This is a genomic window from Stenotrophomonas sp. YJH_SMC_4 (assembly GCF_059371575.1).
In genome coordinates this window covers 1-44,881 of sequence record NZ_JCAFUR010000024.1, presented here as the reverse complement: position 1 = coordinate 44,881, position 44,881 = coordinate 1, and the positions used below count along the sequence as shown (strand labels likewise).

39 protein-coding genes are annotated in these 44,881 nt (G+C 66.8%); 16 read left to right on the top strand and 23 right to left on the bottom strand.

Features of this window, described 5'->3' with window-relative positions; all coding sequences use genetic code 11:
- Nucleotides 1-93, bottom strand: a 93-nt coding sequence (locus tag AC5P9F_RS19025; protein ID WP_305099592.1) for a transposase, incomplete at its 3' end; no start/stop codon positions are given.
- Between the two features lie 230 nt (nucleotides 94-323).
- On the opposite strand from AC5P9F_RS19025, the gene ppx reads away from it, so the two are divergent.
- Nucleotides 324-1,850: an exopolyphosphatase gene (gene ppx, locus AC5P9F_RS19020; RefSeq protein WP_005408255.1), complete on the top strand. Its 1,527-nt coding sequence runs from the start codon at nucleotides 324-326 to the stop codon at nucleotides 1,848-1,850.
- 77 nt (nucleotides 1,851-1,927) lie between these two features.
- Here ppx and AC5P9F_RS19015 read toward each other — a convergent pair whose 3' ends face one another.
- Nucleotides 1,928-2,101 (bottom strand): hypothetical protein, encoded by a 174-nt coding sequence (locus AC5P9F_RS19015; RefSeq protein WP_164225659.1) that lies wholly within the window; start codon nucleotides 2,099-2,101, stop codon nucleotides 1,928-1,930.
- A 143-nt stretch (nucleotides 2,102-2,244) separates the two neighbouring features.
- On the opposite strand from AC5P9F_RS19015, the gene AC5P9F_RS19010 reads away from it, so the two are divergent.
- The 4 genes from AC5P9F_RS19010 (at nucleotide 2,245) to lpxH (ending at nucleotide 7,818) form a co-directional block, all read left to right on the top strand.
- On the top strand, nucleotides 2,245-5,169 hold the full coding sequence (locus AC5P9F_RS19010) for a TonB-dependent receptor plug domain-containing protein (protein ID WP_164225660.1): 2,925 nt from the start codon (nucleotides 2,245-2,247) through the stop codon (nucleotides 5,167-5,169).
- Between the two features lie 142 nt (nucleotides 5,170-5,311).
- A complete protein-coding gene (locus AC5P9F_RS19005; protein ID WP_005408252.1) occupies nucleotides 5,312-6,457 on the top strand; it encodes a glycosyltransferase family 4 protein in 1,146 nt (381 codons plus the stop codon).
- Nucleotides 6,438-6,977 (top strand): phosphatase PAP2 family protein, encoded by a 540-nt coding sequence (locus tag AC5P9F_RS19000; protein WP_005408251.1) that lies wholly within the window; start codon nucleotides 6,438-6,440, stop codon nucleotides 6,975-6,977. The genes AC5P9F_RS19005 and AC5P9F_RS19000 overlap by 20 nt, the downstream gene beginning before the upstream one ends.
- Before the next feature lie 94 nt (nucleotides 6,978-7,071).
- A complete protein-coding gene (gene lpxH, locus AC5P9F_RS18995; RefSeq protein WP_099484793.1) occupies nucleotides 7,072-7,818 on the top strand; it encodes a UDP-2,3-diacylglucosamine diphosphatase in 747 nt (248 codons plus the stop codon).
- 87 nt (nucleotides 7,819-7,905) lie between these two features.
- On the opposite strand, the gene AC5P9F_RS18990 is transcribed toward lpxH, so the two are convergent.
- On the bottom strand, nucleotides 7,906-9,159 hold the full coding sequence (locus tag AC5P9F_RS18990; RefSeq protein ID WP_043033738.1) for a zinc-dependent metalloprotease: 1,254 nt from the start codon (nucleotides 9,157-9,159) through the stop codon (nucleotides 7,906-7,908).
- 225 nt (nucleotides 9,160-9,384) lie between these two features.
- Between AC5P9F_RS18990 and AC5P9F_RS18985 the strand changes: the two genes are divergently transcribed.
- Nucleotides 9,385-10,842 (top strand): T6SS phospholipase effector Tle1-like catalytic domain-containing protein, encoded by a 1,458-nt coding sequence (locus AC5P9F_RS18985; RefSeq protein ID WP_060380638.1) that lies wholly within the window; start codon nucleotides 9,385-9,387, stop codon nucleotides 10,840-10,842.
- Nucleotides 10,843-10,910: 68 nt separating this feature from the next.
- On the opposite strand, the gene AC5P9F_RS18980 is transcribed toward AC5P9F_RS18985, so the two are convergent.
- The 7 genes from AC5P9F_RS18980 to AC5P9F_RS18950 all read right to left on the bottom strand — a co-directional run bounded on the left by AC5P9F_RS18980 (nucleotide 10,911) and on the right by AC5P9F_RS18950 (nucleotide 19,498).
- Complete coding sequence (locus tag AC5P9F_RS18980) at nucleotides 10,911-11,735, bottom strand: ferritin-like domain-containing protein (protein WP_062607711.1); 825 nt, start codon at nucleotides 11,733-11,735, stop codon at nucleotides 10,911-10,913.
- 9 nt (nucleotides 11,736-11,744) lie between these two features.
- Nucleotides 11,745-13,211, bottom strand: a complete 1,467-nt coding sequence (gene purF, locus AC5P9F_RS18975) for an amidophosphoribosyltransferase (protein WP_005408246.1) — start codon at nucleotides 13,209-13,211, stop codon at nucleotides 11,745-11,747.
- Nucleotides 13,212-13,241: 30 nt separating this feature from the next.
- The gene (locus AC5P9F_RS18970) at nucleotides 13,242-14,021 is read right to left on the bottom strand and encodes a CvpA family protein (protein WP_012479253.1); all 780 of its coding nucleotides are present in this window, start codon (nucleotides 14,019-14,021) and stop codon (nucleotides 13,242-13,244) included.
- Between the two features lie 46 nt (nucleotides 14,022-14,067).
- Nucleotides 14,068-15,111, bottom strand: coding sequence for an SPOR domain-containing protein (locus tag AC5P9F_RS18965; protein ID WP_005408244.1), 1,044 nt, complete (start codon nucleotides 15,109-15,111; stop codon nucleotides 14,068-14,070).
- Nucleotides 15,112-15,192: 81 nt separating this feature from the next.
- A complete protein-coding gene (gene folC, locus AC5P9F_RS18960) occupies nucleotides 15,193-16,464 on the bottom strand; it encodes a bifunctional tetrahydrofolate synthase/dihydrofolate synthase (RefSeq protein ID WP_059033280.1) in 1,272 nt (423 codons plus the stop codon).
- Nucleotides 16,465-16,504: 40 nt separating this feature from the next.
- Complete coding sequence (locus AC5P9F_RS18955; protein ID WP_274850075.1) at nucleotides 16,505-17,149, bottom strand: histidine phosphatase family protein; 645 nt, start codon at nucleotides 17,147-17,149, stop codon at nucleotides 16,505-16,507.
- A gap of 186 nt (nucleotides 17,150-17,335) precedes the next feature.
- A complete protein-coding gene (locus AC5P9F_RS18950; protein ID WP_100438899.1) occupies nucleotides 17,336-19,498 on the bottom strand; it encodes a S46 family peptidase in 2,163 nt (720 codons plus the stop codon).
- 399 nt (nucleotides 19,499-19,897) lie between these two features.
- Here AC5P9F_RS18950 and tdh point away from each other — a divergent pair, with 399 nt between their 5' ends.
- Nucleotides 19,898-20,920, top strand: a complete 1,023-nt coding sequence (gene tdh / locus AC5P9F_RS18945; RefSeq protein ID WP_010483949.1) for an L-threonine 3-dehydrogenase — start codon at nucleotides 19,898-19,900, stop codon at nucleotides 20,918-20,920.
- A gap of 132 nt (nucleotides 20,921-21,052) precedes the next feature.
- Here tdh and AC5P9F_RS18940 read toward each other — a convergent pair whose 3' ends face one another.
- Nucleotides 21,053-21,748 (bottom strand): TorF family putative porin, encoded by a 696-nt coding sequence (locus AC5P9F_RS18940; RefSeq protein ID WP_060379944.1) that lies wholly within the window; start codon nucleotides 21,746-21,748, stop codon nucleotides 21,053-21,055.
- Nucleotides 21,749-21,946: 198 nt separating this feature from the next.
- Here AC5P9F_RS18940 and kbl point away from each other — a divergent pair, with 198 nt between their 5' ends.
- A complete protein-coding gene (gene kbl / locus AC5P9F_RS18935; RefSeq protein WP_005408238.1) occupies nucleotides 21,947-23,155 on the top strand; it encodes a glycine C-acetyltransferase in 1,209 nt (402 codons plus the stop codon).
- Nucleotides 23,156-23,239: 84 nt separating this feature from the next.
- On the opposite strand, the gene AC5P9F_RS18930 is transcribed toward kbl, so the two are convergent.
- The 4 genes from AC5P9F_RS18930 to AC5P9F_RS18915 all read right to left on the bottom strand — a co-directional run bounded on the left by AC5P9F_RS18930 (nucleotide 23,240) and on the right by AC5P9F_RS18915 (nucleotide 26,320).
- The gene (locus AC5P9F_RS18930) at nucleotides 23,240-23,575 is read right to left on the bottom strand and encodes a hypothetical protein (protein ID WP_005412356.1); all 336 of its coding nucleotides are present in this window, start codon (nucleotides 23,573-23,575) and stop codon (nucleotides 23,240-23,242) included.
- 85 nt (nucleotides 23,576-23,660) lie between these two features.
- On the bottom strand, nucleotides 23,661-24,470 hold the full coding sequence (locus AC5P9F_RS18925) for a pseudouridine synthase (RefSeq protein ID WP_049418998.1): 810 nt from the start codon (nucleotides 24,468-24,470) through the stop codon (nucleotides 23,661-23,663).
- Nucleotides 24,471-24,490: 20 nt separating this feature from the next.
- Nucleotides 24,491-24,997 (bottom strand): hypothetical protein, encoded by a 507-nt coding sequence (locus AC5P9F_RS18920; protein WP_005408235.1) that lies wholly within the window; start codon nucleotides 24,995-24,997, stop codon nucleotides 24,491-24,493.
- A gap of 222 nt (nucleotides 24,998-25,219) precedes the next feature.
- Nucleotides 25,220-26,320, bottom strand: coding sequence for an OmpA family protein (locus AC5P9F_RS18915; RefSeq protein WP_005408234.1), 1,101 nt, complete (start codon nucleotides 26,318-26,320; stop codon nucleotides 25,220-25,222).
- A gap of 357 nt (nucleotides 26,321-26,677) precedes the next feature.
- Here AC5P9F_RS18915 and AC5P9F_RS18910 point away from each other — a divergent pair, with 357 nt between their 5' ends.
- The 5 genes from AC5P9F_RS18910 (at nucleotide 26,678) to AC5P9F_RS18890 (ending at nucleotide 32,259) form a co-directional block, all read left to right on the top strand.
- A complete protein-coding gene (locus tag AC5P9F_RS18910; RefSeq protein ID WP_060380688.1) occupies nucleotides 26,678-27,697 on the top strand; it encodes a zinc-binding alcohol dehydrogenase family protein in 1,020 nt (339 codons plus the stop codon).
- A 209-nt stretch (nucleotides 27,698-27,906) separates the two neighbouring features.
- Entirely contained in the window at nucleotides 27,907-28,536 is a 630-nt protein-coding gene (yczE, locus tag AC5P9F_RS18905) for a membrane protein YczE (protein ID WP_005408232.1), read from the top strand.
- Nucleotides 28,537-28,775: 239 nt separating this feature from the next.
- Nucleotides 28,776-30,806, top strand: a complete 2,031-nt coding sequence (locus AC5P9F_RS18900; protein ID WP_164225740.1) for an NADPH-dependent 2,4-dienoyl-CoA reductase — start codon at nucleotides 28,776-28,778, stop codon at nucleotides 30,804-30,806.
- Nucleotides 30,807-31,104: 298 nt separating this feature from the next.
- A complete protein-coding gene (locus AC5P9F_RS18895; protein WP_004154513.1) occupies nucleotides 31,105-31,563 on the top strand; it encodes a cell wall hydrolase in 459 nt (152 codons plus the stop codon).
- Nucleotides 31,564-31,647: 84 nt separating this feature from the next.
- Complete coding sequence (locus AC5P9F_RS18890) at nucleotides 31,648-32,259, top strand: glutathione S-transferase N-terminal domain-containing protein (RefSeq protein ID WP_005408230.1); 612 nt, start codon at nucleotides 31,648-31,650, stop codon at nucleotides 32,257-32,259.
- A gap of 88 nt (nucleotides 32,260-32,347) precedes the next feature.
- On the opposite strand, the gene AC5P9F_RS18885 is transcribed toward AC5P9F_RS18890, so the two are convergent.
- The 7 genes from AC5P9F_RS18885 to AC5P9F_RS18855 all read right to left on the bottom strand — a co-directional run bounded on the left by AC5P9F_RS18885 (nucleotide 32,348) and on the right by AC5P9F_RS18855 (nucleotide 39,081).
- Complete coding sequence (locus AC5P9F_RS18885) at nucleotides 32,348-33,403, bottom strand: suppressor of fused domain protein (RefSeq protein WP_060380131.1); 1,056 nt, start codon at nucleotides 33,401-33,403, stop codon at nucleotides 32,348-32,350.
- 46 nt (nucleotides 33,404-33,449) lie between these two features.
- Nucleotides 33,450-33,953, bottom strand: coding sequence for a hypothetical protein (locus tag AC5P9F_RS18880; protein WP_005408228.1), 504 nt, complete (start codon nucleotides 33,951-33,953; stop codon nucleotides 33,450-33,452).
- Nucleotides 33,954-34,169: 216 nt separating this feature from the next.
- Entirely contained in the window at nucleotides 34,170-36,050 is a 1,881-nt protein-coding gene (gene prpE, locus AC5P9F_RS18875; RefSeq protein ID WP_012479243.1) for a propionate--CoA ligase, read from the bottom strand.
- A gap of 266 nt (nucleotides 36,051-36,316) precedes the next feature.
- Nucleotides 36,317-36,457, bottom strand: coding sequence for a hypothetical protein (locus tag AC5P9F_RS18870; RefSeq protein WP_154329255.1), 141 nt, complete (start codon nucleotides 36,455-36,457; stop codon nucleotides 36,317-36,319).
- A gap of 290 nt (nucleotides 36,458-36,747) precedes the next feature.
- Nucleotides 36,748-37,362 carry an RluA family pseudouridine synthase gene (locus AC5P9F_RS18865; protein ID WP_060380771.1) on the bottom strand — a complete coding sequence of 205 codons (615 nt, stop codon included), beginning with the start codon at nucleotides 37,360-37,362 and terminating at the stop codon, nucleotides 36,748-36,750.
- A gap of 122 nt (nucleotides 37,363-37,484) precedes the next feature.
- Entirely contained in the window at nucleotides 37,485-38,471 is a 987-nt protein-coding gene (locus AC5P9F_RS18860; RefSeq protein ID WP_004153634.1) for a malate dehydrogenase, read from the bottom strand.
- Between the two features lie 118 nt (nucleotides 38,472-38,589).
- On the bottom strand, nucleotides 38,590-39,081 hold the full coding sequence (locus AC5P9F_RS18855) for a peptidylprolyl isomerase (protein WP_060380770.1): 492 nt from the start codon (nucleotides 39,079-39,081) through the stop codon (nucleotides 38,590-38,592).
- 273 nt (nucleotides 39,082-39,354) lie between these two features.
- Between AC5P9F_RS18855 and typA the strand changes: the two genes are divergently transcribed.
- From typA to AC5P9F_RS18840, 3 genes are read left to right on the top strand one after another with little or no spacing between them, the layout of a single operon-like run.
- On the top strand, nucleotides 39,355-41,202 hold the full coding sequence (typA, locus tag AC5P9F_RS18850; protein WP_024958804.1) for a translational GTPase TypA: 1,848 nt from the start codon (nucleotides 39,355-39,357) through the stop codon (nucleotides 41,200-41,202).
- 11 nt (nucleotides 41,203-41,213) lie between these two features.
- The gene (locus tag AC5P9F_RS18845) at nucleotides 41,214-41,681 is read left to right on the top strand and encodes a DUF2127 domain-containing protein (RefSeq protein WP_005408223.1); all 468 of its coding nucleotides are present in this window, start codon (nucleotides 41,214-41,216) and stop codon (nucleotides 41,679-41,681) included.
- Between the two features lie 41 nt (nucleotides 41,682-41,722).
- Nucleotides 41,723-43,345 carry an amidase gene (locus AC5P9F_RS18840; protein ID WP_043033752.1) on the top strand — a complete coding sequence of 541 codons (1,623 nt, stop codon included), beginning with the start codon at nucleotides 41,723-41,725 and terminating at the stop codon, nucleotides 43,343-43,345.
- 91 nt (nucleotides 43,346-43,436) lie between these two features.
- On the opposite strand, the gene AC5P9F_RS18835 is transcribed toward AC5P9F_RS18840, so the two are convergent.
- A complete protein-coding gene (locus AC5P9F_RS18835) occupies nucleotides 43,437-44,621 on the bottom strand; it encodes a mechanosensitive ion channel family protein (protein ID WP_219627547.1) in 1,185 nt (394 codons plus the stop codon).
- Between the last annotated feature and the right edge of the window lie 260 nt (nucleotides 44,622-44,881).

Genomic DNA, 44,881 nt, shown 5'->3' with positions numbered 1-44,881 from the left:
GCCGTGGCGACGGGCAATGGCTTTGACCGATGTGGAGGTCTTGCAGGCCTCTTTGGCGACCTGCAGTTTGAAACGTGCGTCGTATCTGTTCATGTATCCCTCGGGGTTGGATCTGACGTCCAACTCCCGGGGGTCACTTCAAGGATGGGTTCACGGCGTCCCCCGCAACCGGATCCACCCCGCCATCCCACGGATACCGCTTTTGACGTTGACGTTGACGTTGCCTCTGCGGGTGCAGGGCGCAGCCCTGCCGCACTCCCCTCTTCCAAAATGTGAAGGCCGCGCGGTGACGAGCACACCGCCCCTTCGGCTAACATTCGCCCATGCCGCATACCACTACGACTCCGCCCGCATTGCAGGATGGCGACCTGCTGGCCGCCATCGACCTTGGCTCCAATAGTTTCCACATGGTCATCGCGCGCTACACGCTCGGCCAGCTGCGGGTGATCGACCGGCTGCGCGAGACCGTGCGCATGGCCGATGGCCTTGATGGCAAAGGTGGGCTCTCTTCCGCCGCACGGCAGCGCGCGCTGGAATGCCTGGCCCGTTTCGGCCAGCGCATCCGCAATGTGCCGCCGCACCGGGTACGCGCGCTGGCGACCAACACCGTACGCCAGCTGCGCTCGCCGCAGTCGTTCCTGGTCCCGGCCGAAACCGCGCTGGGGCATGCCATCGAAGTGGTCAGTGGCCGCGAAGAAGCGCGCCTGATCTACCTCGGCGTGGCCCACGCGCAACCGCCCAAGCCCGGCCAGCGCCGGCTGGTCATCGACATCGGCGGCGGCTCCACCGAATTCATCATCGGCATGGGCATGCAGACCTTGGAGCGTGAAAGCCTGCAGGCCGGTTGCATCGCGAGCACCCGCCGCTTCTTCCCCGGCGGCAAGCTGAGCAAGAAGCGCTGGAAGGACGCGCTGGCCGAGATCGGCCGCGAGTTCCAGCCCTTTGCCAGCAAGTACCGCGCACTGGGCTGGCAGGAAGCGCTCGGATCTTCGGGCACGCACAAGGCAATCAGCGAGATCTGCGCGACGATGAAGCTGAGCAAGGGCGCGATCACCGCCGAGGCCCTGCCCCAGCTGCGCGACGAGCTGCTGAAGGCCAAGAAGATCGACGACATCCAGTTGCCGGGCCTGTCCAGCGACCGCCGCCCGATCATCGCCGGCGGCATCCTGGTGCTGGAGGCCGCCTTCCAGGCCCTGGGCCTGCAGAAGCTGCTGGTCAGCAAGGCGGCGATGCGCGAAGGCATCCTGTACGACATCGTCGGCCGTGCCGGTGAGAACGACCTGCGCGACGAATCGGTGGCCGCGCTCAGCCAGCGCTACGGCATCGACACGGTACAGGCCGACCGCGTGCAGGACACCGCGCTGTCGCTGCTGGAGCAGGTGCAGGAGCGCTGGAAACTCGATGCCGACGACGCACGCATGCTCGGCTGGGCCGCGCGCCTGCACGAGCTGGGCCTGATGATTGCCCACAGCGGCTACCACGTGCATGGCAGCTACGTGCTGGAACACTCGGACATCGCCGGCTTCTCGCGGCAGGAGCAGCAGATGCTGGCCGCACTGGTACGCAGCCATCGCCGCAGCGTGACCAAGACCGCGTTCGACGCCCTGCCCGAGCGCCTGCTGCTGACTGCACGCCGGTTGGCCGCCCTGCTGCGCCTGGCGGTACTGCTCAACCGCGCCCACGAGGACGATCCGCTGCCGGCATTGGAATTGACCGCGGACGATAACCGCCTGTCGCTGATCGTGCCGCAGGCCTTCATCGATGCGCGCCCGCTGCTCCGCGCCGACCTGATCGGCGAGACCGACGGCATCGCCGGGCTGGGCATCCAGTTCCGGCCGTTCGTGGCCTGATCCCTACGGCCAGGGCGGCACGTCATGACGCGTCGCCATAGGCCTGTTCCGCGCGTGTTCGACAAGCTGTTGAAGCTCTACGACCACGGCCCTTCGGAGCCGTGGTCTTTTCTGTTTCCGCGCAGGTTGTCGCTGCCTGCAATTGCCATGACGCTTTCAGTCCAGAGTCGGGTCGAGGGTGCATCGTCCATCGCTCCGCCGTCGATCAGATCAATCGATTGATTCACTTCCGGTTTGTGCGGAAGCGTCATGCCGCTCCATGGCGATTTCGTCCTTTCCCCATACCTCTCCCTCTCCTCCTTCACTAGGTTCGAACAACCACCGCCTGCGGTGGCGTTGGCGCGGCCCGCTTGGCTGCGCACCGAAGACTTCGAAGACTGAGAGAGAGACACCCATGACCATCCGTATTCCCGCACTGGGGCTGGCGATCCGTCGTGCGCTTGCAATCACGGCGACCACAACCCTGGCCGTTCCAGCGCTCGCGCAGCAGGCACCGGAAGCCACCACGCTGGACCGCATCGAAATCACCGGCTCACGCATCCGCCAGGTCGACCTGGAAACCGCACAGCCGGTGCTGACCGTCAGCCGCGCCGACATCGAGCGACAGGGCTTCAACTCCGTTGCCGACATCCTGCAGAACCTGACCGCGACCGGCAGCCCGGCATTGAGCCGCGCCAGCCCGTTGAGCGCCGGCGAAGCCGCCGGCGGCAGCTACGTGAACATGCGTGGCCTCGGTGCCCAGCGCACCCTGGTGCTGGTCAACGGCAAGCGGCTGGGCATGACCACTTCGGGTTTTCAGGACATCTCCAGCATTCCTGCCGCTGCGGTGGAACGCATGGAAGTGCTCAAGGACGGTGCCTCGGCCATCTACGGGTCCGACGCGATGGCCGGCGTGGTGAACATCATCACCCGGCGCAACGTTCAGGGTGTAACCGCCAACGTCTATCACGGCCAATACAGTGAAGGCGACGGTGCCCGTACCCAGTACGACGTGGTTGCCGGCTGGTCCAATGACCGTGCTTCCATCAGCGTTGCTGCCGAGCATGTCGAAGAAAAGGGCGTCTGGGCCAGGGACCGCGGCTTCAGTGCCTATACCTATACCGACGGCCACGCGGATGACGGCTGGACCACGGTCGGCCAGTGGGGTCGCATCACCGGCTTCAAGGGCCCCGGCTGCAGCAACAGCCGGGGCTGCAGCTACTCGCTCGACCGTGGCAGCCAGCCAGGTGGGCCGGACAGCTTCCACCTCAGCGACAACACACCGTTCACCGGTGATGTCAGCAACAGCAACGAGCAGATGCATCTGCAGACGCCGATCAAGCGCGATTCGATCTTCGTCGATGCGCGCGTGGAGCTGAACGACCAGGTCCGTTTCAACACCCAGCTGGCCTACAACCGGCGCACCACCACTCGCCAGATTGCCGGCTATCCCTTCCAGTCCGGCCCAGCCGGCATCACCCCGATGTCGGCCGACAGCTGGTTCAATCCGTTCGGCAGCCATCACGGCTACGACACGCCCAGCGATGTGCACTGGAACCGTCGTACCTGGGAGATTCCTCGCGTCAGCACCAGCGATCTGACCACTTGGCAGGCCGTCGCGGCACTCGAGGGCAACTTCGAATTCGGCGGTCGCGACTTCGACTGGGAAGCGGGTTACCAGTACAACCGCAGTGAGCTGACCCAACGTGCCACTGGCAACCTGCACAAGCAGCGCGTGGCCGATGCCACCGGTCCTTCGTTCTACAACCCGGCAACCGGCAAGGTCGAATGCGGAACGCCGGATGCGCCGATCGCAGGCTGCAAACCCTGGAACCCGCTGGTTCCGTATGGCCAGGACGATCCCTATGGCCTGACCGGCAACACGGAGCTCCAGGATTGGCTGTTCCCGGAAGAACTCACCCGCGGCCGCACCACCACCCGCAACCTGTTCGCCAACCTCAGCGGCAGCCTTGCCAGCCTGCCCGCCGGTGAGCTGGGCTTCGCCGTGGGGGCCGAGAGCCGCCGCGAGGACGGCCGCTTCATCCCCGATGCGCTTGCGCAGACCGGTGCCACCACCAACCTGGCGGCAGGCCCCACCGGTGGCGGCTACCGCGTCGACGAGGCCTACTTGGAACTGAGCGTGCCGGTGCTGCGCGACCTCGCCGGTGCCCGGGAGCTGACCCTCAGCGCGGCGACGCGGTACTCGGACTACTCCACCTTCGGCGGAACCCTCAACAGCAAGTTCGGCTTCACCTGGAAGCCGATCGATCAGCTGCTGGTCCGCGGCACCTGGGCACAGGGCTTCCGTGCGCCGACCATCGCCAACCTGTACGGCGGCGGCTCGGAGACGTTCACCACCGGCTTCCGCGATCCCTGCGATACAGTCCATGGCGCAGCCGCGAGCAGTGCCGAGGTCCGCGCGCGCTGTGCTGCCGACATCGCCAACGCCGACACCTACCGCCAGCTCGGCCAGGGCAATGAACCCATCACCGGCAGCAGTGGGCAGACTCCCCTGCCCTTCACCAACGGCTCCAATCCCGACCTGCAGCCGGAAACTTCGACCAGCCGCACTCTGGGCCTGGTCTGGAGCCCGACGTTCGCCGAAGGGCTTCACATCGCACTGGACTGGTGGAAGATCCGCATCGACAACACCATCGTCTCCGACCATCCCAACGACATCCTTCGCGACTGCTACGAGCTGGGTATTGCCGAGCGCTGCAGCAGCTTCACCCGCGACCCGGAGCTGGGCATCGTCAACAAACTCAACTTCGGCAACCGCAACAGCGGCTTCCGCCAGGCAGAAGGCTACGACCTGGAGATTGGCCACAAGGTCGAAACCCGCTGGGGCAGGTTGAGCGCTGACTGGAAGTCCACCTATGTGGTCAACGCCGAAGAGAAGACCACCAACGAAGCCGGCGTACCGGCCATCCCCAGCAATGGCATTGCCACCAACGGCGGCATCGGCTTCCGCGTGCGCTCCAACGCGTCGCTGGGCTGGGAGCATGGCAACCTCGGCCTGACCTGGGGCCTGCGTTACTTCTCCGCCGTCAAGGAACGCTGCCTGGGTGCGGAGGATTATCCGAACGAGTGTTCCCATCCCGACCAGCGCGCGCCGTGGTTCAGCGGTACGCGCGACTACAACCGTCGTGGATCGGTCACCTTCCATGACGTGCAGGCGCGCTACAGCCTGCCGTGGGACGCCACCGTTTCAATCGGCGCCAACAACGTGTTCGGCCGCCAGGGCCCGGCCATGTACAGCCAGCCGAGTGCCAACTTCTCCTACTACGGTGGCTTCGACATCGGCCGTTTCATCTACATGAAGTACCAGCATCGCTTCTGATCCACGCACCACGCACGGTGCCCACCACGGCCCTTCGGGGCCGTGGTGGCGTACGCTTCCGGCCGCGTCATCTGCCGGTCGCAAAGCGGTCACATCGGCTACATCGCCAGGCCCGAGCATGCCGGAAACCCGGAGGCCCGCCATGCGCTATGCCATCGTCACCGAGACCTATCCGCCGGAAGTGAACGGCGTTGCCCTCACCGTACAGGGGCTGGAGCAGGGACTGCGCAATTCCGGCCATGAGATCGACCTGATCCGGCCCCGCCAGGCCAACGAAGCGCTGGACTCCGCACCGGGCACCCTGTTGGTTCCCGGCGCCGCCCTGCCGCGCTACCCCGGCCTGCGCTTCGGCATGCCGGCACCGATCCGGCTCGGTCGCCATTGGCAGCAGCAACGCCCGGATGCCGTCTATGTCGCCACCGAAGGCCCGCTGGGCTGGTCGGCGGTGCGCACCGCACGGCGCCTCGGCATCCCGGTGGCCAGTGGCTTCCACACCCGCTTCGACGAGTACCTGCCCGACTACGGCGTGGCCTGGCTGCAGGCCGCCGCGATGCGCTGGATGCGCCGCTTCCACAACCAGGCCGATGCAACCCTGGTGCCCACCCGCGAACTGCAGCAGTTCCTCGGCGAACAGGGCTTCGAACGCGTGCGCCTGCTGGCGCGCGCGGTCGACAGCCAGCAGTTCGATCCGAACCGTCGTGACCCTGCCCTGCGCGAAGAGTGGGGCGTGGACGGCAACGGCCTGGTCGCGATCTATGTCGGCCGCATCGCCGCGGAGAAGAACCTCGGGCTGGCGGTGAAGGCCTTCCGTCGGTTGCAGCAGATCCGTCCGAAGGCCCGCTTCGTGTGGGTGGGCGATGGCCCGGCCCGCGAAAAGCTGGCGCATGAAAATCCCGACTTCATCTTCTGCGGCGTCCAGCGTGGCGATGCGCTTGCACGTCATTTCGCCAGCGGCGATCTGTTCCTGTTCCCCAGCCGCAGCGAGACCTTCGGCAACGTGACCCTTGAAAGCATGGCCAGCGGCGTGGCAACGGTGGCCTTCGACTACGGCGCGGCGCGCGAGTACCTGCGCAATGGCGAGAATGGCGCCGCAGTGGACAACGACGAGCAGTTCATCGACGCGGCCGTGCAACTGGCCGCGGATGACGCGCAGCGCCACGTGCTGGGCAGCAACGCCGCACGCGCCATGAAGCGCCTGCATCCGCAGCAGGTGGTGGCGGAATTCGACGCCCTGCTGGCCGAACTGGCCCAGTCGCGGAGGACCGGCCATGCGCACAACGCGGCTTGAACTGCTGGCCGACCGCGAAGCGCGCCTGTGCCGGCGGGCCAACCACTACTGCCGCCGCCGCCGTGTGCGCCGCCTGTTCGCGGTCATCAGCCGGCTCGGTGATGGCGTGTTCTGGTATGTGCTGATGGGCGCCCTGGTGCTGCTTGATGGCTTCGATGGCCTGCGCGCATCGGTGCACATGGCCGCCACCGGCCTGGCCGCGCTGTTGCTGTACAAGGGCCTCAAGCGCTGGACCCGGCGCCCGCGCCCGTATGCCGCCGACCTGCGCATCCGTGCCTGGGTGGCACCGCTGGACGAGTTCAGCTTCCCCTCCGGGCATACCCTGCACGCGGTGTCGTTCACCATCGTGGCGCTGGCCTATTACCCGTGGCTGGCGCCACTGCTGGTGCCGTTCACCGCGGGCGTGGCGCTGTCGCGGGTGGTACTCGGCCTGCACTACCCGTCCGACGTGCTGGCCGCCACCGGCATCGCCATCGGGCTGGCCTCGGCCAGCCTGGCCTGGTTGCCGTTGCCGGTGTAGCCCCCGGGGTCAGATCCGTTTTCCTTCGGAGAGGGATCTGATCCCCACGATGCCGGCGGCGCTACCGTCATCGTTGATGCCCTAGAATGCCCGCATGACCACGTTGTTCATTTCCGACCTGCACCTGGACCCCAGCCGTCCGGAGATCACCGACCTGTTCCTGCGCTTCCTGCGCGAGCAGGCGCCCGGCGCCGATGCGCTGTACATCCTCGGCGACCTGTTCGAAGCCTGGATCGGTGACGACACGCCCTCGCCCGCCGCCGACGCAGTGGCCGATGCACTGAAGGTGCTGTCCGACAGCGGCGTGCCGGTGTACTTCATCCGCGGCAACCGTGACTTCCTGCTTGGCGAGGACTACGCGCGCCGTGCCGGCCTGCGCATCCTGCCCGACCCGTGCATGATCGACCTCTACGGTCGCCCGGTGCTGCTGCAGCACGGTGACCTGCTGTGCACCGATGACATTCCCTACCAGCAGTTCCGTGCACAGACGCGTGACCCGGCGTTCCAGGCACAGTTCCTGTCACAGCCGCTGGCAGCGCGTATCGCGTTCGCGCAGAAAGCGCGCGAAGCCAGCCAGGCCCGCCAGTCGGAAATGAAACAGGGTGATCGCGCGCAGTTCGAGACCGTCACCGACGTGGCGCCGTCCGAAGTCGATGCCACGTTCGCGCGCCACGGCGTGAACACCATGATCCATGGCCACACCCACCGCCCGGCGATCCATTCGCTGCAGGCCGGTGGCCGTGCCTGCACCCGCATCGTGCTGGGCGACTGGTACGAGCAGGGTTCGGTGCTGCGCGTGGATGCCGGCGGCTGGTCGCTGGATACGCTCGCGCGCGAATGATGGGTCCGAGGGTGCCAACCAAGGTTGGCATCTACCCGGGCAGGTGCACGTGCCCGGGTAGACGCCGCCCCTGGTCGGCGCCTGGCCTCAGCGGAAGGCCGCGATGGTGGCCTTGGTATTGACCAGCACGCGCTGGTTGTCGGCGGTACTGGCATTGCCCATCGGGATGCCGTTGTAGCTGATGTTCGGGTTCGACCAGTAGTTCAGGCGCGGGCAGCTGCGGGTGCAGTTGTAGGCCATGATCGTGCGCCAGCCGGTGCCGGTGGACGGTTCATAGCGATAGCCATGGCCATAGGCGTACGGCGAGGTGCTCGAGTCGGTCGCGATATCATGCCGCGCGCTCTGCAGGTGGCCGATCTCGTGTGCGAAGGAGTAGTAGCCGGTCGCGCAATCCCAGTACACCGCCGCGAAAGCGGTCGACGCGGTCGAGCCGATGCCCGAGGCCAGGCCGCAGTAGGCACTGTTGTTGATGAGCAGCACGCCGACGTCGGCCGCGGTGGTGTTGCGGCTGGTGTGGATGCTGTCCATGTAGCCGTCGCTGGTACCACGGAAACGTGACAGGTCGGTGGTGAAGTTACCGGACTCGCTGTAGTTGGTGGTCTCGTAACCGGCCAGTTGCAGCGTCAGGCCGACGTTGCTGTTGACGTAACCCTGGTTGGACTCGGCCACCGCCAGCTGCACCAGCGACTGCATGTTGCCGCCATAGGCAGTGACCGCCGCATTGGTTGCCACCACCAGCACGCGGATGGTCGCCGGCGTTCCCGAAGAGGCCTGCGCGATGCCGATGTGGTCGTTGTCGGCCATCGGGATCTTCGGCAGCTGGTTGTAGTCAGCCGGATGATCGGCTGGCATCCTCGATTCGTCGACCTCGACCAGCACGTGGCGGTTACCCAGTGGACGCAGGCGATAAAGCTTGCCGTCCTTGCGGATCGAACCGGTGATGGTGTCGCCCGAACGTACCAGGATCAACGAATTGCCCGGATCATCCTGGCCGCTGGAGGTGGCGGCGGTCAACCGGTCGGACGGCGAACGGAACTGGCCGTACCAGATGCTGCCACCATCGGGCAGCGCCTCGACCTTGCTGCGCACCGCCTGCACCCGTTTGCCGAGCAGCTCGAATTCCAGCTGCGGCTGCGCCGTAGCCGCCGCGTCGACACGCACTTCCTGCACCGTCGCCGTGGACGGGGTGGCCAGCAGCTTGCCGAGTGCAGGCTCGCTGTTGGCCGATGCCCGGCTGATGACCGTCACCGGTTCGAACAACGGTGCCGCGTGCGCGGCTGCCGCCACCGACAAACCCAACACCAGGCCACCTGCCGCTTTGCCAATCGATCTGGACAACATTGCGTCGCTCCTTGAATGATGTGAACAGCGTTGATGCAGCACGCCCGGGTTTGCCGGGTTTGGCCATATGGCCTGCGCGGGTCGTGTGAATTCAATAGAAGATGGAAATGAAAATCAGGAACTGTGATCGACCGCATCTGCGTTAAGTAAGGTCAAAAGCGTCACTACACTTCGCCAATACACCGCTTTCGCGCTACCGTGACGCGGCCACGACGGGGAATGCACATGGCACCAGCGAAGGACACGGACGAAGATGTCGGCTTGCTGCGGATCGGCCTGTTCTTCGACGGCACCCGCAACAACGCACACAACCTGGCGCGCGGCCGTCCGCAGGTTCCGCAGCCTCGACCGGCGCAGCTGCGCGCGGACGATGATTCGACCTACCAGAGCCGGCTGACCAGCAGCTACGACAACGGCCTGACCAACATCGCGCGCCTGCAGCAGCTGTATCCGGACAGCCGCCGTGATGCGATGGCCGCTCCCTCGCTGTCGATCTATGTCGAAGGCGTGGGTACCCGCGATGATGCCGACGACGATCTGATCGGGCTGGCCTTCGGCATCGGTGCCAGTGGCGTTCGCGCGAAAGTGCAGCGCGCGCTGCAGGTGCTGCTGCCGGCCGCACTGTCGGGACTATCCGCACGCTGGCAGCGACCGCTGCATGGCGTGCAGCTGGACCTGTTCGGTTATTCACGCGGTGCTGCTGCCGCACGTGACATCGCCAACCAACTGCAGGGCTGGGACAGCGTGCGCTGGCGCCAGCTGCTGCAGGCCGCCGGCCTGTCCTGCACTGCGAACTTCGCCCCGGCCACGCCGGTGCTGCGCTTCATCGGGCTGTTCGACACCGTTGTCGCAGTCAATGGCGGCCGCGCCGATGAGCGGCCGCAGCTGGCCCTGCACAGCGGCATCGCCGGTCGCGTCGTGCAGCTCACTGCACGCGATGAACATCGCCAGCACTATCCGTTGACCAGCGTGGCACCGCCGTTTGCCGAGATCGCCCTACCCGGCGTACACGCCAATATCGGCGGTGGCTACAACCAGCTGGAAGAAGGTCCCAAGCTGCTCAGCCGCCCGCGCCGGCAACAGTTGCGCCGCCCCGCGGTTGCCGACTACCAGGTCCCTCCACTGGCGTTGCTGCGGGCCACCACGGTCTACGCTGAAACGCAGGCCGATGCCGAACGCTGGCGCCAGCAGCTGGGCGTGGGTGAGAAGGAGGTCTGGGTGGATGTCTGGCACCAGTGGCAGCAGCAGCGTCGCGCCGGCAGCCGCAGCGTGCTGTTGTCACCGGTGCTGTATGTGACCGCCGCGGTGGTGCTGCGTCGGCGCATCGACTGGCGTTACCAGCTGATCGCACTGCAGGTGATGCAGCAGCAGGCCATCGACGCCGGCGTGCAATGGACCGCCAATGCCGCCGAGGTTCCTGGCTGGGAGCTGCCGTCCGCCCTGCAGCCGATCGCACGGCGCCTGGTGGCCGGACAGCCGCTGACGCAGACACAGGAGGCGCTGCTGCGCCGGCGTTACCTGATGCAGTCGGCGCACTGGAACTTCGATGCACTGGGCGACACCGCACTGACCTACGCCGCCGATGCCGGCGTCAGCGAACTACCCTACCGGCCGGGTCCCGGCCTGTTCTACATCAACCGGCCGACGGTGGATGGCAAGCGCGTGGTATTGCCGAACGCCTGAAAAAAGGGGACGGAGGGGATTAAGTCGTTTGTGCCACAAACGACTTAATCCCCTCCGTCCCCTTTTCTTCAACCGGCCTGTTCGACCAGGTTGGCGAGCTCATCCGCATCGAAACCGGCCAGCAGGCGCGCTTCCATGTTGAACGGTCCGTGCAGGTAGCCGCCGGCGTACTCCACCAGCAGTTCCTTGAAACGTGCACGCGGTTCGACGCCGGCGCGGTCGCAGTACCAGCGGTACCAGCGCGAACCGGCAGCCACATGTGCCACTTCCTCGCGCAGGATCACTTCCAGCACATCTGCGGTCTCGCCATCGCCGACATTGCGCAGTTTCCCGATCATGCCGGGCGTCACGTCCAGGCCGCGCGCTTCCAGCACGCGCGGCACCAGCGCCATGCGTGCCAGGCCATCGTGCGCGGTCTTTTCGCACATTTCCCACAGGCCGTTGTGCGCGGGGAAGTCGGCGTAGTCGTGGCCATGCACCTGCAGGCGCTCCCGCAGCAGCATGAAGTGCCGCGATTCGTCGTCGGCACAGCTGACCCAGTCGGCATGGAACGCCGGCGGCAGGTCGCGGAAGCGGTACACCGCGTCCCAGGCCAGGTCGATCGCGTTGAGTTCGATATGCGCGATGGCGTGGATGAAGGCAGCCCGTCCTTCCACACCGCCCAGTCCGCGCCGCGGCACTTCGCGCGGGTGCACCAGCGCCAGCTGCGCCGGCCGGCCCGGCATGCGGATCGGCTTTGGCGGTGGCGCGTCGGCAGCCACCTTCAGGCGGCCGGCGCGGAACGCAGCGGCGTAGGCCTGGGTCAGCGCCACCTTGCGCAGCGGGTCGGCTTCGGCCAGGCACTGCTGCGCTGCGCGCAGCAGGTCGCCAGCAACGTCGGGCACGTCAACCACGCCTGGTCCTCAGGCGCGGCGCTTGTGCTTGGCGTCGTCCGACCGCAGCTGCTGGATGCGCTCGAAGTAGCCCGGTTCAATGCCGGTCGGGTAGTGGCCGTTGAAGCAGGACGAATCGAAGTTGCGCAGCGCCGGATTGCCCTCGCTCACTGCCGCTTCCATGTCTTCCAGGTCCTGGTAGATCAGCCAGTCGCAGCCCAGGTGGGCTTCGATCTCTTCCACGGTGCGGTTGTGCGCGACCAGTTCCTCGGCCGCCGGCATGTCGATGCCGTAGATGTTCGGGTAGCGCACCGGCGGCGCGGCGCTGGCCAGGTAGACCTTGCGCGCGCCCGCGTCACGGGCCATCTGCACGATCTGCTGGCTGGTGGTGCCACGCACGATCGAATCGTCCACCAGCAGCACCACGCGGTTGCGGAACTCCAGGTGGATCGGGTTGAGCTTGCGACGCACCGACTTCACGCGTTCGCCCTGCCCCGGCATGATGAAGGTACGGCCGATGTAGCGGTTCTTGATGAAGCCTTCGCGGTACTTCACGCCGAGCACGTTGGAGATCTCAAGCGCAGCGTCGCGCGAGGTATCCGGGATCGGGATGATGGTGTCGATGTCGTGGTCCGGGCGCAGGCGCAGGATCTTCTCGCCCAGCTTGATGCCCATGCGCATGCGCGCCTTGTGCACCGACACGTTGTCGATCATCGAATCCGGGCGTGCGAAATACACGTATTCGAAGATGCACGGGGTGTGCTCGGCCGGCTCGGCGCAGATCTCCGAAAACAGCTCGCCACGCGCGGTGATCACCAGCGCTTCGCCCGGCTGCACATCGCGCACGCGCTGGAAGCCCAGCACGTCCAGCGCGGCCGACTCGGACGCCACGATGTACTCGTCGCCCTCGGCATGGCTGCGCTTGCCCAGCACCAGCGGACGGATGCCATGCGGGTCGCGGAAGGCGACCAGGCCCAGGCCCAGCACCACGCTGACCACTGCATAGCCACCCTTGCAGCGGCGGTGCACGCCAGCCACCGCGCGGATCGCGGCTTCCGGGCTCAGCTGGCGCTGCTGTTCCAGTTCGTAGGCGAACACGTTCAGCAGCACTTCGCTGTCCGAATCGGTGTTGACGTTGCGGCGGTCCTGTTCGAACACCTGCTGGCGCAGCGCCTCGGTATTGATCAGGTTGCCGTTGTGGGCCAGCGCGATGCCGTACGGCGAATTGACGTAGAACGGCTGCGCCTCGTCCATGCCTTCCGAACCGGCAGTCGGGTAACGCACGTGGGCGATGCCGACGCTGCCTTCCAGGGTGGACATGGTGCGGGCATCGAACACATCGCGGACCAGGCCGGTGGCCTTCTGCACGCGCAGGCGGCTGCCGTTGGCGGTGGCGATGCCCGCCGCGTCCTGGCCACGGTGCTGGAGGACGGTCAAGCCGTCATACAACTGCCCGGCGACGTTCTGGTTGCCGACGATTCCGACGATGCCACACATGGTGCGAGGTCTCCGCTGGGCTGTGCCCAGTTACAAGGAAGGTGGCCGTACCTGGCCGCGGTGGTCGCCGCGCCTGCGGTCGACATTGGCCGGATCGCCCGGCTCGATACTGTCCGGCAGTGCTGGGGCGTCCGGACGCACTTCGGCCGGATCGTAGGAATCGCCCTGTTCCGCTTTCGCAGGCCGCAGCCATCCGCTGCCTGCCACTACCTGGTTGAGGATGCCATTATCGCCTGCCGCGCCCGGCTTTCCCAACCCGGCGCCTGCGTTCTTGCCCAACTCCATCAATGCAGATGGGGACAGCGCGTCGGTCGGCAAGGCCTTGGGCAGCAGATCGGCCCCGGGAACCTCCCAGTGCGGCAGCTTGCTGTTCATCCAGGCAACGGTGGGGTTCAGCAGTGGCCGCACCGCCGAGCGCTGCCAAGAGGGCTCGGCGGTCAGCGGGGTGAAACTGCCCAGCAGCAGCAGGATCGCGGCGATCAGGCCGCCCCGCACGGCGCCCAGCACCCCGCCCAGCAGGCGGTCCAGGCTGGTCAGCATGCTGCGGTGGACCAGAGCCTTGATGACCATGCCGATCACCGCAACCACGATCATCACGCCGATGCCGACCCCCAGGTAGCCACCGACGAAGTGTTCGCCACCGGGGGCCGCCGGGGCGGCCCACCAATGGGCGGCGTCATTGCCGAAGGCGAAGGCCGCCCACGCGGCCAGCAGCCACGACAGGGTGCCGATGACGATTCCCACGAAGCCGCGCAGCATCCCCAGCAGGGTGGAGGCGGCGATCACGATCAGCAGCACCACGTCGATCATGGCGCCCCGCTCCTTCGGCGGCGCTGGCAACGAGGCTGCGCGTGGGTCATGGGTGCGGTCGGACCATGCCGGCCACGCCGACCTTGGCGGCAACCTGCGCCTTCAGCTGCTCGGCATCGCCACGGTTGGCCACCGGCCCGACGCGGACGCGATGCAGGGTGCCCTTTTCGGTGCGCACCTGCTCGACAAAAGCACTGAAGCCGGCGGCGCGGACCTTGTCGCGCAGGGCGTTGGCATCGTTGGCCTGGCCGAACGCGCCCAGCTGCACGGCAAAGCCGACGCCGCTGGCGGCCGGTGCTGCCGGCGTGGCCGGGGCCGTTGCCGGCTTGCTGGCGGTGGCCTCCGGCTTCGGCTCGGGCTTCGGGGTTTCGGGCTTCGGCGCCGGCTTCGGCGGCTCGGGCTTGGCCGCCGGAGTGGTCGTTGCAGTCGGCGTACTCGGCGGCAGGCTTTCACTGCGCACCGGGTTGCTGCTGGCCGACGGCGCGGTGGCGGCGGATGGGGTACTGGCGCTCGGCGTAGCCGGTGCCGGGGTGGCTGCCACCGGGGCGCTGCTGTCCGCTGCGGCATCCAGGGTGATCACTTCGGCCTTCACATCGGCACGGATCTTCACCGCCTGCAGGCGGGCGGCCTCGGCCTGTGCACGGTCGGCGTACGGCCCCACGCGCACGCGCCACGCCTGGCGTCCGTTGATGGTCGCCGTTTCGGCGAAGCCCGGCAGCTGCGAGCGCTTCAGGTAGGCGATCACCGCGTCGGCGTCGGCCTTGCTGCCGTAGGCACCGAAGGTGACCGCATAGTTGCCGGCGGCGACCGTCGGCGAGGTGTCCACGGTCGGCGGAGTGGCCGGCGTGGCGGCGTCCTGCAGCGGCTTGGCCTGCCCGGTCTGCAGGCCGGTGGCACCACCGGCCGGGGCGACCAGGGGCAGCTCACGGGTTTCGAACTGGCCATCGGCCGGGGCATCCGGCGCGGCGATCGGCACATTGGCCACGCCGCTGTCCGGTGCGGGTCCCTTGACCAGCATCGGCAGGAAAATCACGGCCAGTGCCACCAGCACGATGGCACCAATCAGACGCTGTTTCAGAGGCGTATCCACGTGAGGCAGGCAACTGTCCGGAGATTGGCATCGATTATACGGGTGCCGGACCGGACGGCGTCGGCGTTGGCTGAACGCGTATCAGGCATCGCCCTGCAGCCATTGCAGGGCGGCGGCAGCGGTATGGAAGGAGCCGAACACCAGCACGCGGTCACCGCGCTCGGCCTGGGCCAGCACCTGCGCCAGTGCCTGTTCGACGCTGTCAGCCAGCAGCGCCGTGGCGGCGGCGGTGCCGGCCAGGCGTGCCTGCAGCTGGGCGGCGCTCTGCCCGCGCGGGCCTTCCAGCCCGGCCAGGGTCCACTCGCCCACCACGTCCTCCAGCGCCTGCACCACCCCCGCTGCGTCCTTGTCCTGCAGCGCGGCGTACACCGCCAGGGTGCGCCCGGCCGAGACCTCGGCCTTCAGCGCACGCGCCAGCTGGCCCGCCGCCTGCGGGTTGTGGCCGACGTCGACGCGGATTTGCACGCCATCGCGCTCGAATGCCTGCAGCCGGCCGGAAATGCGTGCCGCTGCGACACCGGCGGCCCACGCCGCACGCGGCACCGGCTTGTCCAGCGCGCGCAGCGCGGCGATGGCGGCACCCGCATTGGCCAGCTGGATCGGGCCGGCCAGCGCCGGGGTCGGCAGTTCCATGCGCAGGCCGACATCGCGCCAGCGCCAACGCTGCGCATCGATCGGCTCGTAGAAATAGTCGCTGCCACCACGGATCGCATTGGCGCCAACCAGGTAGGCACGGCGCAGCACGCTCGACGGCGGATCGGTCTCGCCCAGGATCACCGGCTTCCAGCCGCGGATGATGCCGGCCTTCTCGGTCCCGATCGCCTCGCGATCCTCGCCCAGCCACTCGGCATGGTCGATGTCCACGGTAGTGATCACCGCCACGTCGGCGTCCACGATGTTGACCGCATCGAGGCGGCCGCCCAGGCCCACTTCCAGTACCGCCAGGTCCAGCCCGGCGTCGGCGAACAGCTGCAGCGCGGCCAGCGTGCCGTACTCGAAATAGGTCAGCGTGATCTCGCCACGCACGGCTTCGATGGTATTGAACGCGGCGACCAGCGCGGCATCGTCCACGTCCTGGCCGTCGATGCGCACGCGCTCGTTGTAGCGCAGCAGGTGCGGCGAGGTGTAGGCACCGACCTTCCAGCCGGCGGCGCGTGCAATGGCTTCGATGAAGGCCACGGTTGAGCCCTTGCCGTTGGTGCCACCGACCACGATGGTGCGCTTGGCCGGCGCGCCCAGGCCCATCGCCGCGGCCACGGCGCGCACGCGCTCCAGGCCCATGTCGATGCTCGCCGGGTGCTGGCGTTCAATGTAGTCCAGCCAGTCGGCCAGGGTGGTCGGGGTGTTCGTCACGGCAGCGGTTCCAGCAGAAGCAGTTGATGCGGGGGATGGATCAGAGGGCGCGGTGCTTGGCTTCGCCGAAGAACGGCGTGTGGTGGGCGCAGTCGTTCAGGCGCACCACTTCCAGGCTGTCCAGGTCGGCGCCTTCGAGCAGGTTGAGCGTGGTCGGTGCCTGGCGGAAGGTCCACAGGCGGGGAAGCGGCAGGCCCAGCACCTTGCACAGGATCACGCGGTTGACCGCATCGTGCGCAACCACCAGCAGAGTGTCGTGCTCGCCGAGGCCTTCGGTGGCACGCGCCAGCCCACGCCAGCTGCGCTCCAGCACCAGGCGCAGCGATTCGCCGCCGGGCATCAACACCGTATCCGGCTCCTCGCGCCAGGCCTGCAGGCGCGACGGATCCTTCTCGTGGATCTCGCTCGCCAGCAACCCTTCCCATTCACCGTGGGCGATTTCCTGCAGCTCGGGCTCGGTCAGCAGCATGTCGGCGCGGGCGGCGCCAAGCGCCAGCTGCGCGGTGCGCTGCGCGCGCGACAGCGGCGAGGCGACGGCACGGGTGATGTCCACCGAGGCCAGGCGGGCACCCAGTGCCTGGGCCTGGGCTTCACCGATCGGCGAAAGCGGAATATCGATCTGGCCCTGGTAGCGGCCTTCGGCGTTCCACGGCGTTTCGCCGTGGCGGGCAAGCAGGATGCGCATGCGTGCAAGGGGTCCTGGGGGGAGGAGGTTTCCGCGTTTCGTTCACATCCTGTGAAGTACGCGGAACAGGGATGATACCTGTTCGGCGCACCGGGCCGGGCATGAAAAAACCCCGCGACGTGGGTCGCGGGGTTTCGGAAACTCCGGCTGTCTGGTCGAGGTTGCCGGCCAGCGGCCGGCACTACCTCACTTCGCCAGGTTCAGTTCCTTCAGCAGCTGCGGCGCCGGCGCCACTTCCTGCATGATCCACTGCATGTAGCGGCTGTCGACGGCGATCATGCGGGTCATCACCGGGTCGAACACCCAGTTGGAGCTGACCGATTCCCAGTTGCCATCGAAGGCCAGGCCGACCAGCTTGCCGTTGGCGTCCAGCACCGGCGAACCCGAGTTGCCACCGGTGATGTCCAGGTTGGACAGGAAGTTCACCGGCACCGAACCAATGCGCTTGTCTTCCAGGCCGCCATAACGCTTGGCCTTGACCGCATCGAGCAGCGCCTTCGGCGAATCGAACGGATCCTCACCGGTTTCCTTCGCCGCCACGCCTTCCAGGGTGGTGAACGGGGTGTACTTCACGCCGTCCTTGCCATAGCCCATGACGTTGCCGAAGGTGATGCGCAGCGACAGGTTGGCGTCCGGGTAGACGAACTCACCCTGGCTCTTCTTGTAGTCGGCCACGGCCTGCAGGTACAGCGGGCGCGCGGTCAGCGATTCGCCTTCGCGGATCTTCTTCTGCTCTTCCTGCTTCAGCAGTGCCGGCATGACGGCCACGGCGTACTGGATGGCCGGATCGTTGCTGGCCTCAAACGCGGCGCGGTCGGCCTTGAACCATTTCAGGCGTGCATCCAGGCTGCCCAGCTCGGTGCCCGACAGCTTGCCCACCAGCGATTTCACCGCAGCGGCATCGCTGCCGGCCAGCCACTTGTTCAGCACTTCGTTGTCGCGCTGTGCGGCCGGCAGGGCCACGTACTGCTCCAGCCAGTAGGCCTGCAGCTGCTGGTCCATCTTCGCCACGTAGCGACGGTCCATCTGCTTCAGGCCACCTTCGATGGTGGTCAGGTCGCGTTCCTGGTAACCGGCTTCGCGTTCGGCATCCGGCTTGCTGCGCTCGATCGACAGGCGGTACAGGGTGATCGCCGCGCCAACGGCCGAGGTGTTGTTGAACTGACCGACGAACAGGTCGCGTTCGCGGGTCGACTTGCTGGTATCCAGATGCTTGAGCAGCTGCGCGTGTGCCGCCAGGGCCGGCTTGCCGGCAGCGCCCTGCTTCTTCAGCCACGCCAGCACGGCGGCTTCTTCAGCCTGCTTCTGGCCCGCGGCGTCGATGCGCTTGAAGCCTTCCAGCTGGCCCAGGTAGTTCTTGGCCACGTTGTTCATGCTGGCGGCGGTGGCGGCGTACTTCACCTTGACGTCGGCGTCGGCCTTGCCGGCGTCGGCGATCATCTTCAGCACGGCGTTGTAGTGCTTGGCGATGGTCGGGTAGGTGAAGCTGGCGGTTTCGTTGAATTCACCGGCCAGGGCATAGCGGTTGGTGCGGCCCGGGTAGCCCGCCACCATCACGAAGTCGTCGGCACCCAGCGGCTGGTCGGCGAACTTCAGGAAGTGCTTGGGCTGGTACGGCACGTTGTCGGCGGCGAAGGCGGCCGGCTTGCCGTCCTTGCCGACGTAGGCGCGGTAGAACGAGAAATCGCCGGTGTGGCGCGGCCACATCCAGTTGTCGACGTCGCCGCCGAACTTGCCGACGCTGCCCGGGGGCGCGTAGACCAGGCGCACGTCCTTGATTTCCATGTTGCGGAACAGGCGGTAGGTGTTGCCGCCGGAGAAGCTGTACAGGCGGCAGCGGAAGCCGGCATCGGCTTCACAGGCGGCGACCTGGGCCTTGTCGAAGGCGTCCAGCGCACGGCTGCGGGCCAGCGGGTCGTTGCCGGCGGCAGCGATGGCGGCCTTGGCCTGGGTGGTGACGTCGGTGATCTGGTCGAGCACGAACACGCGGGCGTTCGGGCCGGCGCTCAGTTCGTCCTTCAGGGTCGGCGCGTTGAAGCCGTCCTTGATCAGGTTCTTCTGCGCGGTCGAATTCAGCTGGATGGCGCCATAAGCGCAGTGGTGGTTGGTGACCACCAGGCCCTGCGGCGAGACGAAGCTGGCGGTGCAGCCGCCGAGGGCGACGACCGCGCCCATCGGGTCGCCGGTCAGGTTGGACAGCTGTTCCGGGGACAGCTTCAGGCCGGCCTTCTGCAGCGGGCCGGCGATTTCCGGCAGCTGCTGCGGCACCCACATGCCTTCAGCGGCATGGGCGACCTGGGCCAGCCCGAGGCTGGCGACGATGGAGAATGCAAGCAGGTTCGAGCGCATGGAGCGGCCCCTGGTAGTGGAACCCTCGATTGTAGCCCGCCGCCCTGCCCCGCCCCGAACCCCGGAAGTCATGGGCCTACTTCTTGCGCTGCCATGCGCACGTCGGCCGCGCACATGGAATGGTCCAGAGGGGGCGTGGTCACCCTGGTCGGGACCGTTGGCGCCATGGATGGCGCCATCGAGCACCATGGATGGGCTTTTGCGTGTCCCGGCCAGGGTGACCACGCCCCCTCCCCCGGAATCAAGGAGGCGCTGCTGTTTGCGGCACGTTCGAAACGCCCGCCGGCGCACGCCTTTCGTTCCGCCAATGCACCCGCAGCGCAACATGGGAAATCCGCGCGGCACCCTATAATCCGCGCTTTCCCCCTGATGAGTTCCACCCCGATGGCGCAGCAAACGATGAAGGCCCTGGTCAAGCGCGAAGCGGCCAAGGGCATCTGGCTGGAAGAAGTTCCGGTGCCGACCCCGGGCCCGAATGAGGTCCTGATCAAGCTGGAGAAGACCGCGATCTGCGGTACCGACCTGCACATCTACCTGTGGGACGAGTGGAGTCAGCGCACCATCAAGCCGGGCCTGACCATCGGCCACGAATTCGTCGGTCGCGTCGCCGCACTCGGCTCGGCCGTGACCGGCTATGAAATCGGCCAGCGCGTCTCGGCCGAAGGCCACATCGTCTGCGGCCACTGCCGCAACTGCCGTGGCGGCCGCCCGCACCTGTGCCCGAACACCGTCGGCATCGGCGTCAACGTCAACGGCGCCTTCGCCGAATACATGGTGATGCCGGCCAGCAACCTGTGGCCGATCCCGGACCAGATCCCGTCGGAGCTGGCTGCGTTCTTCGACCCCTACGGCAACGCCGCGCACTGTGCGCTGGAATTCAATGTGATCGGCGAGGACGTGCTGATCACCGGTGCCGGCCCGATCGGCATCATCGCCGCCGGCATCTGCAAGCACATCGGTGCGCGCAACGTGGTGGTGACCGACGTCAATGATTTCCGCCTGAAGCTGGCCGCCGACATGGGTGCCACCCGCGTGGTCAACGTGGCCAACCAGTCGCTGAAGGACGTGATGAAGGAACTGCACATGGAGGGCTTCGACGTGGGCCTGGAAATGAGCGGCAACCCGCGCGCGTTCAACGACATGCTCGACTGCATGTACCACGGCGGCAAGATCGCCATGCTCGGCATCATGCCCAAGGGCGCCGGCTGCGACTGGGACAAGATCATCTTCAAGGGCCTGACCGTGCAGGGCATCTACGGCCGCAAGATGTACGAGACCTGGTACAAGATGACCCAGCTGGTGCTGTCCGGCTTCCCGCTCGGCAAGGTGATGACCCACCAGCTGCCGATCGACGACTTCCAGAAGGGCTTCGACCTGATGGAAGAAGGCAAGGCCGGCAAGGTTGTTTTGAGCTGGAATTGACCCTTCGCCGTGCGCGATGGGTGGGTGCCGAGCTTGCTCGGCACACCTTGAAATTGAAAAAGGCGCCCGATGGGCGCCTTTTTCTTTGGTGTTGCCGGCCAGCGGCCGGCACTACCCGTAACGCCTGCGGCGTTACTTGCCGACGGCGACGCTCAGCATCACCCGGCTGTGGGCCAGCTTGCCGGAATTGTCACGGCCGTTGCCGTCGGTGCCGTAGTAGCCCAGGCCGACGTTGAACAGGCCGAACTGGCGCGCGACGCCGACGTTCCAGTCGGTGTAGTCCTTGGCGATGCCGTCCTCGAAGGTGCTGCGACCGACGTTGGCATTCAGGGTGAAGTCCTTCGGCAGGCCCCAGCTGCCGCCCAGGCCGAAGTACCAGCCATCGGTGCTGCTGTTCCAGACATCGTTGGTGTAGGCCACCGTCAGCTTGTAGGTGTCATCCAGCGTGGTGGTGGTGATCAGCTCGTTGTAGTTCTGGTGGCTGGACTTCAGGTAGGTGTAGCGGTTCAGCAGCACGTCGAAGTTGACGCGCTCGGTGACGTCCACGCCGTAGCCGATCAGGTAGTCGACCTCGGTCTTCGGGTCACCCGCACCAAAATCCACGCCCGAGCCCCACACGCCTGCGTACAGGCCAACCGGGCTGGTGTAGGTGAAACCGGCCTGCAGGGTCGGATCCTCGTCGGTCTGCGACACACCACGGAACAGGTAATCGGAAACAGCGGTGACGTTCCAGCTGTACGGCGATTCGTTTTCCTGGGCGCTGGCGGCGAACGGGGTGGCCAGGGTCAGGGCAGCGGCAATGGCGAGGCAGGCACGGGCGTGCTTCATGGGCGTCTCCGAGGGTGGCGGGGGCAGGAAGGGGGAGCGGGCAACCGGCGCCAGACAGGCGCGGTTCACGAATTTTTAACCCGTTTGCTATTGCGATGCAACATGTGCCACCCGTGGCGGTGCCCTGCCCGGCCCGGTCGAAGGCCGTCGTAGCCCGGTAGAATCAACGGTTTCCCCGTTCAGAGCCGTGCCCACGCCATGACCGACGCCTCCTCCGCCCTGACCCGCCACTACGCCGAGGAACTGGACGCCATCCGCGCCCAGGGCCTGTTCAAGTCCGAGCGGATCATCACCAGCCCGCAGTCGGCCGAGATCACCCTCGAGGATGGCCGCAAGGTGCTGAACTTCTGTGCCAACAACTATCTGGGCCTGGCCGACCATCCGGACCTGATCCAGGCAGCCAAGGATGCGCTGGATACCCACGGCTTCGGCATGGCCTCGGTGCGCTTCATCTGCGGTACCCAGGACCTGCACAAGCAGCTGGAGAAGCAGATCGCCGACTTCTTCGGCAAGCAGGACACCATTCTGTACGCGGCCTGTTTCGACGCCAACGGCGGCCTGTTCGAACCGCTGCTCGGTGAGAACGACGCGATCATTTCCGATGCACTGAACCACGCCTCGATCATCGACGGCGTGCGCCTGTGCAAGGCCAAGCGCTTCCGCTACGCCAACTGCGACATGGCCGACCTGGAAGCCCAGCTGCAGGCCGCCGATGCCGCCGGCTGCAAGACCAAGCTGATCACCACCGACGGCGTGTTCTCGATGGACGGCTTCATCGCCCCGCTGGACGAGATCACCGCGCTGGCGAAGAAGTACAACGCGCTGGTGCACATCGACGAATGCCACGCTACCGGCTTCCTCGGCGCCACCGGCCGTGGCTCGGCCGAAGTGAAGGGCGTGCTGGAAAAGATCGACATCATCACCGGCACCCTGGGCAAAGCCATGGGCGGCGCACTGGGCGGCTTCACCTGCGCCAGCGCCGAGGTGATCGAGCTGCTGCGCCAGCGTTCGCGGCCGTACCTGTTCTCCAACTCGCTGCCGCCGCATGTGGTGGCCGCCGGCATCAAGGCGTTCGAGATGCTGGCCGCCGCTGACGACCTGCGCGACACCCTGGTGGAGAACACCCGCTACTTCCGCGAAAAGATGGTCGCCGCCGGTTTCGACGTGAAGCCGGGCGTGCACCCGATCAGCCCGGTGATGCTGTACGACGCACCGCTGGCGCAGAAGTTCGCCGAGCGCCTGCTCGAAGAAGGCATCTACGCGATCGGCTTCTTCTTCCCGGTGGTGCCCAAGGGCCAGGCGCGCATCCGCACCCAGATCAGCGCTGCGCACAGCCGCGAGCACCTGGACCGCGCGATCGATGCGTTCACCCGCATAGGTGTCGAGCTGGGTGTGATCAAGGGTTGATCCCAGCGGTCAAAGCGTGCCGACCAAGGTCGGCACCTACCAGAGCTTGAGGGCGTGCCGACCGAGGTCGGCACCTTCCCGGCATCACTTCTTTTTCTTCTTGCCCTTCGGCTCGTCCTTGCTGGCCACCACCACCGGCTTGGCGGCAGCGTCCTGGCCGTTGCCCTTGGCAACGCGGATGCCGTTGGCCTTCATCCAGGCATCGAACTCGTCGGCGGTCATCTTCTTGTCGCCGTTGCTCATCAGGAAGCGGTAGCTGCCGCGGCCATCCAGCTCCGGGGTCTTCACTTCCACCACCGGGGTTTCGGCCGGCGTTTCTGCCTTGGCCACCTTCTTGTGGCCACCACAGGCGGTCAGCAGCACCATCGGCAGCAGCAGACCTGCGCAGCGCAGGGTTTGGTTGAGGGTCGGGTGGTACATGGGCAGGCTCCGTTCGGGAAGTTCAGCAACCAGGCGCCCCCTACGCCTGGAACGGTGGCCGGCAACCGCCGGCCGCGGGCGATGATCAGCCCGGTGCAGCGGCCCCCAGCCGCTGCTGGTCATTGACCTCCAGCATCCGCCACTGACCCTTGCCGAGATCGCCGAGCTGCAGCCCGCCGATCGCAACCCGGACCAGGCGCAGCACCTGCAGGTCGAAGGCCGCCAGCAGGCGGCGGATGTGGCGGTTGCGGCCCTCGTCGAGGACCACCTCCAGCCACGCGGTCTTGTCGCCGCTGCGCAGCACGCGCACGGCCTGGGCCACGAGGAACTCGCCCTCGTCCTCCACGCCGGCCTGCAGGGCCGCCAGCGTGGCGTCATCTGGCAGGCGGTCGACCTGCACGTGGTACGTCTTCTGCGGACCCGTTTCCGGATCGGTCAGGCGCGCGGCCCACTGCGGATCGTTGCTGAACAGCAACAGCCCTTCACTGGCCTTGTCCAGGCGCCCGACCGGCGCGATCCACGGCAGCCCTGCACCATCGAAACAGCGGTAGACGGTGTCGCGGCCACGCTCGTCCTGCGCGGTGGTCACCACCCCGCGTGGCTTGTTGAGCATCAGGTAAAGGCGCTGCGGCGCGCCCATCGGCTGGCCATCGACCTCGATCGGCGGCGCCGGCTGGCCAATCGGGAACTCGGGATCCCGCACGATGCGGCCGGAGACGCGTACGCGGCCCTCGGCAATCCAGCGCGCGGCCTCGCTGCGCGAGCAGACGCCGGCCTTGGACAGCACGCGCGCCAGGCCATGACGGACACCGGCGGCTGTGGCAGCGGGAGTCGCACGCCCACGCGATGCGTGGGAGCGGGCGGCGGGGGCGGCAGGTGGGCGGCGCGTGCGCAAGCCTCTGCTCCCCGCGGCGCTTACTTCTTGTCGACCGGCTTGGTCTCAGCCGGTGCTTCGGCCGGGGCCGGAGTGGCGGCCGGAGCCGGACGCGCCTTGACCACACGCACGCCACGCGCCTTCATCCAGGCGTCGAACTCTTCGGCGGTCATGCGCTTGCCGTTCTGGCTCATGTCGAAGCGCCAGGGCGTGTTGTCGAATTCGGTCTGCGGCTTGTAGGCCGCCGGATCGTTCGGCTTCACCGCCGGTGCGCTCGGAATGGCCTTGGCGATGTTCTGGCAGCCATCGATGCGCAGGCGCTGCAGCACCTGGTCCAGCGACTGCGACGGATCGTAGTTGCTGCTCAGCACGCCGGCCGGCATGCCCAGCTGGTTGCCACGGATGTAGAGCTCGTCGGCCACCGGCGCGATGGTCGTGGCCGGCAACGGCAGCGGCGAGGCGCTGGTGTTGACCGAGCAATCGACCGCAGCGTGGGCGGCGGGAACCAGGGCCAGCGCCAGGACGGCGGCCGATGCAGAGCGCAGCATGAAGGGCATCCAGGAAAGGAAGTGACGCGGCGAGTTTAGCAATGCCGCGACAGCTTTCAAGCGCCACTTTCAATGAATACGACAACCCATTGGTTTTACGGACAAAAACCCGACGAACGGTTAGCCCCCCCGGAGCGGCAGGCACCGGTTGCCGGGCCGCAGAAACAACAAGACCCGGCCGAAGCCGGGTCCTGCTGTGTCCTACTGGCAGAGCGTCAGAACTTAGTTCTGGACGTTCAGCTCGGTACGACGGTTCTTGGCGCGACCTTCCGGGTTGTCCGAACCATCCGGGTTGGTGTTCGGAGCAATCGGACGGCTCTCGCCGTAGCCGATCGGGCCGACCAGGCGACCGGCGTCAACGCCGTTCTTGGTCAGGTAGTTGTACACGGCGGTAGCACGACGCTCCGACAGCTTCTGGTTGTAAGCGTCGGTACCCTTCGAGTCGGTGTGACCGGCGACTTCAACGCGCAGATCCGGGTAACGCTTCAGGATCTCGGTGGCTTCGCTCAGGATCGCCACGGCGTCCGGACGCAGGTTCGACTTGTCGAAGTCGAAGTTGACGCCCTTCAGGTCGATGGAGACCGGCACCGGGCAACCGTCCGGACCGATGGTCTGACCCGGCTGCGAGTTCGGGCACTTGTCGTCGCAGTTGTTGACGCCGTCACCGTCGTCATCCAGGTCGGCGCAGCTCGGGGCAACCGGAGCCGGAGCCGGAGCAGCCGCGACCGGAGCCGGGCCCAGCGGGATCACGACGCCGACCGAAGCCAGCACGTCGCCGAACCAGCTTTCATCGTTGCCGGCACGCTTCGGGTTCACGCTCTGGTCGTCGAAATCAGCGCGGTAGGCGACTTCGGCACGGACAGCGACGCGCTTCTCGAAGGTGGTCTGCAGACCGACGCCGACCTTGGCGGCAAAGTTGCCGTCCTTGCGGTCAGCCAGGCCACCGCTGATCGGGTTGTACTCTTCTTCCGACTTCTGGTAGCCCAGGCCGGCCAGCAGGTACGGGTTCCAGCCGCGGCCTTCCTTGATGAAGTGGCGACGCAGGTCCAGCGAGACGCCGTACTGCGACCAGTTCATGTCCTTGTTGGCGTCGAAGTTCGGGTTCTGGTAGTTCAGCTCACCGTCCAGCGACCAGTTCGGGCTGATGAACTTGCCCAGGCCCAGGGTGACGAACGGAGCGTCATTGGTCAGGCGGTCGCTGTCCTGGAAGTTGAAGCCGGCCGAACCGGTCAGGTACCAGCGGTCATCGAACTCCTGCGCGGACGCAGCCTGGGCGAAAGCCAGACCACCCAGCAGCGCGGCAGTAAGGATCTTCTTGTTCATTGAGTACAGCTCCTATTTCGGGGGTATGAAACCGGTAGAGGCATGGGCCAGCACTAGTGCGTCGATGTTCGACAGCCGATTCAGCACGCCACCGCCGCGAACATTATGCTCAGGCGGGTGAAGGTCATGTTAACAGTCCCGTAACATGTGAAGTATCGCGCCCGACCCTCCACCGGTCCGACGTTGAAACCCTATACAGGATGATGAAAATCCGCAAGACCCTCACGCTGCAAGGGTTTGACGGGGTTTAGGTGCGGAATACGACATATTGCGCAACAGCTTGCTCCACCCGATTCAGCGTATCTGCTGAAACGTGAGGAACTCTATGATGGAGCCACGTACCCAGCCGGAGCCGAGATGAAAGCTGTCGCCCTGAGTCGTGAATCCGCCCCTGCCCTCTGCGATATCCGCCTCCCCCCGCCGCTGCCTCCGCGTGGCCGCGACCTGCTGATCCGGGTCGAGGCCGTCTCGGTGAACCCGGTCGACGGCAAGCAGCGGGCGGCCACCGATCCGGCCACGCTCGAAGCACCCCGCGTACTCGGTTGGGACGCCGCCGGGGTGGTCGAAGCGATCGGCGAGGACGCCAGCCTGTTCGCGTCCGGCGACGAGGTCTACTACGCCGGTGATGTCACCCGGCCAGGCTGCAATGCGCAGTTCCATCTTGTGGACGAACGGCTGGTAGCGCGCAAGCCGACCACGCTCGACTTCGCCGAAGCGGCCGCACTGCCACTGACCACGCTCACCGCATGGGAACTGCTGTTCCAGCGCATGCCATTGCAGCTGGATGATCGCCGCCATGCCGGCCAGCACCTGCTGGTGATCGGCGGAGCAGGCGGTGTTGGATCGATGGCGATCCAGCTGGGCCGGCATGCCGGATTCGAGGTGATCGCCACCGCCTCGCGTGAATCATCGATCGACTGGTGCCGGCAGATGGGTGCCCAGCATGTAATCGACCACCGGCAGCCGCTGCTGCCCCAGCTGCAGGCATTGGGCATCGACGCAGTACAGGTCGCGCTCAACCTGGCCGACACCGACCATTACTGGGATGCGTTGGGTCAGCTGCTGGCGCCACAGGGCCATGTCGGCCTCATCGTCGAACCGCGCGGCGCGCTGCGCATCGGTGATCCCTACAAGGCCAAGTGCATCGGCATCCACTGGGAGTTCATGTTCGCGCGTTCACGCTTCGCCACGGCGGACCGCATCGAACAGCACCGCATCCTCAGCCGCGCGGCCAGCATGATCGACGCTGGCCAGCTGCGCGGCACCCTCAGCGAGACGCTGGGCGCGATCAATGCGGCGAATCTGGACATCGCGCATCAGCGCTTGGCCAGCGGGCGCACGGTGGGCAAGCTGGCGCTGGCCGGCTGGGGCGACTGAGCCAGGCTGGAACGCCGGTGCAGTGCCGGGCCATGTTCGGCTGGCGGTGCCAGGCAAAGCAGCCGGAGCATGGCCCAGCTCCACAGAACGGCCCATACGCAGGATCGACGACTCCTGTAGCGGCGGATCGGTCGGCATCTGTATCTATGGGAGTGACTGAATCGGGATTACGGTGGAAACAGATCCCTCCCCTCTCCCCGAGCGCCACCATGCCCACCGCCCTGCCCCTGCGTCTGCTGCAACTGATCATCGGCCTGTTCCTGTACGGCTTCGGCGCCTCGCTGATGATCCGTGCAGCGATCGGCGTGGCCCCCTGGGACGTGTTGTCGCAGGGCATCGCCGCACAGACGCCGCTATCGTTCGGCCTGGCCACCAATGTGATCGGTGCACTGGTGCTGCTGCTGTGGTGGCCATTGCGACAGAAGCCGGGTGTCGGCACCGTGCTCAACGTGATGTTGATCGGCCCATCCGCGCAGTTCGGGCTGTGGTTGCTTCCCCCGGCGGTCGGCCTTGGCTGGCAGCTGGCGATGTTCTGCGCCGGCATGCTGCTGGTCGCCCTGGCCACCGGCCTGTACATCGGCGCCAAGCTCGGGCCCGGCCCGCGCGACGGCCTGATGACCGGCCTGCATGCCCGCACCGGCTGGCCGATCTGGAAGGTGCGCAGCCTGATCGAGGGCAGCGTGCTGCTGCTGGGCTGGTGGCTCGGCGGCAATGTCGGCGTCGGCACCCTCGCCTTCGCCCTGCTGATTGGCCCCCTGTGCGGAGTAACGCTGGGCTGGTTCGGGATTGGGCGTCCCCCGGTAGTGCCGGCCGCTGGCCGGCAACCGCAATCACCCTGAGCTGATCGAATGCCGGCCAGCGGCCGGCACTACCGCCCCCCGGAGTTCGGGGGCAGCGCCGCAGGCGCGGGGGGTGGAGGCTGGTAAGTGGGGCCCGCGGTTCGCGCAGCGAAATGCGGGAGCGACAGCACGCATGTGCCGAGCGTACCCGGCCAGCGGCCGGCACTACCGCCCGCGCCCCTTGCCCCGGCCGCCGTTTCCCGGCACGCTTCGCGCTTCCGTACGCAAGCGTATCGATCATGTCGCCAGCCAACGAAAGCGCCTATCCCCACCTGTTCGCCCCGCTGGACCTGGGCTTCACCCAGCTGCGCAACCGCGTGCTGATGGGTTCGATGCACACCGGCCTGGAAGATCGCGCCCGCGACTTCCCGCGCCTGGCCGCCTACTTCGCCGAACGCGCCGAAGGTGGCGTCGGCCTGATCGTCACCGGTGGCTTCGCGCCGAACGTGGTCGGCTGGCTGAAGCCCTTTGGCGGAAAGCTGTCCTGGCCCTGGGAAGTGCGCCCGCACCGGCAGCTCACCGCGGCCGCGCACCAGCACGGCGCGAAGATCTGCCTGCAGCTGCTGCATGCCGGCCGCTATGCCTACCATCCCCTGTCGGTGGCACCGTCGAAGCTGAAGGCGCCGATCAACCCGTTCACCCCCCGTGCGCTGTCGGCCAGCGGCGTCGAGCGGCATATCGCCGACTACGCACGCAGCGCAAAGCTGGCCCGCGAAGCCGGCTACGATGGCGTCGAAGTGATGGGCTCGGAGGGCTACCTCATCAACGAGTTCATCGCCCCGCGCACCAACAAGCGCTCCGACCGCTGGGGTGGCGACGCCAACCAACGCATGCGTTTTGCAGTGGAGATCGTGCGCCGCATCCGCGAGGCCTGCGGCCCGGACTTCATCATCATCTACCGCCTGTCGCTGGTGGATCTGGTTGACGACGGCAGCAACTGGGAAGAGATCGTGCAGCAGGCCCAGGCCATCGAGGCGGCTGGCGCGACGATCATCAATTCCGGCATCGGCTGGCACGAAGCGCGCATCCCGACCATTGCCACCTCGGTGCCGCGCGCCGCCTTCGCCGGTGTCACCGCCAAGCTCAAGCCGCATGTAACGGTGCCGCTGGTGGCGACCAACCGCATCAACATGCCCGACGTCGCCGAGCACATCCTCGCCAGCGGCGGCGCCGACATGGTGTCGCTGGCGCGCCCGCTGCTGGCCGACCCGCAATGGCCCAACAAGGCCCGCGCCGGCCGCGCCGAGGCGATCAACACCTGCATCGCCTGCAACCAGGCCTGCCTGGACCACGTGTTCGAGAACAAGCTGGCCAGCTGCCTGGTCAATCCGCGTGCCGCACACGAGACCGAGCTGGTCTACCGCCCGGCTGCCACGCCGAAAAAGGTCGCGGTGGTCGGCGCAGGTCCGGCCGGCCTGGCTTGCGCCACGGTGGCCGCCGAGCGCGGCCACCAGGTCACCCTGTTCGATGCCAACGACGAGATCGGTGGCCAGTTCAACGTGGCCAAGCGCATCCCCGGCAAGGAAGAGTTCCACGAGACCCTGCGCTATTTCCGCCACAAGCTGGCTGAAACCGGCGTGCAGCTACGCCTGGGCACGCGAGCAGATGCGGCCAGCCTGGCCGGCTTCGACGAGGTGGTGCTGGCCACCGGCATCACGCCGCGCAAGGTCGACTTCCCCGGCGCCAACCACGCCAAGGTGGTCAGTTACCTGGACGTGCTGCTGGGCCGGGTCACGGTGGGCGCCAATGCAGCGATCATCGGCGCCGGCGGCATCGGCTTCGATGTCGGCGAGTTCCTCAGCCACGCCGGTGAGTCCCCCTCGCTGGACCCACAGCGCTGGATGGCCGAATGGGGCGTGGACAGTACCTTCGAGACCCGCGGCTCCCTGGCGCGGGCGCAGGCCGAGGCCTCGCCGCGCCGGCTGTGGCTGCTGCAGCGCAGCCCGGGCAAGCCCGGTGCGCGGCTGGGCAAGACCACCGGCTGGATCCATCGCGCCACGCTGAAGGCCAAGGGCGTGCGCATGCTCGGCGGCGTCGAGTACCTGGGTGTTGACGATGAAGGCCTGCGCATCCGCGTTGAGGGCAGCGAACAGCTGCTGCCGGTCGATCATGTGGTGGTCTGCGCCGGGCAGGAACCCAACCGTTCGCTGCAGGCCGAACTGCAGGCCGCCGGCATCAGCGCGACGTTGATCGGCGGTGCCGATGTAGCGGCCGAACTGGACGCCAAGCGGGCCATCGACCAAGGCAGCCGGGTGGCCGCCGCGCTCTGATGAGCGCCTGAATGGGGGACGGAATGTGATTTCCGTCACCCCTCCCGAACCTGAATGTCAAGCCGGACGGTTCACGATGCGTTCGGCTACGCCCCCCTACCTTGCGCCATCTTTCCGCTCACCAGCCAGTTTCCGGTGAGCCGGCGCAGCCCCCACGATCGGTACTGGTCGTTTCTTTTGGGGCTGCCCACGGGGCGGCCCCGATGGCCGCCTCCCCATGACGCCAAGTCGTACCCCGCATCCTGTCGCCCCCGCGACTGGAAGCGGAGAGTGCGGCCCATACGGAGCAAGGAGTTATATGAAACTGGCCTGGATTCTCTGGCTGTCGCAGTTGTTGCCGCAGCCGGCCGCTGATTCACTGTGTCTGAGCACCACCGTTTACCTGGAAGCCCGCGACCAGACCCTGCGCGGCCAGCAAGCCGTTGCCGAGGTCGCCCTGCGCCGCCTCGACAGTGGCCTGTGGGGCGACTCGATGTGCCAGGTGGTCACCGCGCGCAAGCAGTTCGCGCCGACCATCGTCTCCCCCGGCACCCAGCTGGGCAATGACGCGGCCTGGAGCGAGGCAATGAACGTGGCCTTCGACGCCGAGCGCAACTGGGCGCTGCCGGCCGGCGAGCGCCGCGAGATCGTGCCCGGAGCCAGCCACTTCGCCGCGTTGTCCATCGCCAGCCCGAACTGGCGCAACGCCTACCAGGTGGCCACCATCGGCGATCACACCTTCTATAAGGTGCAGAACCTCAAGCCGCGGCAGTCGTAACGATCCGTGCTGGCGGCAGCGTTGCCGCCCGCTGGCAGGCTCTGGGATAGTGGGCGTTTCCCGCCCGCATCACCTGGAGTTCCCATGAAGCTGTACAGCAAGCCCGGTGCCTGTTCCACCGCCGACCACATCGCCCTGCAGTGGACCGGCCAGCCGTTCGAGGTCGAACTGCTGAACAAGGACACCCTGAAGGGTCCGGAATTCCTCAAGATCAATCCGGCCGGCGCCGTTCCCGCGCTGGTCGATGGCGACTTCGTGCTGCTGCAGAACGCCGCGATCATGGGCTATATCGCCGACACCTACCCGCAGGCCGGCCTCGGCGGCGATGGCAGCGCGCGCCAGCGTGCCGAAGCCACCCGCTGGCTGGCCTTCGTCAATTCCGACGTGCATCCGGCCTTCTCGCCGCTGTTCGCACCGGGCAAGTTCATCGCCGACGAAAGCCAGTTCGACGCGATCCGCGCCGCCGCACACAAGCGCCTGCGTGGCCTGTTCGAGACCGCTGACAGGCAGCTGGCCGACAAGCCCTGGCTGGCCGGCTTCCGCAGTTTCGCCGATCCGTACTTCTACATCACCCTGCGTTGGGCCGCCGGCACCAAGGTCGACCTGTCGGGTCTGGACAACCTGGCCGCCTACAAGGCACGCATGGACGCCGATGCCGGCGTGCAGGCCGCACTGAAGGCCGAAGGCCTGGCCTGAGCCTGACCCGGGGTCGGATGAGCCTGACCCGGGGTCGGATCCGTCTGCACAGCAGGCGGCTCTGACCCCACCGGCGCCATCACCACACTCAGCCGATCTGGCGGATCACTTCACCGTTGGCATCGCGCAGGTAGGTCGGCACCACTTCGATGCGCAGCGCTCCCGCCACCGGGTAGATGCCACGTTCGGCACGCACGCCCGCCAGGGCCTGCAGCCCCGTCTCGTCCAACGCCCAGCGCGCGCTGTCGGCCGACACGTCGCCCACGTCACCACGCCCGGCTGGAATGAACTCCCACTGCCGCTCGCGGCTGGCCAGTTCCAGCGACTTTCCGTGGCGCAGGCGCAGCGGCAGCAGTTCGCAGACGCTCGCGACCTGGCCCGCGCCGAGCACCAGTGTGGTGACGCCAGCCTCCTGCCTCCAGTCCAACGTCTCGATGAACAGCATGCCGGTACTGGAGCCCTCGCGCTCGCTGCCGGCCCGCACCTGTGCGGCGAGTGTCGGATCCTCCAACAGGTTGCCGCGATGCAGGTCACTGATCCACAGCGGCATCGCCGGTTGCAGCGCCTGCAGCACGCCGCGCGTCGACCAGCGCTTGACCGCTTCCATCTCCTCATCGGTCAGCCCGACCAGCTGCAGGAACTGCAGGTGGCCATTGGCGGTGTCGCGCGCAGGCAACTGCGGATCGGCGATGAAGGCCAGGTGGCACAGACGCGTGCCGGTCTCCAGCGCGATCGGGCCGTTGGCGTTCAGATGGTGACCATCCTCGAACACGTTGCCGCTGCCAAACACGTAGCGCGCCAGGTTCTGCAGCAGGTTCATCGGCCACACCGGCGGGGTACTGCCGGCGTGCTCACCGGCTTCAGCAGCCAGGCGGAAGGTCAGCTCGAAACCATAGCCGCTGGCGGCGGCATCGCTGCTCTCCTTGGTGTACAGCTCGGAGAAGCCGTAGGTGATGTAGTGCCAATGCGGTACCGGTGCATCCACCCAGTAAACGCTGATGCCATCCAGTGGATCCTGGCCACCCAGCGTGTACGGCAACGCCGTACCGTAGTGACGGGGTTCCTGGCCGGCATACAGCGGCGCCAGCGCCGCATTGATCGCGTCCCAGCCTGGGGTGTCGGTGTCGTCGTGGTCGTCCTGCACGCGGGACTCCTTGTGGGGAAGTGAACCGATCACTTTACGCGGTGGCTCATGCCTGCACGACCTCGCCGCCACCATTGACCACGGCGGCCTGGGTTTCCTGCCACCAGCGCTGCGCCAGCGCCGGGCTGCGCGCCTTGCCCACCGCCGCCAGCAGTTCCGGGCACAGGCGTTCCAGTGCAAGTGCATCGGTGCAGCGTTCAATCTTCAACTGCATGAAGTAGCCCTTCAGGCCCAGGTGGCGCCGCACCGCCTCGCTCATCGCGTCGTACAGCTGCTGGTACAACGCCGGATCCTGTTCGCGGCCGGTGCTGATGCCACGTACCGGTGCCACCTCGGCATTGCCACCGATCACTTCGATCAGGCCCTGCGCTTCCAGCTGCTCCAGTGCATCGGCCGGCGCGCGCAGGCCTTCGAACAGGCCACGCAGTTCGGTGTCATCGCGATGGCCGTCGACCATCAGCAGGATCGAACGCAGTGCCGCCGGCAGGCGCCGGCCACGGTCTTCGATTTCCTGACGGCCAGCAGCCGTCTTGGCGTGCAGCAATGCCATTGCCTCCCCCTCCCTCGATGCACAATGCCGGCGCGCCCTGACGGGCACGCCCCCCCTGTGTGCCATCCCCGGACGGCACGCGCCTTCCCCGGCGCGCGCCGCGTATTGCAGGTCGATGACAGGCCGAGCTTAGCGCAAGTGCCGCGGGTAGTGCCGGCCGCTGGCCGGCAACCTCGGGATTGAGGGGGGTGCCGGCCAGTAGCCGGCACTACCGGATCAACGGCCCAGCGCGCGGCGGATCTCCTCCAGCGCGCTGGGGTCGTCCAGCGTCGACAGGTCACCCGGGTCGCGCTGTTCGGCCAGCGCCTGCAGCGAGCGCCGCAGCAGCTTGCCGGAGCGGGTCTTGGGCAATGCATTGACCACGTGTACGTGCGCCGGGCGTGCGACCGCGCCGAGCGAGGTGGTCACCGTCGCCATCATCTCGGCCACCACCGGCGCCGGATCCTCGCCATCCAGGCCCTGCTTGAGGGTGACGAACACCAGCGGCACCTGCCCCTTCAGTTCATCCTTGACCCCGATCACGGCGGCCTCGGCCACCCGCGGATGGCTGGAAATGGCCTCCTCGATCTCGCGCGTGCCCAGACGGTGCCCGGCTACATTGATGACATCATCGGTGCGACCGAGGATGAAGGTGTAGCCATCGTCGTCGCGGATCGCCCAGTCCAGCGAGCTGTACAGCAGTTCCTTGAAGTGGCTGAAGTAGCTCTGCAGGAAGCGGCTGTCATCATTCCACACGGTGCTCATGCAACCCGGCGGCAGCGGTGGCGACACCACCAGCACGCCCTTCTGCCCCGGTGCGACTTCCTCGCCGGTGTTCTCGTCGATCACCTTCATCCGGTAGCCGAGATTGGGGAAGCCCGGCGAACCGAAGCGCACCGGCTTCATCTCCAGGCCCGGCAACAGGGTCAGTGCCGGCCAGCCGGTCTCGGTCTGCCAGTAGTTGTCGATGATCGGCTTGCCGAGCGCTTCGCTGATCCAGTGCGCGGTCGGCTCGTCGAGCGGCTCGCCGGCCAGGAACAGGTACTTCAGCGCGCGCAGGTCGTGGCGATGGATGAAGTCCGCGTCGTGCTTCTTCAGCACGCGGATGGCGGTGGGCGAGGAGAACATCGTGCGCACGTTGTACTGCTCGCACAGCGCCCACCAGATGCCCGGGTCCGGGTTGGTCGGCAGCCCTTCGTACAGCAGCGAGGTGCAGCCACCGATCAGCGGGCCGTACACATTGTAGGAGTGGCCCACCGCCCAGCCGACATCGGAGGTGGAGAACATCACCTGGCCTGGCTTGCAGTCGAACACGGTCTCCATCGACTGCGCCATCGCCACTGCATAGCCGCCCACATCGCGCTGCACGCCCTTCGGCTTGCCGGTAGTGCCGGAGGTGTACAGCAGGTAGCTCGGCTCGCTCGCTTCCAGCCACTGCACCGGCACGTCGACTTCACCGATCTGCGCACGCAGCGTGGCGTAGTCCACATCGCGGCCCGGCACGCGTGGTTCGGCTGCGTCCAGCCCACGCGACACGATCAGCACATGCGGTGGCGGCGACGCCGCTTCGGCACAGGCGGCGTCGACCATCGGCTTGTACGGAATCAGCTTGCCACCGCGCATACCGGCGTCGGCCGCGATCAGCAGCTTGGGCTTGGCATCGTCGATGCGCAGCGCCAGGTTGTGCGCCGCAAAGCCCCCGAATACCACCGAGTGCACCGCACCGATGCGCGCACAGGCCAGCATCGCGAACACCGCCTCGGCCATGTTCGGCATGTAGATCACCACACGGTCACCGTGGCCGACGCCGAGGTGCTTGAGTACCGCGGCGAAGTCGTTCACTTCGCGGTACAGCTGGTGATAGGTGATCTCGCGTGTGCTGTTGGTTTCGGTGGAGATGGCGACCAGTGCGAGCTGGTCGGCGCGCTCGGCCAGGTGGCGGTCGACGGCGTTGTAGCAGAGATTGGTTTCGCCGCCGACGAACCAGCGCCGGAACGGCGGGTTGCTGTAGTCGAGCACCTGCTGCGGCGGTTTATGCCAATGGATGCGCTTGGCTTCCTCGCCCCAGAAGGCCTCCGGCTCGTCGATCGAGCGACGGTAGGTTTCCTCGTAGTTCATGACGCAGCCCTCCCAGACAAAGTCATGGGTTCGAGGATAGTCCGGTGCTGCCGCGCGGGCCGCCCTACCTTGGTAGGGGGGTGGGGTTTGTTATGCAGGGCTTGCAGCCCTGCACCCGCGGTAGTGCCGGCCGCTGGCCGGCAACCTCGGAAGCAACAGCCGAAGCAACAGCAGAAGCTGGCTTACTGGGGGATGGCGGGGTGGGTCCGATTGCGGGGGACGCCGTGAATCCGTCCTTGGAGGCTCGGTCGCCGCATCCATGCGGCTCACGCCCCCGCAACCGGACCCACCCCGCCTTCGACAGATTCCGCGATCTGCCGGAACGGCATATTGTTCTGGTCGGTGTCGACCTTGGTCGACTGCTCTGGTAGGTGTTGACCTTGGTCGACGCGGTAGATCCACGCCATGCGTGGATGGTTCATTCGATATCTGACAGAAAAATCGTGTCGACCAAGGTCGACACCTACCAACAGCTGCGCGGAACAACGGCCACCGCTACCAACAGCCGAGTGAACCTGTCGAAGGTGGGGCGGTGTCGGAGTGCGGGGTGTCAGCCGCATGGATGCGGCTGCCAAGCCTACACGGACGTACTTGCGGCGGCCCCGCACTTCGACACCGTCCCGCCAACCCACGTATAGCCCGCTTTTGACGTTGACGTTGATTCTGCGGGTGCAGGGCTGCAAGCCCTGCCGCCCCCCTAGAACGGAGCCGCGGACTCGAACGCGAGCACCTCGCCCGTCACCGGGTGGGTGAACTGCAGGCTGCACGCATGCAGATGCACGCGGTGCGCCGGTGCCGCGTCATACAGCACGTCGCCAACAATCGGATGGCCAATACTGGCCATGTGCAACCGCAGCTGATGGCTGCGGCCAGTGATCGGTTCCAACGCCACGCGCGTGCGCCGCGCTTCTACATCACGCGCCAGTACGCGCCAGCGGGTCAACGCCGGCTTGCCGCGTTCGTGATCGACCATCTGCTTCGGCCGGTTCGGCCAGTCCACGATCAGCGGCAGGTCCACTTCACCGGCATCGCTTTCGATCACACCCCGCACGACGGCTTCGTAGCGCTTGCCAACCTGGCGCTGCTCGAACTGCATCGACAACGCCGCCTGCATGTCCTTACCACGCGCATGCAGCAGCAGGCCGGAGGTCACCTGGTCCAGCCGGTGCACGGTCAACGCATCCGGATACAGCGCCTGCAGGCGCGCGACCACGCAGTCCTGGTTCTCGGCGCTGCGGCCGGGTACGGACAACAGGCCAGCCGGCTTCTCGGCCACCAGCAGTGCGTCATCGATGTAGTGCAGGTGGATCATGCGGTTCCAGGAATTCCAAATGAAAACGGGGAAGCCGAAGCCTCCCCGTTTTCTGCGTACCAACCAACGGTCGGTACCTACCTTGATGGAAGACGTACCGGCCGGAGCCGGTACCGCCTGCATCAGCCCAGCAGGTGGGCGACGCCGGCGCGCTCTTCTTCCAGCTCGGCCAGGGTCTTGTCGATGTACTTCTGGCTGAAGTCGTCGATCGGCAGGTCCTTGACCAGGGTGTACTTGCCGTTCTCCGTGGTCACCGCGAAGCCGAAGATCACGCCTTCCGGAATGCCGTAGGAACCGTCGGACGGCACGCCCATGGTGACCCACTTGCCGTTGCTGCCCAGCACCCAGTCACGCACGTGGTCGATCGCTGCGTTGGCGGCCGAAGCAGCCGAGGACGAGCCACGGGCTTCGATGATCGCCGCGCCGCGCTTGCCGACGGTCGGGATGAAGGTGTTGGCGTTCCACTCCTGGTCGTTGATCGCATCGGCGATCGACGCACCATCGGCGGTGGCGAAACGGTAGTCCGGGTACATGGTCGGGCTGTGGTTGCCCCACACCACCAGCTTCTCCATGCCACCGACCGGCTTGCCGAGCTTGGTCGACAGCTGGCTCAGCGCGCGGTTGTGGTCCAGGCGCAGCATGGCGGTGAAGTTTTCCGGCTTCAGGTCCGGGGCCGACTTCATCGCGATGTAGGCGTTGGTGTTGGCCGGGTTGCCGACCACCAGCACCTTCACGTCACGGCTGGCGACCTTGTTCAGCGCTGCACCCTGGGCGGTGAAGATCTTGGCGTTCTCCAGCAGCAGGTCCTTGCGCTCCATGCCCGGGCCGCGCGGACGTGCGCCGACCAGCAGGGCGATGTCGGCGTCCTTGAACGCGACTTCGGCGTCATCGGTGCCGACCATGCCGGCCAGCAGCGGGAAGGCACAGTCTTCCAGCTCCATCATCACGCCCTTCAGGGCGGCCTGGGCCTTGTCCACCGGCAGTTCCAGCAGCTGCAGGATGACCGGCTGGTCCTTGCCCAGCATTTCGCCGGAGGCGATGCGGAACAGCAGGGCATAACCGATCTGGCCGGCGGCGCCGGTCACGGCAACACGAACGGGTGCTTTCATGGGGGTTTCCTCTTGCTTGCAAGCGTTTGATGGGACGCCGCGGGCAGAGCCACGCAGGCCAGGCGGGCGGCGGGGAACAGGGAAACGGCCACCCATGGGTGGCCGTTTCGAAGGGGGATCAGGCGGCGAGGTGCTTGTTCCACTCCGCGACGCGGTCGGCCTGGGCGGCCAGCACGGCGTCGACGTCGCCTTCCAGGGCGATCGAATGGATCACGTCGCCCTGCTTGACCGAATCAACGATGGCCTGGCCTTCCAGGACCTTGCCGAAGACGGTGTGGCGGCCGTCCAGCCAGTCGGTCTTGATGTGGGTGATGAAGAACTGGCTGCCGTTGGTGTTCGGGCCGGCGTTGGCCATCGACAGCGAGCCGACCTCATGCTTCACGCCGTTCTTCTCGTCTTCGAACTTGTAGCCCGGGCCGCCGGTGCCACGACCCTGCGGGCAGCCGCCCTGGATCATGAAGTCGGCGATCACGCGGTGGAAGATCAGGCCGTCATAGAAGCCGTGCTTGACCAGGTTCACGAAGTTGGCCACGGTCAGCGGCGCCTTGTCGGCGAACAGCTCGACCTTGATCGGGCCCTGGGTGGTGTCGAAAGTGGCGATGAGGGACATGAAGATCCTTGATGCAGAGGGGAACGCGTCTAGCCACCTAGTTTACACCTGCCTCGTGGCGGCGGCGGCTTCGACCATCGGTGAAGAACCCGGCTTCAGCCCGTGGACGGGAAGCCGCGTCTCCGGGCGCTGGCGGCCCCGGCCGACGCGGCGGACAGCCAGCTGAATGGGCCCCGCGACGGATGTGAAATCCACCTTTTCGCGAATCGTCAAGTTCGACGTATAATGTTGGACTTCTTTTTCCAAATCCGGCGCCGACTGGCCCCCTTTCGTATGTCCATCGAAAATCTTCGCAACATCGCCATCGTCGCCCACGTCGACCATGGCAAGACCACCCTGGTCGACCAGCTGCTGAAGCAGTCCGGCACCCTGTCCGAGCGCACCGTCCTCGCCGAGCGCGTGATGGACAGCAACGACCAGGAAAAGGAACGCGGCATCACCATCCTGGCCAAGAACACCGCCATCACCTGGGAAGACAAGAGGACCGGCATCAAGAACCGGATCAACATCGTCGACACCCCCGGCCACGCCGACTTCGGTGGTGAGGTCGAGCGCGTGCTGTCGATGGTCGATACCGTGCTGATCCTGGTCGACGCGATGGACGGCCCGATGCCGCAGACCCGCTTCGTGACCCAGAAGGCCTTCGCGATGGGCTTCAAGCCGATCGTCGTGGTCAACAAGGTCGACCGTCCGGGCGCCCGTCCGGAATGGGTGATCGACCAGGTCTTCGACCTGTTCGACAAGCTCGGCGCCACCAACGAGCAGCTGGACTTCCCGATCGTCTACGCCTCGGGCCTGAACGGCTATGCCGGCCTGGAAGACACCGTGCGCGACGGCGACATGACCCCGCTGTACGAAGCGATCATGCAGCACGCGCCGAAGCCGGAAGTGGATCCGGAAGGCCCGTTCCAGATGCGCATCAGCCAGCTGGACTACAACAACTTCGTGGGCGTGATCGGCATCGGCCGCATCCAGCGCGGCACCCTGAAGAAGAACATGCAGGTCGCGGTCATCGACCGTGAAGGCAAGAAGCGCAACGGCAAGGTGCTGCAGGTGCTGGGCTTCATGGGCCTGGAGCGCATCGAGCAGGATTCGGCCGAGGCCGGCGACATCGTGGCCATCTCCGGCATCCAGGAGCTGACCATCTCCGACACCATCTGCGCACCGGACTTCCCGGAAGCGCTGCCGGCGCTGACCGTCGACGAGCCGACCATCTCGATGACCTTCCAGGTCAACAACTCGCCGTTCGCCGGCAACAAGGACCTGTCCGGTGGCAAGTTCCTGACCAGCCGCCAGATCAAGGACCGCCTGGACCGTGAAAAGGTCCACAACGTGGCCCTGAAGGTCGAGCAGCTGGAAGACGCCGACAAGTTCCTGGTCTCCGGCCGTGGCGAACTGCACCTGTCGGTGCTGATCGAGAACATGCGCCGCGAAGGCTACGAGCTGGCCGTGTCGCGCCCGGAAGTGATCATCAAGGAAATCGACGGCCAGCTGATGGAGCCGATCGAGCAGCTGGTGGTGGACATCGAAGAAATCCACCAGGGCGGCGTGATGGAAAAGCTGGGCACCCGCAAGGGCCAGCTGAAGAACATGGAATCGGACGGCAAGGGCCGCGTGCGCCTGGAGTACCAGATCCCGGCCCGTGGCCTGATCGGTTTCCAGAACGAGTTCAAGACCCTGACCCAGGGTTCGGGCCTGCTGTTCCACGTGTTCGACCACTACGGTCCGAAGGAACAGGGCGCGATTGCCAAGCGCATCAACGGCGTGATGATCGCCAATGCACCGGGCACCACGCCGGCCTACTCGCTGGGCCCGCTGCAGGAGCGCGGCAAGCTGTTCGCTGCTGAAGGCGACAACGTGTATGAAGGTCAGCTGGTCGGCATCCACTCCAAGGACAACGACCTGACCGTCAACGCGATCAAGACCAAGCCGCTGACCAACATGCGCGCTTCGGGCAAGGACGATGCGATCCAGCTGACCCCGGCGATCAAGTACTCGCTGGAACAGGCCCTGGACTTCATCGAAGACGACGAGCTGGTCGAGATCACCCCGAAGGAGATCCGCCTGCGCAAGAAGTTCCTGACCGAGAGCGATCGCAAGAAGGCTTCGCGCGGCGGCTGAGCCAGCACCCCGTGAACCAGAGCGGCTACAACCCGGATCCACACCGGCATCCGGGTCTGCACGTCATCGCCCTGCTCGAAGCGAGCAAGGCGATGCTGGCGCTGTTGGCCGCCACCGGGCTGGAAGTGCTCGGACCGCAGCCGCTGCGGCACGGCATCATGGCCCTGATCCGGCGTTTCAGCCTGGATCCGGACCATGGCACCCTGCCCTCGCTGCTGCACATGATCAGTCCCGACGCGGTCCACCTGGCCGCGGCGGGGATGATCGGCTACGGCCTGCTGCACCTGGTCGAAGCCTGGGGCCTGTGGCGGGCCAAGGCCTGGGCGTCCTGGCTGGGCTGCTTGACCGCCGCCCTGTACCTGCCTTTCGACATCTTCGCGATCATCCGCCATCCCGGCTGGCCGTCATGGACGATCCTGGCGATCAACCTGATCGTGGTCTACGTCCTCGCCCGCGACCTGCGCAAGCGCCACCGCTGAGCACCGGCTACACTGGGGATTGGAGCCGACCAAGCCGCCCCATGCGCCCGTCCTTGCCGCCTCTGCTGACCTGCCTGCTCGCCGCGCTGCCGGCGCTGCTTTCGGCTGGCTGCAGCCCGGCCACGCCCAGCGCGCATGCGGCCGAACCTGCGAGCCGCAACGTGCCGTTCCCGTACGCCGAAACCGATGTCGCCGACCTGCAGGCGCGGATGACTGCCGGAGATCTGGACAGCACCACCCTGACCCAGGCCTACCTGCAGCGTATCGCCGCCCTGGACCGCACCGGGCCCCGCCTGCGCGCGGTGATCGAGCTCAACCCCGACGCGCTGAAGGAAGCCGCCGCACGCGACCGCGAGCGCCGCGAAGGGCGCCTGCGTGGGCCGCTGCATGGCATCCCCCTGCTGCTGAAGGACAACATCAACGCCGCACCGATGGTCACCAGTGCCGGCTCGCTGGCCCTGCAGGGCTTCCGTCCGGACGATGCCTACCTGGTACGCCGGCTGCGCGAGGCTGGCGCCGTAGTGCTGGGCAAGACCAACCTCAGCGAGTGGGCCAACTTCCGCGGCAATGACTCCATCTCCGGCTGGAGCGCGCGCGGCGGCCAGACCCGCAACCCCTACCGCATCAGCCATTCACCGTGCGGCTCCAGCAGCGGCAGCGCGGTGGCCGTGGCCGCCAACCTGGCCAGCGTGGCGATCGGCACCGAAACCGACGGCAGCATCGTCTGCCCGGCGGCGATCAACGGCGTGGTCGGTCTGAAGCCGACGGTCGGGCTGGTCAGTCGTGATGGCATCGTGCCGATCTCCTTCAGCCAGGACACCGCCGGCCCGATGACCCGCAGCGTCGCCGATGCTGCTGCCGTGCTGACTGCGATCGCCGGCCGCGATGACGCCGATCCCGCCACCGCGACCATGCCCGGCCGTGCGGTCTACGATTACACCGCGCGCCTGGACCCGCAGGGCCTGCGCGGCAAACGCATCGGTCTGCTGCAGACGCCGCTGCTGAAGTACCGCGGCATGCCGCCGCTGATCGATCAGGCAGCGACCGAGCTGCGTCGGGCCGGCGCCGTGGTGGTGCCGGTGGAGCTGCCCAACCAGGGCGCGTGGGCCGAGGCTGAGCGCACGCTGCTGCTGTACGAATTCAAGGCCGGGCTGGAGCGCTACTTCAGCACCCACCGCGCGCCACTGCGCAGCCTGGCCGAACTGATCGCCTTCAACCAGGCGCACAGCAAGCAGGAACTGGGCCTGTTCGGCCAGGAGCTGCTGGTGGAGGCCGATGCCACCACCGGCCTGGCAGACCCTGCCTACATCCGCGCGCGCAGTGATGCGCGCCGGTTGGCCGGCCCGGAAGGCATCGATGCAGCCCTCGCCGCCCATCAGCTCGATGCGCTGGTGGCGCCGACCACCGGTGTGGCGTGGCCGATCCGCAGCGAAGGCGACGACTTTCCCGGCGAGAGCTACAGCGCCGCTGCCGTGGCCGGTTACCCCAGCCTGACCGTGCCGATGGGCCAGATCAACGGCCTTCCCGTCGGCCTGCTGTTCATGGGCACCGCCTGGAGCGAGCCGAAGCTGATCGAAATGGCCTACGCCTACGAGCAGCGCACCCGTGCGCGGCGGCCGCCACATTTCGATACCGATGCGCTGATCGACGCCGGCGAACCCTGAGCTCCGGTGACGCCGCGACATCTTGCTTCCGGTAGTGCCGGCCGCTGGCCGGCAGCTCGATCGCTCCGGCGTTGCCGGCCAGCGGCCGGCACTACCGATCCTGTGGCTCCTCCGGCACGATCGCGGCCTCACCATCTTCAGCACCCGGTGAACGCACATCCGCAGTGCGTGCACGTGGACCACGCGGCATATCCAGCTCATCTTCGTGTTGCAGCCGCGCACGCACCTGCGGCAACGACTGCGGATGCTCACGTGCGAGGAAATCGAGCATGCGTTCGCGCACCAGGCAGCGAAGATCAAAGGCATCACCGGAACTGCGCGCGCTGACCAGCAGGCGCACTTGGATCGCGCGCTCGTTGGTTTCGGTCACCTGGGTCACGCAGACGCGCCCATCCCATAGCGCCTGGCCATGGCAGATGCGCTCCAGCTCGGCACGGATCGCCGCGATCGGTGCCCGATAGTCCAGCCACAGAAACGCAGTGCCGAGCAGATCGGCACTGCGCCGCGTCCAGTTCTGGAACGGGTTCTCGATGAACCAGGTCAAGGGCACCACCATCCGCCGCTCATCCCAGATCCGCACGACCACGTAGCTGCTGCCGATCTCCTCGATGCGTCCCCACTCGCCTTCGACGATCACCACGTCGTCCAGGCGGATCGGCTGCGTCAGTGCGATCTGCAGGCCGGCGATGAGGTTGCCGAACACCGGCTTGGCGGCGATGCCCGCCACCAGCCCGATCAGGCCTGCCGACGCCAGCAGCGCCGTGCCGATCTTCTGCACCATCGGGAAGGTCAACAGCACCAGCGACGCACCGAGCACGATGATGCCGCCCATCAACACCCTGCTGAGCACGCGCGTCTGGGTCTGGATGCGGCGTGCCTCCAGGTTGTCGGAGACATCGATGGGATGGCTGCGCAGGATCGCGCGCTCGCCCGCTGCCACCGCGCGTACCAGCAGCCAGACGAAGCAGGCCATCAATGCAATGTGGAGTCCGTGCTGCAGATGGCCCAGCAACGGATCCTGCAGCGGCGTCGCCTGCAAGGCGGGAATCAGCAGCAGCAGCGGCCACGCGGTGGCCAGCGGCAACCCGAGTACTCGACCGATACGCGCACGTCGGCGATCACGCCCTTTCAGCCGGTGATAGATCCACAGGATCAGCCACGCGCCTATGCCGCCCACCACTACGGCCAATCCCAACGGCCATGCGTAGGCCTGTGCGCTCTGCCAGTGCACCGTTGCCACCTCCAGTCGAACAACCAGGTGGACAGCCTCGCGCATGGCGCATGAGCGTCACGTCAGCCGTTCGTAAGCAGGGTGTTGGTCGGCAGGGCTTGCAGCCCTGCACCTGCGGACGCAACGGCAACGGCCGAAGCAACAGCAACAGCAGAAGCGGGTATTCCGTGGGATGGCGGGGTGGGTCCGGTTGCGGGGGGCGCTGCAAGTCCCCCTCCGGGGCCCGGCCCAGCCGCTGGCGGCTGTGCGTTCGGGCGCTTGCGAAGCAGTGCTTCGCAAGCAAAGCGCCCTCACCCATGTAAGCT

What these genes read in the sequence shown, in the direction of transcription:
- AC5P9F_RS18855 (WP_060380770.1), bottom strand. Translation starts at nt 39,081, where the DNA reads ATGTCCCTCATCGCCACTTTCGACACCACCCAGGGCCCGATCAAGGTC.
- AC5P9F_RS18955 (WP_274850075.1), bottom strand. Translation starts at nt 17,149, where the DNA reads ATGCGCATCCTGCTTGCCCGCCACGGCGAAACGCCGTGGAACGCCGAA.
- AC5P9F_RS18930 (WP_005412356.1), bottom strand. Translation starts at nt 23,575, where the DNA reads ATGTACCACCCGACCCTCAACCAAACCCTGCGCTGCGCAGGTCTGCTG.
- AC5P9F_RS18990 (WP_043033738.1), bottom strand. Translation starts at nt 9,159, where the DNA reads ATGTTGTCCAGATCGATTGGCAAAGCGGCAGGTGGCCTGGTGTTGGGT.
- prpE (WP_012479243.1), bottom strand. Translation starts at nt 36,050, where the DNA reads ATGAACTACGAGGAAACCTACCGTCGCTCGATCGACGAGCCGGAGGCC.
- AC5P9F_RS18950 (WP_100438899.1), bottom strand. Translation starts at nt 19,498, where the DNA reads ATGCGCTCGAACCTGCTTGCATTCTCCATCGTCGCCAGCCTCGGGCTG.
- AC5P9F_RS18870 (WP_154329255.1), bottom strand. Translation starts at nt 36,457, where the DNA reads ATGGCGTGGATCTACCGCGTCGACCAAGGTCAACACCTACCAGAGCAG.
- AC5P9F_RS18920 (WP_005408235.1), bottom strand. Translation starts at nt 24,997, where the DNA reads ATGCTGCGCTCTGCATCGGCCGCCGTCCTGGCGCTGGCCCTGGTTCCC.
- lpxH (WP_099484793.1), top strand. Translation starts at nt 7,072, where the DNA reads ATGACCACGTTGTTCATTTCCGACCTGCACCTGGACCCCAGCCGTCCG.
- purF (WP_005408246.1), bottom strand. Translation starts at nt 13,211, where the DNA reads ATGTGTGGCATCGTCGGAATCGTCGGCAACCAGAACGTCGCCGGGCAG.
- kbl (WP_005408238.1), top strand. Translation starts at nt 21,947, where the DNA reads ATGACCGACGCCTCCTCCGCCCTGACCCGCCACTACGCCGAGGAACTG.
- AC5P9F_RS18835 (WP_219627547.1), bottom strand. Translation starts at nt 44,621, where the DNA reads ATGCGCGAGGCTGTCCACCTGGTTGTTCGACTGGAGGTGGCAACGGTG.
- AC5P9F_RS19015 (WP_164225659.1), bottom strand. Translation starts at nt 2,101, where the DNA reads ATGACGCTTCCGCACAAACCGGAAGTGAATCAATCGATTGATCTGATC.
- AC5P9F_RS18900 (WP_164225740.1), top strand. Translation starts at nt 28,776, where the DNA reads ATGTCGCCAGCCAACGAAAGCGCCTATCCCCACCTGTTCGCCCCGCTG.
- AC5P9F_RS18880 (WP_005408228.1), bottom strand. Translation starts at nt 33,953, where the DNA reads ATGGCATTGCTGCACGCCAAGACGGCTGCTGGCCGTCAGGAAATCGAA.
- AC5P9F_RS19000 (WP_005408251.1), top strand. Translation starts at nt 6,438, where the DNA reads ATGCGCACAACGCGGCTTGAACTGCTGGCCGACCGCGAAGCGCGCCTG.
- AC5P9F_RS18840 (WP_043033752.1), top strand. Translation starts at nt 41,723, where the DNA reads ATGCGCCCGTCCTTGCCGCCTCTGCTGACCTGCCTGCTCGCCGCGCTG.
- AC5P9F_RS18985 (WP_060380638.1), top strand. Translation starts at nt 9,385, where the DNA reads ATGGCACCAGCGAAGGACACGGACGAAGATGTCGGCTTGCTGCGGATC.
- AC5P9F_RS18915 (WP_005408234.1), bottom strand. Translation starts at nt 26,320, where the DNA reads ATGAACAAGAAGATCCTTACTGCCGCGCTGCTGGGTGGTCTGGCTTTC.
- AC5P9F_RS18910 (WP_060380688.1), top strand. Translation starts at nt 26,678, where the DNA reads ATGAAAGCTGTCGCCCTGAGTCGTGAATCCGCCCCTGCCCTCTGCGAT.
- yczE (WP_005408232.1), top strand. Translation starts at nt 27,907, where the DNA reads ATGCCCACCGCCCTGCCCCTGCGTCTGCTGCAACTGATCATCGGCCTG.
- tdh (WP_010483949.1), top strand. Translation starts at nt 19,898, where the DNA reads ATGAAGGCCCTGGTCAAGCGCGAAGCGGCCAAGGGCATCTGGCTGGAA.
- AC5P9F_RS19010 (WP_164225660.1), top strand. Translation starts at nt 2,245, where the DNA reads ATGACCATCCGTATTCCCGCACTGGGGCTGGCGATCCGTCGTGCGCTT.
- AC5P9F_RS18895 (WP_004154513.1), top strand. Translation starts at nt 31,105, where the DNA reads ATGAAACTGGCCTGGATTCTCTGGCTGTCGCAGTTGTTGCCGCAGCCG.
- AC5P9F_RS18865 (WP_060380771.1), bottom strand. Translation starts at nt 37,362, where the DNA reads ATGATCCACCTGCACTACATCGATGACGCACTGCTGGTGGCCGAGAAG.
- AC5P9F_RS18970 (WP_012479253.1), bottom strand. Translation starts at nt 14,021, where the DNA reads ATGATCGACGTGGTGCTGCTGATCGTGATCGCCGCCTCCACCCTGCTG.
- ppx (WP_005408255.1), top strand. Translation starts at nt 324, where the DNA reads ATGCCGCATACCACTACGACTCCGCCCGCATTGCAGGATGGCGACCTG.
- typA (WP_024958804.1), top strand. Translation starts at nt 39,355, where the DNA reads ATGTCCATCGAAAATCTTCGCAACATCGCCATCGTCGCCCACGTCGAC.
- AC5P9F_RS18890 (WP_005408230.1), top strand. Translation starts at nt 31,648, where the DNA reads ATGAAGCTGTACAGCAAGCCCGGTGCCTGTTCCACCGCCGACCACATC.
- AC5P9F_RS19005 (WP_005408252.1), top strand. Translation starts at nt 5,312, where the DNA reads ATGCGCTATGCCATCGTCACCGAGACCTATCCGCCGGAAGTGAACGGC.
- AC5P9F_RS18940 (WP_060379944.1), bottom strand. Translation starts at nt 21,748, where the DNA reads ATGAAGCACGCCCGTGCCTGCCTCGCCATTGCCGCTGCCCTGACCCTG.
- AC5P9F_RS18860 (WP_004153634.1), bottom strand. Translation starts at nt 38,471, where the DNA reads ATGAAAGCACCCGTTCGTGTTGCCGTGACCGGCGCCGCCGGCCAGATC.